The 43,435-nt window shown below is 41.0% G+C and carries 60 protein-coding genes (1 of these 60 running past the window's edge); 3 read left to right on the top strand and 57 right to left on the bottom strand.

Going from position 1 to position 43,435, the window contains the following annotated elements; all coding sequences use genetic code 11:
- Nucleotides 1-21 precede the first annotated feature (21 nt).
- Entirely contained in the window at nt 22-1,578 is a 1,557-nt protein-coding gene (locus Selli1_RS05015; RefSeq protein ID WP_281872430.1) for a PTS transporter subunit EIIC, read from the bottom strand.
- Nucleotides 1,579-1,762: 184 nt separating this feature from the next.
- On the opposite strand from Selli1_RS05015, the gene Selli1_RS05010 reads away from it, so the two are divergent.
- Nucleotides 1,763-2,584 (top strand): AraC family transcriptional regulator, encoded by an 822-nt coding sequence (locus Selli1_RS05010; protein ID WP_281872429.1) that lies wholly within the window; start codon nt 1,763-1,765, stop codon nt 2,582-2,584.
- Between the two features lie 21 nt (nt 2,585-2,605).
- On the opposite strand, the gene Selli1_RS05005 is transcribed toward Selli1_RS05010, so the two are convergent.
- The 10 genes from Selli1_RS05005 to Selli1_RS04960 form a co-directional block, all read right to left on the bottom strand.
- On the bottom strand, nt 2,606-3,091 hold the full coding sequence (locus tag Selli1_RS05005; RefSeq protein ID WP_087251987.1) for a hypothetical protein: 486 nt from the start codon (nt 3,089-3,091) through the stop codon (nt 2,606-2,608).
- Between the two features lie 75 nt (nt 3,092-3,166).
- Complete coding sequence (locus Selli1_RS05000) at nt 3,167-3,709, bottom strand: GNAT family N-acetyltransferase (protein ID WP_087251988.1); 543 nt, start codon at nt 3,707-3,709, stop codon at nt 3,167-3,169.
- Between the two features lie 26 nt (nt 3,710-3,735).
- The gene (locus Selli1_RS04995) at nt 3,736-4,329 is read right to left on the bottom strand and encodes a hydrolase (RefSeq protein ID WP_087251989.1); all 594 of its coding nucleotides are present in this window, start codon (nt 4,327-4,329) and stop codon (nt 3,736-3,738) included.
- 51 nt (nt 4,330-4,380) lie between these two features.
- Nucleotides 4,381-4,878, bottom strand: coding sequence for a deoxycytidylate deaminase (locus Selli1_RS04990; RefSeq protein ID WP_281845606.1), 498 nt, complete (start codon nt 4,876-4,878; stop codon nt 4,381-4,383).
- A gap of 15 nt (nt 4,879-4,893) precedes the next feature.
- The gene (locus Selli1_RS04985) at nt 4,894-5,271 is read right to left on the bottom strand and encodes a DUF5655 domain-containing protein (protein ID WP_281845607.1); all 378 of its coding nucleotides are present in this window, start codon (nt 5,269-5,271) and stop codon (nt 4,894-4,896) included.
- A 22-nt stretch (nt 5,272-5,293) separates the two neighbouring features.
- Nucleotides 5,294-6,049, bottom strand: a complete 756-nt coding sequence (locus tag Selli1_RS04980) for a class I SAM-dependent methyltransferase (RefSeq protein ID WP_281845608.1) — start codon at nt 6,047-6,049, stop codon at nt 5,294-5,296.
- A gap of 110 nt (nt 6,050-6,159) precedes the next feature.
- Nucleotides 6,160-7,521 carry an MATE family efflux transporter gene (locus Selli1_RS04975; RefSeq protein WP_281872428.1) on the bottom strand — a complete coding sequence of 454 codons (1,362 nt, stop codon included), beginning with the start codon at nt 7,519-7,521 and terminating at the stop codon, nt 6,160-6,162.
- Complete coding sequence (locus Selli1_RS04970; protein WP_087167950.1) at nt 7,514-7,966, bottom strand: MarR family winged helix-turn-helix transcriptional regulator; 453 nt, start codon at nt 7,964-7,966, stop codon at nt 7,514-7,516. Before Selli1_RS04970 ends, Selli1_RS04975 begins: the two co-directional genes overlap by 8 nt.
- Nucleotides 7,967-8,070: 104 nt before the next feature.
- On the bottom strand, nt 8,071-8,673 hold the full coding sequence (locus Selli1_RS04965; protein WP_087167951.1) for a flavin reductase: 603 nt from the start codon (nt 8,671-8,673) through the stop codon (nt 8,071-8,073).
- A 9-nt stretch (nt 8,674-8,682) separates the two neighbouring features.
- Nucleotides 8,683-9,600 (bottom strand): ROK family protein, encoded by a 918-nt coding sequence (locus Selli1_RS04960; protein WP_191427844.1) that lies wholly within the window; start codon nt 9,598-9,600, stop codon nt 8,683-8,685.
- Between the two features lie 275 nt (nt 9,601-9,875).
- Between Selli1_RS04960 and Selli1_RS04955 the strand changes: the two genes are divergently transcribed.
- A complete protein-coding gene (locus Selli1_RS04955; protein ID WP_281872426.1) occupies nt 9,876-11,426 on the top strand; it encodes an L-glutamate gamma-semialdehyde dehydrogenase in 1,551 nt (516 codons plus the stop codon).
- Nucleotides 11,427-11,502: 76 nt separating this feature from the next.
- Here the strand turns inward: Selli1_RS04955 and Selli1_RS04950 are convergent, their stop codons facing one another.
- From Selli1_RS04950 to Selli1_RS04805, 32 genes are all read right to left on the bottom strand, one after another.
- Nucleotides 11,503-12,516, bottom strand: a complete 1,014-nt coding sequence (locus Selli1_RS04950; RefSeq protein ID WP_281872425.1) for an aldo/keto reductase — start codon at nt 12,514-12,516, stop codon at nt 11,503-11,505.
- A 14-nt stretch (nt 12,517-12,530) separates the two neighbouring features.
- Nucleotides 12,531-13,394 (bottom strand): AAA family ATPase, encoded by an 864-nt coding sequence (locus Selli1_RS04945; RefSeq protein ID WP_281872423.1) that lies wholly within the window; start codon nt 13,392-13,394, stop codon nt 12,531-12,533.
- A gap of 43 nt (nt 13,395-13,437) precedes the next feature.
- Nucleotides 13,438-14,787, bottom strand: a complete 1,350-nt coding sequence (locus Selli1_RS04940; protein ID WP_281872422.1) for an MATE family efflux transporter — start codon at nt 14,785-14,787, stop codon at nt 13,438-13,440.
- 54 nt (nt 14,788-14,841) lie between these two features.
- Nucleotides 14,842-15,783: an AAA family ATPase gene (locus Selli1_RS04935; RefSeq protein ID WP_281872421.1), complete on the bottom strand. Its 942-nt coding sequence runs from the start codon at nt 15,781-15,783 to the stop codon at nt 14,842-14,844.
- Between the two features lie 61 nt (nt 15,784-15,844).
- Nucleotides 15,845-16,495 (bottom strand): hypothetical protein, encoded by a 651-nt coding sequence (locus Selli1_RS04930; RefSeq protein ID WP_281872420.1) that lies wholly within the window; start codon nt 16,493-16,495, stop codon nt 15,845-15,847.
- A 130-nt stretch (nt 16,496-16,625) separates the two neighbouring features.
- On the bottom strand, nt 16,626-16,991 hold the full coding sequence (locus Selli1_RS04925) for a nucleotidyltransferase family protein (RefSeq protein WP_281872419.1): 366 nt from the start codon (nt 16,989-16,991) through the stop codon (nt 16,626-16,628).
- A 175-nt stretch (nt 16,992-17,166) separates the two neighbouring features.
- Nucleotides 17,167-17,409 (bottom strand): hypothetical protein, encoded by a 243-nt coding sequence (locus tag Selli1_RS04920; protein ID WP_204864385.1) that lies wholly within the window; start codon nt 17,407-17,409, stop codon nt 17,167-17,169.
- A complete protein-coding gene (locus tag Selli1_RS04915; protein WP_330677495.1) occupies nt 17,402-18,097 on the bottom strand; it encodes an FAD-dependent oxidoreductase in 696 nt (231 codons plus the stop codon). The genes Selli1_RS04920 and Selli1_RS04915 overlap by 8 nt, the downstream gene beginning before the upstream one ends.
- The gene (locus tag Selli1_RS18290; RefSeq protein ID WP_330677494.1) at nt 18,051-18,395 is read right to left on the bottom strand and encodes an FAD-dependent oxidoreductase; all 345 of its coding nucleotides are present in this window, start codon (nt 18,393-18,395) and stop codon (nt 18,051-18,053) included. The genes Selli1_RS04915 and Selli1_RS18290 overlap by 47 nt, the downstream gene beginning before the upstream one ends.
- A gap of 177 nt (nt 18,396-18,572) precedes the next feature.
- A complete protein-coding gene (locus Selli1_RS04910) occupies nt 18,573-19,016 on the bottom strand; it encodes a hypothetical protein (protein WP_087167961.1) in 444 nt (147 codons plus the stop codon).
- Between the two features lie 70 nt (nt 19,017-19,086).
- Nucleotides 19,087-19,506: a hypothetical protein gene (locus tag Selli1_RS04905; protein ID WP_087167962.1), complete on the bottom strand. Its 420-nt coding sequence runs from the start codon at nt 19,504-19,506 to the stop codon at nt 19,087-19,089.
- A 13-nt stretch (nt 19,507-19,519) separates the two neighbouring features.
- Nucleotides 19,520-20,080, bottom strand: coding sequence for a BUD32 family EKC/KEOPS complex subunit (locus tag Selli1_RS04900; protein WP_281845615.1), 561 nt, complete (start codon nt 20,078-20,080; stop codon nt 19,520-19,522).
- 35 nt (nt 20,081-20,115) lie between these two features.
- Entirely contained in the window at nt 20,116-20,535 is a 420-nt protein-coding gene (locus Selli1_RS04895) for a GNAT family N-acetyltransferase (RefSeq protein ID WP_138372712.1), read from the bottom strand.
- 2 nt (nt 20,536-20,537) lie between these two features.
- On the bottom strand, nt 20,538-20,924 hold the full coding sequence (locus Selli1_RS04890) for an SdpI family protein (RefSeq protein ID WP_087167965.1): 387 nt from the start codon (nt 20,922-20,924) through the stop codon (nt 20,538-20,540).
- A 21-nt stretch (nt 20,925-20,945) separates the two neighbouring features.
- Nucleotides 20,946-21,494 (bottom strand): DUF3795 domain-containing protein, encoded by a 549-nt coding sequence (locus tag Selli1_RS04885; protein WP_281845616.1) that lies wholly within the window; start codon nt 21,492-21,494, stop codon nt 20,946-20,948.
- Nucleotides 21,495-21,508: 14 nt separating this feature from the next.
- Nucleotides 21,509-21,913 carry a GNAT family N-acetyltransferase gene (locus Selli1_RS04880; RefSeq protein ID WP_281872418.1) on the bottom strand — a complete coding sequence of 135 codons (405 nt, stop codon included), beginning with the start codon at nt 21,911-21,913 and terminating at the stop codon, nt 21,509-21,511.
- Between the two features lie 165 nt (nt 21,914-22,078).
- Nucleotides 22,079-22,540, bottom strand: coding sequence for a GNAT family N-acetyltransferase (locus tag Selli1_RS04875; RefSeq protein WP_281872417.1), 462 nt, complete (start codon nt 22,538-22,540; stop codon nt 22,079-22,081).
- 46 nt (nt 22,541-22,586) lie between these two features.
- The gene (locus Selli1_RS04870; RefSeq protein ID WP_281872416.1) at nt 22,587-23,156 is read right to left on the bottom strand and encodes an AAA family ATPase; all 570 of its coding nucleotides are present in this window, start codon (nt 23,154-23,156) and stop codon (nt 22,587-22,589) included.
- Nucleotides 23,157-23,181: 25 nt separating this feature from the next.
- Entirely contained in the window at nt 23,182-23,346 is a 165-nt protein-coding gene (locus Selli1_RS04865) for a glycine zipper domain-containing protein (protein ID WP_204229557.1), read from the bottom strand.
- A 61-nt stretch (nt 23,347-23,407) separates the two neighbouring features.
- Nucleotides 23,408-23,800: a DUF2500 domain-containing protein gene (locus Selli1_RS04860; RefSeq protein WP_204864391.1), complete on the bottom strand. Its 393-nt coding sequence runs from the start codon at nt 23,798-23,800 to the stop codon at nt 23,408-23,410.
- A 37-nt stretch (nt 23,801-23,837) separates the two neighbouring features.
- Nucleotides 23,838-24,479, bottom strand: coding sequence for an HD domain-containing protein (locus Selli1_RS04855; protein WP_087252006.1), 642 nt, complete (start codon nt 24,477-24,479; stop codon nt 23,838-23,840).
- Between the two features lie 20 nt (nt 24,480-24,499).
- The gene (locus Selli1_RS04850; protein WP_087252007.1) at nt 24,500-24,910 is read right to left on the bottom strand and encodes a TIGR04076 family protein; all 411 of its coding nucleotides are present in this window, start codon (nt 24,908-24,910) and stop codon (nt 24,500-24,502) included.
- Between the two features lie 146 nt (nt 24,911-25,056).
- On the bottom strand, nt 25,057-25,209 hold the full coding sequence (locus tag Selli1_RS04845) for a hypothetical protein (protein ID WP_158099184.1): 153 nt from the start codon (nt 25,207-25,209) through the stop codon (nt 25,057-25,059).
- A 24-nt stretch (nt 25,210-25,233) separates the two neighbouring features.
- The gene (locus Selli1_RS04840; protein ID WP_281872415.1) at nt 25,234-25,491 is read right to left on the bottom strand and encodes a nucleoside hydrolase; all 258 of its coding nucleotides are present in this window, start codon (nt 25,489-25,491) and stop codon (nt 25,234-25,236) included.
- Nucleotides 25,492-25,572: 81 nt separating this feature from the next.
- Nucleotides 25,573-26,037: a helix-turn-helix domain-containing protein gene (locus tag Selli1_RS04835; protein ID WP_087252009.1), complete on the bottom strand. Its 465-nt coding sequence runs from the start codon at nt 26,035-26,037 to the stop codon at nt 25,573-25,575.
- Nucleotides 26,038-26,395: 358 nt separating this feature from the next.
- Entirely contained in the window at nt 26,396-26,722 is a 327-nt protein-coding gene (locus Selli1_RS04830) for a DUF3784 domain-containing protein (protein WP_087252010.1), read from the bottom strand.
- Nucleotides 26,723-26,864: 142 nt separating this feature from the next.
- Nucleotides 26,865-27,203, bottom strand: a complete 339-nt coding sequence (locus Selli1_RS04825) for a DUF3784 domain-containing protein (RefSeq protein WP_087252011.1) — start codon at nt 27,201-27,203, stop codon at nt 26,865-26,867.
- Nucleotides 27,204-27,243: 40 nt separating this feature from the next.
- Entirely contained in the window at nt 27,244-27,933 is a 690-nt protein-coding gene (locus tag Selli1_RS04820) for a M24 family metallopeptidase (RefSeq protein ID WP_281872414.1), read from the bottom strand.
- Between the two features lie 72 nt (nt 27,934-28,005).
- Nucleotides 28,006-28,503: a VanZ family protein gene (locus Selli1_RS04815; protein ID WP_191426809.1), complete on the bottom strand. Its 498-nt coding sequence runs from the start codon at nt 28,501-28,503 to the stop codon at nt 28,006-28,008.
- Between the two features lie 240 nt (nt 28,504-28,743).
- Nucleotides 28,744-28,875 carry a hypothetical protein gene (locus Selli1_RS18655; protein WP_416389878.1) on the bottom strand — a complete coding sequence of 44 codons (132 nt, stop codon included), beginning with the start codon at nt 28,873-28,875 and terminating at the stop codon, nt 28,744-28,746.
- Nucleotides 28,876-29,112: 237 nt separating this feature from the next.
- On the bottom strand, nt 29,113-30,102 hold the full coding sequence (locus Selli1_RS04810; RefSeq protein WP_281872413.1) for a type II toxin-antitoxin system RelB family anti-toxin: 990 nt from the start codon (nt 30,100-30,102) through the stop codon (nt 29,113-29,115).
- A 145-nt stretch (nt 30,103-30,247) separates the two neighbouring features.
- Nucleotides 30,248-30,685, bottom strand: coding sequence for a hypothetical protein (locus tag Selli1_RS04805; RefSeq protein ID WP_243097587.1), 438 nt, complete (start codon nt 30,683-30,685; stop codon nt 30,248-30,250).
- A gap of 352 nt (nt 30,686-31,037) precedes the next feature.
- Here Selli1_RS04805 and Selli1_RS04800 point away from each other — a divergent pair, with 352 nt between their 5' ends.
- A complete protein-coding gene (locus Selli1_RS04800) occupies nt 31,038-31,646 on the top strand; it encodes a DUF6199 family natural product biosynthesis protein (protein ID WP_281846037.1) in 609 nt (202 codons plus the stop codon).
- Nucleotides 31,647-31,983: 337 nt separating this feature from the next.
- On the opposite strand, the gene Selli1_RS04795 is transcribed toward Selli1_RS04800, so the two are convergent.
- The 14 genes from Selli1_RS04795 to rlmH form a co-directional block, all read right to left on the bottom strand.
- Nucleotides 31,984-32,529 (bottom strand): transcriptional regulator, encoded by a 546-nt coding sequence (locus Selli1_RS04795; protein ID WP_281872412.1) that lies wholly within the window; start codon nt 32,527-32,529, stop codon nt 31,984-31,986.
- A 43-nt stretch (nt 32,530-32,572) separates the two neighbouring features.
- Nucleotides 32,573-34,186 carry a recombinase family protein gene (locus Selli1_RS04790; protein WP_104792151.1) on the bottom strand — a complete coding sequence of 538 codons (1,614 nt, stop codon included), beginning with the start codon at nt 34,184-34,186 and terminating at the stop codon, nt 32,573-32,575.
- A gap of 111 nt (nt 34,187-34,297) precedes the next feature.
- Nucleotides 34,298-34,510 carry a hypothetical protein gene (locus tag Selli1_RS04785; RefSeq protein ID WP_009274516.1) on the bottom strand — a complete coding sequence of 71 codons (213 nt, stop codon included), beginning with the start codon at nt 34,508-34,510 and terminating at the stop codon, nt 34,298-34,300.
- 814 nt (nt 34,511-35,324) lie between these two features.
- Nucleotides 35,325-35,846: a hypothetical protein gene (locus Selli1_RS04780; RefSeq protein ID WP_009274514.1), complete on the bottom strand. Its 522-nt coding sequence runs from the start codon at nt 35,844-35,846 to the stop codon at nt 35,325-35,327.
- A 130-nt stretch (nt 35,847-35,976) separates the two neighbouring features.
- Nucleotides 35,977-37,185 carry a replication initiation factor domain-containing protein gene (locus Selli1_RS04775; protein WP_009274513.1) on the bottom strand — a complete coding sequence of 403 codons (1,209 nt, stop codon included), beginning with the start codon at nt 37,183-37,185 and terminating at the stop codon, nt 35,977-35,979.
- A 131-nt stretch (nt 37,186-37,316) separates the two neighbouring features.
- Complete coding sequence (locus Selli1_RS04770; protein WP_104792150.1) at nt 37,317-37,691, bottom strand: hypothetical protein; 375 nt, start codon at nt 37,689-37,691, stop codon at nt 37,317-37,319.
- Between the two features lie 566 nt (nt 37,692-38,257).
- Nucleotides 38,258-38,701 carry a YfbO family protein gene (locus Selli1_RS04765; RefSeq protein WP_009274512.1) on the bottom strand — a complete coding sequence of 148 codons (444 nt, stop codon included), beginning with the start codon at nt 38,699-38,701 and terminating at the stop codon, nt 38,258-38,260.
- Between the two features lie 103 nt (nt 38,702-38,804).
- Nucleotides 38,805-39,455, bottom strand: coding sequence for a hypothetical protein (locus Selli1_RS04760; protein ID WP_009274511.1), 651 nt, complete (start codon nt 39,453-39,455; stop codon nt 38,805-38,807).
- Nucleotides 39,456-39,798: 343 nt separating this feature from the next.
- Nucleotides 39,799-39,945, bottom strand: coding sequence for a type II toxin-antitoxin system RelB family anti-toxin (locus tag Selli1_RS04755; protein WP_330677490.1), 147 nt, complete (start codon nt 39,943-39,945; stop codon nt 39,799-39,801).
- A 119-nt stretch (nt 39,946-40,064) separates the two neighbouring features.
- Entirely contained in the window at nt 40,065-40,850 is a 786-nt protein-coding gene (locus Selli1_RS04750; RefSeq protein WP_281846034.1) for an ABC transporter permease subunit, read from the bottom strand.
- Nucleotides 40,847-41,728: an ABC transporter ATP-binding protein gene (locus Selli1_RS04745; RefSeq protein ID WP_191434073.1), complete on the bottom strand. Its 882-nt coding sequence runs from the start codon at nt 41,726-41,728 to the stop codon at nt 40,847-40,849. Before Selli1_RS04745 ends, Selli1_RS04750 begins: the two co-directional genes overlap by 4 nt.
- A 3-nt stretch (nt 41,729-41,731) precedes the next feature.
- On the bottom strand, nt 41,732-42,358 hold the full coding sequence (locus Selli1_RS04740; protein ID WP_087252018.1) for a TetR/AcrR family transcriptional regulator: 627 nt from the start codon (nt 42,356-42,358) through the stop codon (nt 41,732-41,734).
- A 223-nt stretch (nt 42,359-42,581) separates the two neighbouring features.
- The gene (locus Selli1_RS04735; protein WP_140398848.1) at nt 42,582-42,785 is read right to left on the bottom strand and encodes a hypothetical protein; all 204 of its coding nucleotides are present in this window, start codon (nt 42,783-42,785) and stop codon (nt 42,582-42,584) included.
- 349 nt (nt 42,786-43,134) lie between these two features.
- Nucleotides 43,135-43,435, bottom strand: partial view of a 23S rRNA (pseudouridine(1915)-N(3))-methyltransferase RlmH gene (gene rlmH / locus Selli1_RS04730; protein ID WP_281872411.1) — the 3' portion only. The gene runs 179 nt beyond the window's last position; only the last 301 of its 480 coding nucleotides appear in the window; its start codon lies beyond the right edge, outside the window — the gene reads right to left on this strand; the stop codon is at nt 43,135-43,137.

The following is a 43,435-nucleotide window of genomic DNA, read 5'->3' as shown; positions in this document are numbered from 1 at the left end:
GGAATCCATATGTAGAGACGATTACGCATCATATGCCGCTATTGGACGCAATGCGGACAGCATCGAGGAAAGCCCTTGCAAGAGCATTCTGTTAAAAAGAAACATAAAATGATCAGATAAAGTCCGAACTGAATTGTCTGAAAATAAAAGAAATAAACTGATATCAAAAAAAGAAGAAAAAGTGCCAACGATTACTTGACACATACAGAGGAAGCCTGCCGCAAGCGCAATCACATGAGCAATGATATAATTGATATATCCATTGTGTGCCGGGTCTGCAAGTGCGATTCCCGGTACTACTGTGGTTCCAAATCCAAGTGCCGCAAGATCTGTGAAATAAACAACTGCACCTCCAATTGCTCCGCCGATACATCCGCCGATCAGTGGATAACGATATCTTAAGTTCACACCAAACAGTGCCGGCTCCGTAATTCCAAACAGTACGGAAATAAAACTTGGAATACATAATTCTTTTGCCTTTGCATCTTTTAAATTTCTTGCAAGATATCCAAGTACTGCCCCGCCCTGTGCAATGATTGCTACAGACATCAGCGGATTTAAAAAGTTTCTTCCGGTATCGACAAGAAGCTGTGATTCAATTGCGCCAAATACGTGATGAAGACCGGTAATAACGATTAGCTGCTGTACCCCGGAGAATGCCGCGTATCCAATCACTCCAAGGTTCTGAGTCATCCATACAAGTACGCTCGTAATTCCATTTGCAAGTCCTCTTCCTACCGGTCCGATAATCATAAACAAAAGGAAGGAGCTGACAAGTGTTGTCAAAAGTGGTGATACAAGCAGACGGATCACTTCCGGTACTTTCTTCTCAAAGAAAATATCAAGTTTTGCAGTAACAATACCAATCAGCAGCGCGACAATAATACCGCCCTGGAAACCGATCAGGTCAACCGGAAGTCCAAAAATATGGAGTGTAGTTACTTCCACCGTTCCCTGTGCTGCCGCACTGGCATCTGCCAGACTGTTCGTCAGCATGATACAGCCGATTACAATACCCATGATCGGCCTTCCGCCAAACCGTTTGACCGTACTGTACGCAACACACAGAGGCAGGAATCCGAAGATCGCACCGGAGGAAATATTAATCAGCCGTGCAATTCCATAAAGTGTTGCGTTGTCTTCCACAATCTGCAGATTTCCAAGTACACTGGAAAGTCCGGTTAAAAGAGCTGCTGCCAGGATTCCCGGCATGATTTCAATAAATACATCAGAAAGAGCCTTGACTGCTCTCTGCAGTGGATTCATCCTCTTATTTGCTTTTGTTTTCAGATCTCCAAGGCTCATACTGTCCATATGGATAGATTCTGCAAGCACCTGGCATACATCATTTACCAGCCCTGCTCCAAAAATGATCTGAAGCTGATCCCCTGCCACAAACACACCTTTTACCAGATCCACATCTTCAATCGCCTTGATATCTGCCTTATCATTATCTTCCAGAACAAGTCTCAGACGTGTCGCACAGTGGGCGATTCCTAAAATATTGTTTCTTCCGCCCGAAAGCCTGACAAGTTCGGATGATATATTTTCGTATCGTTGTCTTTTTTCCGCATCCATGCTTGATACCTCCCATAAAAATTCAATCCTCATGATGCAGTTATGTACACTCCTGCTGTTTCACCGCGGTATGAACAAATGCTGTATTCTTTGTTCTTGTAATTCTAATTATAACGGTTTATACTGAATATAATATAGACAAATGTTGTTTAACTATATAGTTTTGTTGGTTCTTGGAGGATTTATGAAGGATTATATTTTTTCAAATGATTTTTCCCGCAATCTCGACGCCATGATCTATACCTGCGGTTTTGAAACCTGTGTGCCGTCCCACAGTTATGGCCCTGTTGTGCGCAGCGGCTATCTGATTCATTATATTTTAAAAGGAAAAGGCATTTATAAAACAGACGGACATCTTTACCATCTTTCCGAGGGAGATGCCTTTCTGATCCGTCCCAATACGCTGATTTACTATGAAGCGGATAAGTACGATCCATGGACCTATACCTGGATTGGTTTCCAGGGTATCAAGATCGAAGAGTATCTGAAACGAACCTCTCTTCTGGAAACGCCTTATTTCCACTACGGGAAGGACGACCGTGTCAGACTGTGCCATGAAAAAATGTTTGAAGCGTACCAGCTTCCGGAAAACCGCGACCTCATGATGAACAGCATCCTTTATGAATATCTTTACCTCCTGGCGAGTAAATTCCCACGGGCATACATCCCGCCGAAAGAAAAAAAGATCTCTTATGTGGAGGAGGCACTGCGCTATATTGAGAATAATTACGCCCATCCTGTCAATATTCAGGTCATCGCCGACCATCTGAATATTGAACGCACTTATCTTTACCGCCTGTTCAAAGATATCACCGGCAGTTCTCCTCAGGAATATCTGCTTGACTATCGGATCCGGCGAGCCTGCACACTGTTAAAAGATACCGACCTTACAATCAACGATATTGCCAGATCTGTCGGATATGATGATGCGCTCTACTTTTCCCGCCTCTTCAAACAGAAAAAGGGCCGCACTCCGACCCAATACCGAAAAGAGGAGAAAGGCTGATGCCCTTCTTCTCTTTGTTCCTTATGCTGTATGGTACACGATCTTTTCAAGCTTTCCGACCCTCTCCTGCAGATCAGATACATTTTCTACAAGGAGCTGAATCGTTCCTGTCTCCATCTGAATCCCATTTACTACTTTTGTTAGATTGTCGATCTTCATATCCAGACGATTGTAATGCTTCGTACTGATTTCCTGGACACGATCCACCTCTTCCAGGATACTATTTTCCAACTCCCGTCCCTTTATATCCATTCTGGCTATCAGGTCATCCCGAAGTTTTTGGTTCTGTTCATCCATTCTTGTTGTCAGGTCATCCCGGAGTTTTTGGTTCTGCTCATCCATTCTGGTTACAAGTTCATCTCTGAGTTTCTGATTCTGCTCATCCATTCGGGCCACAAGCCGGTCTTCCAGATTCTGGTTCTGCTCATCCATTCGGGCCACAAGCCGGTCTTCCATACCAAACATCAAGTTTTGAATACTTTGTAAATCTTCCTGTGTTAATGCCATTTTTCTCTCCCCTTTCTCCCCCTCTACTAGTTATTAAGTATAGCATACTGTTTGATACCTGTCTATTTTCCTTCATTACAATTTTTTCATCATCCAGTATGCATCTGCATAGGTGCCGTCCAAATATTTCATATTATCAGGCAGCTTTCCGTACATCTGAAAGCCAATGCTTTCATAAAGACGAATTGCTCTTTGATTGTCAGCAACTACTTCCAGTTCCATCTGTTCGTATCCTTTTTCCTTTGCAATCTCCAGAAGTTTTTCGATCATGGCACGTCCGATTCCCATGCCTGTGTATTTCTGGTAGAGTGCAATGCCCATCGTTGCTCGGTGTCGATAACGGGATGTCGATACTCCGGTGAAGGAACAGTTTCCTATAAAGGTTCCATTCAAAAAAGCAAGAAGCATCAGATCTGTTTGGGAATCATTGGTTCTTTTTATAAATTGTTCTTCCTGCTCTACTGTCATCTGAATTTCCTCCGGTTCTTTTGCAAGAAATCTGGTTTCCGCACAGGTCTTTTTCAGATAGTCAATCAGCATCTGTGCATCCTGCTCCGTGGCAGTCCGTAAAATAATCGCTTGCCCTTTTGCGCGAATTGTCATTTCTGGAACTCTCATTTTTCTACGCTCCTTCCCTTTCCTGTCTAAGAAGCGGAAATCTCCGCCATTTTTTCTTCGATCTCTTTCTCACCAGCCTGCATGGCACGAAGTGTTTTATCGAACAGATCGTTTAATTCCCATCCAAGCTGCTCTGCTCCTGTTCGGATAATTTCTCTGGAGCATCCGGCCGCAAACCGTTTGTCTTTAAATTTCTTCTTCACACTGGATACTTCCATATCTGACACACTTTTCGATGGACGCATCAGAGCTGCCGCCCAAATCAGTCCGGTCAATTCATCTGCTGCAAAAAGCACTTTTTCCATCTCATGCACCGGCTCCACATCACTGCACACACCATATCCGTGGGAGCAGACCGAATGAATCAGCTCCTTACTCGCTCCTCCCTTTTCCAGAAGTTCCGGCGCTTTCTTACAGTGTTCTCCCGGAAACTGTTCAAAATCAATATCGTGAAGCAGACCGACGATTCCCCAGTATTCTTTCTCCTCTCCATATCCGAGTTCCTCTGCATACCAGCGCATAACAGTCTCCACGGTAACCGCATGACGGAGATGAAACTCCTCCTGATTATAAGTTTTTAAAAGATTCCACGCTTCTTCTCTTGTAAGATTGCTTTCCATTTCTTTTCTCCTCCCTTTTACTTTCTGACTTATTATATTCTAAATTTCAAATTAAACATTACTGTCGTCCAGATACCATTTTAACTCCTTTGCCGGAACAATCGTATATTGCTCCGGTCCTTCTCCGGTTCTCATAATGACATTCCGTATCCCTGCCTGAATGATACTTCTGGCGCACATCGGGCATGGATTCGCCTTATGAATCGAATTATCTTCCGGATTGACACCGGTAAGATATAAGTCTGCTCCTGTGGTCTGAAGTCTGGAACAGTTTAACAGCGCATTAGCCTCTGCATGAATCGCTCTGCATACACCATACCCTTCTCCCTGATGCATATTTTTCTCCATTCTCGGACAGGTCCCCTTATCACAGCAATTCTCAAAACCTCTCGGCGATCCGTTATATCCCGTCGAAACGACCACATCATCTTTTACAATTACCGCACCGTACTTCCTTTTCAGACAGGTACTTCTGTATGCAAATGTCTCAGCACAGTTTAAATAAGTATCAATTTTAGATATCCGCTTCCCTTTTTCCGGTTTTACCATGCAAATACACCCTCTTTACTTTCGTAATGCAAAATCGCTGGCTTCCTTTATCCAGTCCATTAATTCGTCATCCACTTCCTCCACACTGGAAATCAGCACATGATGTGTCCATCTGTTCGGATATGGTTCCGTAGCTGCATCAATTCTTGACGACTCCACTTTGTACTCCAGACCAAAAGTCACAACAAGCCATGGATCCGGCCTGTCCTTTACCTTTCGCACTTTTACAAACGAAACACAAGCAAAAAAGTGCTTATTAATAAAAGAAATCTGTGTCTTTTGCACTTTCATCTGCACACCCGTAATTTCATCCAGAATCCGTTCTTTGAGTTTCTCATATAATGGAAGCGCATTCGGATATTTCTCAAAAAACAAAAGTTCTGCATCATTCATGTTTTTCTCGCCTCCCCTGGTGTTACAGTATCCCAAAATATGCAGCCGTATGGTTACCCATTGTCAATATTCCATCCTTCTGATACTTCGCAAACAGATCCCGCAGTGCTTTCAGATATTCCTGATAACGTGCATCTCCTTCTTTCAGCGAATAGGAGCCGGACAGGCTTCTGCTGATAAACGTCTCTTCTGAGTAATAAAGCGGATTTGCAAACTCTATGTACTGATATCTGTCATCAAAAAATGCCCGGATTCGTTCATCGTCTTTCTGAATTCCGCCGCTGTACCCTTTGAAATCCGGACAGTAGTTCCGGTAGATTTCGTATGCCTCCTGATTCAGTTGGTCGTTCATATCCCTCACATTCCAGATCAGAAAGACCTTTCCGCCGGGCTTCAGGATTCTCCGGCACTCCTTTGCAAAAGCCGGCACATCAAACCAGTGAAATGCCTGGGCGGTTGTGACGAAATCAGCGGAATGATCTTCCAGAGTGGTTCCGGCTTCTGTTCCTTTTACCGGGTAGAACCGCAAAAATCCGGAAAGTTCTTCCACTGCCTTTTCCTTCATATCATCGTTTGGCTCTACACCATACACAGTACACCCGCGTTCCAGCAACTGTCCTGCAAATTTTCCGGTACCGGACCCGATGTCTGCAATAACCGAGTCACTGGAAAATCCATAATCCCGGAACAATGCCTCCACAAATTCCTGCGCATATACCGGTCTGCCCACAACATAATCCTGCGCCCGCCCGTCAAACTTCTGCAATGTACTTCTCATAACTGGACCTCCCTTTTGATTCACTTCTGCTGCTTTTCTATCTATTATACTGGAAAGTAAAACTTCTGTATAGCAAAAGAACCCTGACATTGCAGGATTCTTTTCGTTGCTTATTGTAATTTTGCGAGTGTCTTCTTAAACCGGAAATAAAACAGAATTGCTGTAAATGTAACGGCAATGATATCGGCAATCGGTTCTGCCATGTAGACTGCTTTTACCGGATCAGATGACAAAATCATCGGCATCAGATAGATCAGCGGAATCAGCAGTATGATTTTTCTTACTACCGCAACTACGATAGATTCCACTGCATTTCCCAGCGCATTAAAGGTCATCTGACATGCAATCTGTATTCCGAAAATCAATGTCGCCGCCATATAAATACGAAGTGCGGTTTTTGTAAATTCCATCAGTTCCGGATCTGTTGTAAACATTGCGGCAAATGCCTGCGGGAACAGCATAATCAGAAGCCACAAAAGCACAGAATATGCCAGACTGACTTTCAGAAGCAGCTTATACGTTGCCCGTACCCTGTCCACGTTTTTGGATCCGTAGTTATAACTGATAATCGGCTGCGCGCCCTGTCCAAGACCCTGAAGCGGAAGCATTGCAAACTGCATAACACTGGTCAGAATGGTCATCGCTCCAACTGCAATGTCTCCTCCGTATTTCTGGAGGGAAGAGTTAAAGCACACAGAAATAACACTTTCACTTGCCTGCATTACGAAAACCGAGGTACCAAGCGCAAGACATGGAAGCACAATTTTAGGCTGTATGCCGATATTTTTCCGGCGGATTTTCAGTGTTGTTTTCTTTCCGCAGAGGAAATGTACGACCCAGATACAGGAAAGTGCCTGAGAAATAATTGTCGCAAGGGCAGCTCCCCGGACATCCATATTAAATCCGAAAATAAAGACCGGATCCAGGATAATATTGGCAACTGCACCGATCAGTACAGAAAGCATTCCCGTCTTTGCAAATCCCTGAGCAGTGATAAAAGAATTCATTCCCAGTGTTACTTCTACAAACAGGGTTCCAAGTGCGTAGATATTCATATAGCTTACGCCATAGTCAATCGTATTCTCACTTGCGCCGAATGCCATCAGGAAGTCTCTGTTCCAGATCAGAAGAACCACTGTCAGGATAATGGAAATAATAATCTGAAGCGTAAAGCAGTTTCCCAGGATCTTTTCTGCTGCTTCATTATCTTTTCTTCCCATTGCGATAGATGCTCTGGGAGCACCGCCGTAACCTACAAGTGCCGCAAAAGCAGACACAATCAGAATCAGCGGCATGCATACCCCGACTCCCGTCAGAGCTGTCGCTCCGATCTCCGGAATATGTCCGATGTACATTCGGTCTACGATATTGTAAAGCATATTGATCAGCTGGGCAGCAACCGTGGGAAGTGCCAGTCTTAACAGAAGCTTCCCGACCGGTTCCCTGCCTAGAAATTCTTTCTCGTCATTCATGGTCATACCCTCTTTCTTCTCCGATTTTCACATTTTCAAGAATACGCCCTTTCAGGTGAATATAAGTTTCATATTCTTCTTCTGAAAATCCATCCAACAGTTGAGCCGCATAGGACTCCTGCACTTGTTGAACATCATACATAATCGGCTGCGCATCTTCTGTTAAAATCAGATGTACTTTCCGCCTGTCTTTTTGATCCGGATTTCGTTCCAGAAGCCCTTTTTGAATCAAAAGTTCCGCTCCTTTTGAAACAGCTGCTTTAGAAAGCATCCTGAATTCTACAATATCCGCTGCCGTATCTTTCATGGGATGATTTTTCAGAAAAGCTATAATATCTACCTCTACCATCGATAAGCCATATTTTCTGCATACATTTTTCATCATTTTTTCATATAGCCGCAACATACTTCGAAGTCCGTTCCATAGTTCTCCGAATTTATACATGATTTCACCTCCCGGTTCATTTTTAGCGAAAATAATAGTTCACTAAGAAACCGTTTCTCAGTGAACTATTATAGTACGATAATTTCATTTGTCAACAGACTCTGTCAGATTTTTTCAAAATCTTCCGCCCCATGCTTGCAAATCGGACAGATAAAATCTGCCGGAAGTTCCTCTCCTTCATAAATATATCCGCATATCCGGCATCTCCATCCGGTCTTTTTTGTTGTTTCCGTTTTTGGTTTTATCACATTTTGATAATATGCATAGGTTGCAGACGGGCTTTCCGATATTACTTCGCCATCTTCCACCTCTGCAAGAAAAAGCGTATGCGATCCCAGATCTATCGACTGAATTACTTTAGCTGAAAGCCATGCATTCGTTCCTTCGGTAATCACATACAGTCCATTTTCTTTCCGTTGAACATTTTGAAAATCTTCGAATTTATCCTTGTCTTTTCCACTTTGAAACCCAAAATGCCGGAACAGATCAAATGAAGCCTGTTCAGAAATCACGGAAACACTAAATTTTCCTGTATGAAGAATCATATCATGTGTGTAGTTTTCCTTGTTCACTGCGAGAGAAATTCTATTAGGTGATGAGGTCACCTGCATTACCGTATTAGTAATACATCCATTATCCTTTTCCCCCTCCTTTGCAGTTACAACAAAAAGTCCATAGCTTAATCGATACATTGCCTTTTTATCCATTTTTCCTCCTTATCTCCCGGCAGTTTCCGGGTACTTCTGCATAAATACTGCTGCAGCTCCGGCCAGATTGGCATCTTTCCGATAACTGCATACTCTTACATCCGGAACAATAACTTTTGTCCCTGCAGCTTTTTCCACCTCCTTCGCAAGATCCTGAAGATATTTCTGCACTTCATCCGAAAAGTTTTCGCGGCTGCTGATTCCTCCGCCCAGCAAAATTCTCTCAGGATCATAAACATGCTGAATATTATAAATTCCTTCGGCAAGCTTTCTGTAAAAGCAGGAAACGGCAGCCCGGCAGACGGAATCATTCTTTTCCGCTTCCTCAAACACCCGTCTTCCATCCCATTCCTGATCTGGATAAACCTTCCGGACTCTTCGCACAAGTGACATTGTAGAAGCCTGTAAAGAAAACGTACTAAGCTTTCCCTCGTCATCTCTCATCACCATACAACCAAATTCCCCGCCATACAAATGTGAACCATGACAGATTTTTCCATCTATCACGACTGCTCCGCCAATCCCCGTACCGCATACTACAAAAGCCAGATTTTTACATCCTCTCCCGTTTCCAAAAGTTACTTCGGCCATAGCGGCACAATTTGCATCATTTTCAATACTTGCCGGCAGTCCGAAGCATTTCTGAAGTTCCTCAATCCAGGCTGGCCCGTGAATACCTGAAACCGCACTTTTTCCTCCAATCACTCCTGTTGATACATCAACTGCTCCCGGGGCACTCACTGCAATTCCCAGAATCCTGCCTTTCCTTTCCGACTTTTTAACAAATGCCTGAATTTCCTTCATCAATGCCGCAAACTCCTGATGAATCGGGAGGATTTCCTGACCTGTAATCCTTCCTTCCATATCACAGACTCCAGCTTTCATGGAAGTTCCTCCAATATCAATACATACCAGTAAATTTTTCATTCTTTCCTCCCTTGTTTCCTTACTTTTATGGTTAAATTGTACCACATTTTCGTTTTCTTATCTATCCGCAACGTTTCTTTTCAACTTTTGAGTTTCCCTTTTTTATTTGCATATTTATGCTCTTTTTCTACGTTTTTTCAAATGTGTCTTTCTTCATCAATCGTCTTTTTTCCCCTTTTTATCAGTTTTCGTCAAATTAAAGCATTGACGTGCGAAATCGAAAATGATAATATATTTGTTGTAGTGTAAAAATATACAAAACAGGAGGTATATGCATGTTAAAAGGATTTAAGAATTCACCAGAATTGGATTTTTCGATTCCAGAAAACAAAGAAGCAATGCTCAAAGCATTTGAACAGGTAGATAAAGAAAAAGGCCAGGATTATCCTTTGATTATCGGCGGCGAACGCATTATGACAGACAAAAAGATTGTTTCTATCGCGCCATCAACGAAAGAAGTCCTAGGACAGGTCAGTTCCTGTGATCAGGAGCTTGCAGATAAAGCGATTCAGACAGCACATAAAGCATTTCAGACATGGAGCAGAACTCCTGCCGAGGAACGGATCTGCTGTGTTCGCAGACTGGTGGACCTCATGAAGAAAAACCGTTTTCTCATCGATGCCTGGAGCATTGAAGAAAGCGGCAAAAACTGGGGCGAAGCAGACGGAGAGCTCTGTGAAGCTCTGGACTTTTTCAACTCCTACATCATGCATATGCGTGAGCTTGATAAAGGCCTGGAACTGGTAGACACAGAAGAAGAATGTAAATGCATCTACATTCCGATCGGAGTCGGTGTAGCTGTTCCACCGTGGAACTTCCCGCTTTCTCTTCTTGCAGGCATGGTTGTTTCTGCCGTCATCACAGGCAACACTATTGTTTGCAAGCCGTCTTCCGACACACCGATCGTAGCTTATAAATTCGTAGAACTCTGCGAAAAAGCAGGTTTCCCGGACGGCGTTATCAATTTCATTCCTGGATCCGGTTCCGTCATCGGGGATTATATTGTACAGCATCCGCTGACACACTTCGTAAACTTTACCGGTTCGAAAGAAGTGGGACTGCGCATCAGCCAGAAGGCAGCAGAAGTTTCCGAAGGCCAGATCTGGATCAAACGTGTCGTAGCAGAAATGGGTGGAAAGAATGCGATTATCGTAGATTCTTCCGCAGACCTGAAACGTGCCGCTGCCGGAATCGCAAATTCAGCGTTCTCTTTCCAGGGACAGAAATGCTCCGCATGCTCCAGAGCAGTCGTATTAAGCGATGTATATGATGCATTTGTAGAAGAAATCGTTGCCTGCGCAAAAGAACTCAAAGAAAATCAGGGAAGCGGACGTGATGATCTTCCGATGGGCCCGGTCATCAACCAGAACGCATTTGACCGGATCTCCGGCTATATCGAAACAGCACGCAAGGAAGGCACGATTGTCTTTGGCGGAAATTATAACGATTCCAAAGGCTTTTACATCGAACCAACCGTTGTCCGTGACATTACAAAAGACGCTGTCATCGCAAAAGAAGAAATCTTCGGACCGGTACTTGCTGTGATCCGTGTGGATTCCTTTGACGAAGCGCTGGAAGTTGCAAACGGAACCGAGTATGGTCTGACCGGATCGGTATATACAGAGGACAGAGAACATATCCAGAAAGCAAAAGTAGAATTCCATGTTGGAAATCTCTACTTCAACAGAAAGTCCACCGGAGCTGTTGTTCTGCAGCATCCATTCGGCGGCTTCAATATGTCCGGTACGGACGCAAAAACAGGAACAAGAGATTACCTCACCAACTTCCTGAATCTGAAATCCGTATGCGAGGATCTGACATATTAAATTCATATCAAGACAGACATATGGCAGGAAAATCAAATTTTCCTGCCATATCTGCGTTTTGTCATTCTATGTATTTTTATAAAAATGTTTTGTAGTCTTCATAGTTCCGTTTCAAAAGCTCCGGTGTATTCAGACCGTACGGACACTTCTTCATACAGTTGCCGCAGTGGAGACAGTTCTCGATCTTTTTCATCTTTTCCTGCCACTCCTCAGACAGCCACGCTTCCTGTGGCGCACGTCTTAACATCAGACTCATTCTTGCGCAGTTATTGATCTCGATTCCTGCCGGACACGGCATACAATAACCGCATCCGCGGCAGAACTCTCCCGCCAGCTGATCTTTATCTTTCTGTATTTCCGCCAGAAGCGCTTCATTTAATTCCGGAGCCTGTTCCTGATAGGAAAGGAATTCATCCAGTTCCCATTCTCTTTGGATCCCCCAGATCGGTTCTACATGGGCAAACTGCGGCTGGCACATAAATGCATAAGCAGAAGCAGAATTGTGGATCAGCCCTCCGGCAAGTCCTTTCATCGCGATAAATCCGACTTCCTTCTGTCGACACAATTCTACAAGTTCTACTTCTTCCTCCGATGCAAGATAGGAAAATGGAAACTGTAGCGTCTCATAAAGACCGGACAGAACCGCTTCTTTTGCCACAGCGATCCGGTGGTTGGTAATTCCGATATGCCGGATCTTTCCCTGTTCCTTTGCCTCCAGTGCCGCCTCATAAAGGCCGGAACCATCCCCCGGCTTCGGGCAGAATGACGGATTGTGGAACTGGTACAGATCAATATAGTCGGTCTGGAGCTTTTCCAGACTCATTTCCAGATCCTTCCAGAAGTCCTTCCCATTCTGAGCCGCCGTTTTGGTACTGATAATGATCTGATCCCGCACCTCATGAAGTGCTGCTCCCATCTTTTCCTCACTGTCGGAGTAAGCCCTTGCTGTGTCAAAATAGTTGATACCATTCTGGAATGCCTTCTGCAGTAAAACAACTGCGTCCTCTTTGGAAATCCGCTGAATCGGTAGCGCGCCAAATCCATTTTTATTGACTTTCAGGCCTGTCTTCCCTAATACTACATGTTCCATGTTTCTTCCTCCTTTTACCATGCTGTAAACTCATCTTCATGCTCTTTAAAAAACTGATAATACGCCCTCACATTTTCCAGCTGCGTCCATTTTTTCACATCCACGGGATCCTCATCCAGGTCATAGATTCTGGCTCCCTTCATGGACAGTAAAAATGGTGAGTGCGTAGAAATCACAAACTGACATCCGAAAAAACGTACCGCATTTTCAAGAAACTGCACCAGTTCCTGCTGTTTGACCGGTGACAGACTGTTCTCCGGCTCATCCAGCAGAAACAGTGCATTTTCCGTAATCTTCTCTGAAAAATACAAAAAAGCACTCTCTCCGTTGGAATACTCCCGGATATTGTCCATCAGCTCCGACCTTACAAACCGGGACTGGGTTTTGCTTCTTGCTTTATTCACCCGTTTCAGCTGCTCATAATCATCCAGTGAATTCATCCGGAAATGAGAATATTTCACATCCAGATAATCTTCAAACAACTCTTCCTTCTTCCGGTCGATTCCCTCGTTCATACTCCGGATATTGAGCATATAGTCAAATACATCGTCACTTGTAATGATCCGGCTTCCCTTCGGAACCGGTATCTGTGTATCATAATCACAGAAATCCAGATAGTCTCCGAAAAAACTGGATTTATTAAAGACCGAATCCCTCTCCAGATTCAGTTTTTCCGCAATGACATTGATAGCTGTCGTTTTTCCGCTCCCGTTTCCTCCATAGAGAATGGTAACCGGTGCAAAATCAATTCTCCGGAAATGATGACTGGACAAAATCTGAAACGGATAGTAGGAATCATAACAGGTACGTTTCTGCTTCAGAAAAAAGTCAAATTCCTTTTCACTGTCCGGAAATGTAAACCACTCCAGATAGATCATTATCCTTCCCGCCTTTCCATATCTTTTTCACTCATTTGACCCATCAAATTCCTTCTGTCTTTCTCAATTTTCTATAAAATCTGCCTGCGACAATCAGGGAGATAGTATCCACAATCGGCTGAACCCACATACATCCATTCAGTCCCAGAAGCGCATTCATCAAAAACAAAAGCGGAATATCCAGAACTCCTTTTCTCAAAATGGAGCAGACCATAGACTCCTTGAATTTTCCCATCGCCTGAAACTGGATAATCATTGGATAGCAGACCGACATCATCGGCATGGCAGTCACCATTCTGCGTAAAAATCCTGCGCTGTACTGGATTGTGACCGGATCCTTGATAAACAGACCCGAAAGCTGCGGTGCAAAAATCTCGTAAACAACCAGGCACAGAAGTGAAAAGGCAAGAGAAATCATACATCCCAGCCGGAATACGCCCCTTCTGCGCTCCTGATTGCCTGCCGAATAATTGTATGCCAGAAGCGGAAGAATCCCGTTTGACACTCCAATCGAGAAATAAAGCGGCAGCTGATCCAGCTTCTTGACAATCCCAAGCCCTGCCACTGCTTCCGTGGTGTACTGTGCCACAAACCGGGACTGTGCCGCAATGGCAACCACCGTCAGGGCATACTGCACAGCCGATGGGAATCCTGTTGCCAGTATCGGCCCAAGGAACTGTCTCCAGTATCGAAGTTCCGCCGGTGCAATGCTGATCACAGATTTTCCTTTGTTCCTTGCAATATAGACGAGAAAATAAATCGTTGCCGCCACATTAGAGACAGCCGTGGCAAGCCCCGCTCCTGCTGCTCCCATGGAAAGGAATCCCGGAAGTACAAAAAAAGGATCCAGAATGATATTCAAAATTCCTCCCATGGATACGCCGATAGCAGCCTGCGCTGCACTTCCCTCCGCACGTACCAGATTCGCCAGCAGTGTATTTAAAATCGTCCAAGGTCCTCCAATCACAACAACCCATCTAGCATAGGCAAATGCAGTCTCATATGTTGCCCGGGTTGCTCCGCAGAGAAACAGGACCGGACGGGCCAAAATCAAAAATACAATCGCGAACAAGATACCGCATCCTAGTCCTCCCCAAAAGGAAATTGACGCAATCCTTCTGGCATCCTCCGTCTTTTTCCCGCCAAGCGCTCTTGAAAGGGCACTTGCACCTCCCACTCCAAACAGATTTGAAATGGCAGTCAGCATCACGAAAGATGAATACACAATCGTGATGGCTGCTGTCTCATTGGGATCATTCAGCATCCCTACAAAATATGTGTCTGCAAGATTATAGATTAACGCGATCATCTGGCTTGCGATTGCCGGTACAATCTGCTTTCTCACTGCCTGTGCAACCGGCATCGACTCAAACACCGCTGTGTTCTGGTTCATGCTGTCTTCTTACCTCCTCTGAATTTCTCTACTCTGACCAGTTTTTCACAGTCTTTATCCTTTCAGCACAATCTGCTCAAGTTCTCTTCTTTTCTGTTCCTCTTCCGTATGAAGCTGTTCCTGCATCTTCCTTAGCTGTTCCAAAATACCCTGTATCTGGCTGTATGTCTGCTCAGCCCGTTCCTTTGACACTTTGATCTTATCATAGACCATCCAGTCTGTAAAAATCCCGTCAAAAAAGTAGTCTGCAAAATGAAGGAACTCTCCAACCTCTACCTGAAGCGGCCCTTCAATCCGGCTTGAAACATCTGAAAGTTCTGTCCGGAACGTACGCAATGCCATTTGGAGCGCACTTGTTCTGTCCTTTACCGATTTCAGTTTATCATATTTGATAACATCCGACATAATACCACCGCCGATGAGATCCACCATTCCCCAGTTTTTAGCACTTTGCAGACCTTCCAGCGTCTCTTCTGCAATGGAACGTGCTCTTTCCCCGGCGCTGATCGCTTCCTTCACTTCTTTTCTGCGATTTTCTATAGCGGCAATCTGTCTTTCCATTTCCAGTATTTTCCCGGCTTCTATATTGCCCGATTCTTTGATCTCTTCCTTTTTCGCCTCAAGCATCCTCTCATATTGAATCTTGCAGTCCGGAAGCCCCGATGCCTGTTTTTCATAATATGCAATATCTTCTTCGACAGCCTGCAGCTCCTTTGCGGCAGCATCGTATTTTACAGCAGCCGCAAAGGCCTCCTCTTCTTCCTTCGAAAGCTTTTCTCCCATCTTTCCGGATGCCCGGTATAAAAACGCAGTAAGACTTTTTCGGTTCAGCCGGTCCACATCCTCCTGCTCATCTTCCATGATCTTCTTTAGATCTGCCGCCTTCTTCTCCAGCTCATTCTGCTGGTTATAAAGATCCGCCAGCTTTGCATCTGCTCTTTCTTTTTCCATCATCTCCTGCTGGAGACGCTGGAGTTCCTCGTCATAATAGTTCATACTTTTCCCTCCTTTGCTTCTCTTTCCTCTGTTTCCTGTTCCTATGGCTAAATTCGGAGAATCATTCGCTTAATACTGTCACTAAGTTTTTATATCGCTCAGAGTTCTCTTCCACATCTTTTCTGGTAACACTATAATACCTGTAAAGGTCTTTGACGATCTCATCTCCCTGTTTCCATGTTTTCCGGTCGCCCTGATGAGAAATGTTCAGGATATTCCAATAAAAATCAACTGCCATTTCAATTTCTTCATTTCCCTTCCGTATTTTATATAAATGGAAATCCATCGGTAGTTCATCCTCTGGCAGCGCCGCGATCTGTTGTGATCTTATTTCTATCTGTTGTTCCATTCTGGCGATTGTCTCATCATTATACTCTTTTGGTTTCTGAACCTTCTGCAATCCTTCTAACAAATCGGGTCTTTTCAGTAATACAAGTCCTTCTTTGTGCGACCTGCGTTCCTCCATAAAATTCCTTGCGTCAGAGGTTAACTCCACTGCATAATACTTTGCCTTGGCATATCGTACCACTTCTTCCATGCTATGCGGATTTACCGTAATTGTTTTTTTGATCTTTTTCTGCTTTCTTTGATTTCGCCAGTCTTTGAACCATTCTATCAATGACAGCTTTCTACTTTTTCTTGCAAGAAAGATACTTATAGGGCCGTCCACTCCGCTCAGAATTACCACATTTTTTCTTCTTTTGGTCTTCATCTCTCCTCCCTGCTTTCCTACCGGATTTAAAGTTCAAGATTTTTTAATTTATTCACTGTACTCCCTGTTTCCAGTACAGATTCCAGATATTGCAAATCATTTTCCGCAATATCTATATAGGTATTTTTTATCATTCTATCACCTCCAAAATCAATTTTTTATCTTTCTCTACTTCTCTTTGAAAAACCTGACTGGACAGACATCCTTCTTCATAAGTAAACACCACATCTGTCCTTACACCATCCAAGTCCTCATCTAATGTCCATCGAACATCTGCCGTTAATGACCTGTCCATGAGCTGAGTTTTCGTTACAATCAGGAGGTCGATATCACTGCTGCTTCGAACTTCCCCTCTGGCGCAGCTTCCAAAAAGATATATGTTTTTCAATCCTGGGATTTCCGCATTTATCAGGTAGTTCAGGTCGCTTTCCAGTTTCTTTTGAAATCTTACTGGAAGTTTTTCATATTCTTTTTTGTATACTTTTACCTGTTTCAAAAAACAACCTCCGATCCATCATACTATCAACTGACGTTTCTAATATTATATCATCCAGGCTTCGGACTGTCATTTCTTTTTGCCAAATCAAAAGCACAAAAGGAACGCCCCGACGAAGCGTTCCTTAATGACTATAAAATAATTTTCTTCTCAAGCTCTCATATTCTTCCAAATTCTATTGCCGCACAATTCGGATTCCTTTTCTGGAAAACAGGTTTTCGCCAATCTTCATGCTTCCTTTTTCCCTGTTGATTCGAAACTCCTGAATCGGAAATGTTCTGTAATAGCTTTCGTTTTTTGTAATAACCTGAATCGAACAGGATACTTCTGTTTCTGACAAATGTACAGCCGGAATAACAGCCATGCTCCCGTCTTCTCCCTGACACCTAAAATACCATCCGTAAAAATAATTATTCATATTGAATTCCCTCCTGTGCCGGACCGTCTAACAGATTTCCTCTGACATCAAACCTGGAACCGTGGCACGGGCAGTCCCAGGACTGTTCATCCGGATTCCACGTCAATTCACATCCCAGGTGCGGGCAGACAATATCTACTTTGAACATTTCCCCTTCCTCTGATTTGTACACTCCCATCTTCCCCTGAGATGTCTCAACTATGGCCCCGTACCCTCGCTTCAGCACATTTGCAGTTTCTTCCGGCACATGAAAAAAACGTTTGGCCAGTCCTTTCACTGCGTGTCCGCTGTCTCTTGCTATCTGTGGGATCTCTTCTGTCGAAAATCTAGATGGAGCAAAGGTTTCGGCATACGGATTTTCGATATTACAGATCTTGTCACAAAGAAGCATTGCCGATGCCATCGACGAGCTCATACCCCATTTCTGAAATCCAGATGCCACAAGCCATCCGGGTCTGTCAGACGTATACGCTCCGATAAACGGAATACTGTCCGCCGTAATACAATCCTGAGCAGACCAGCAGGCCGCCACGCGGCTGTCCGGGTAATATGCCTGCGCGGCTTCTTTCAGCTTTTGATAGCATCCTCCACTTTTATTTTCTCCGGTCCGGTGCCCCTGTCCGCCAAGCAGAAGATAACGATCATACTGCCGGAATGAAAGCTTCTCTTCTCCGTCCCCAATGTACATTCCCTCTATTCTTCCGGTATTCTCCAGCGCAAGTACATAGGAGCGCTCCTGATGCATTCTTGTAAAATACATACCCGGGAAATTGAACCGTAATTTTAGCAGTGGTATTTTTCGTCTGTCCCTGACCGATCTGATCTGCCTCCAGAACAACGGTACGGACTCCGGCCTGTTCCAGCTGCCATGCAGTCAGAATCCCCGCCATTCCTCCGCCGATTACAGCCACATCCGCCTCTACCTGCCTGTCCAAAGCCGGCCTTTTTTCTCGATGATTACAGGTCTGAGTCCATATCGATTCCATCATTCGCCTCCTGAATCCTTTTACTCATAAGATTTCCAGGAGGAAAAGATTTCATACTTGTTCTTTATTTTTCCTACCAGAAATTCCGGCTTAAGAACAAAAAAGAACATGGTACAGATATCATCCTGCATCCATGTTCTCTTTCCATCCTATTTCCCACTATTCATTCCAAAAGCATCACACAGTATTGCGCTTTTTATATATGATAATTTCAGGATCTGTACCATTGCAGCCGTATTCGCATACAAGCAGATAAGATTCATCCGCGACAATTCCATAGCAGCGGTCCGAACCAGGCCTTTCGATCTGATTTCCCAAATAGATTTTCTTATCTTCAAGCAATTTTACAGACTGACCATTTGCGAGCGGGTATTCCAAATTCACAAAAAAGCCATTCAATAAATGAAGCTCTTTTACTTCAAGCCCCTCTATTCCTAATGCATGGAATTCCGAGATCAGTGTATCTTTTAACTTCAAAAACTCTTCCTGTCCACCACGTTTAATACATTCAGCAGCAATGCATGTTCCGCCAAAAGGATGTCCGTCTACTTTTTGGCATCCGCCACATTCTTCTCTTCTGCTGCATTCCTTGCAACAGTCCAAACCACAAATTGAACACATAAAATGCCTCCATCTATACTCATTTCATCTGACTTACTTTTTCCGCCATTCACATGTGCCATATAATTGATCAGTATCCCCATGTGAGTAATTCCCAGTCTTCCTTTCCACTTCTTGCCAGATACCATTGCCATCCTGTATAATCCTGATCCGGATTCCATGCACCACTATCTTTCTTTGGGGAATGAAAAACAGATTCAAAAACAATACACTCACTAAAATCCGCACCATCTTTTAATTCATTACAATAAGAAAGTTCTTCTTCTGCCCGTTTATCATCCGTATATGACACCGAAAGAAGCTTTGCTCCTTTCCAGGTTTTGAATTCTTCTTTTATTTTTTGAATTGCAGAATCCATATCTTCCCGCGAATATATCGAAGATTGTCCATAATCAATCTGTACTTTACTTACATCCCCTCCGTTACTGCATCCCTGCAAAAGCAACAGGATCAAAAAAACAATCCCAAATCTTTTTCTCTTAAATAGCATGGTCTTTCTCCTTTCAGTTTGCCTGCTTAGCGGTCACTTTTTCCTGTTCTTCTACATACCTGATAAATTCCGGTGTTTTTGACCAGTACCTGATTCCCCAGTTTTCAAAGTTCCACTCTTCCATATAGGCATTACATTCGTAATCTACATAGTACAAAATCCCGTCCTGCAGGATAAAATTAGTCGGGAAATAATCAATATTGATTTCTTCCCTGTAGAGAAGCCTGCACATCTTATTCACCTGTTCCAGACAAGTGTCAGGAAGACAGCCCTTTCTCACCATTTCAAATACTGTATCTCCGGCAATATATTCTTTTACAATTCTCTCTTTCTCTCTGTCAACATCCAGCATTTCAGGAATCGTTATTCCAATTTCCTTCAACCGCTTATAGTCCCTAATCTCCGCTTCCAGTTTATCGCCAAACCTATAATAGGAACACGGCTCATGATGAATCTGTTTTACCACTACTTCCTGTTTCCCGTCTGATGCCAGGTAGGAATATCCGCCTTTACCTTTTCCCAGAAGTTTGATCACTTCATATGTTTTTTCATTTACATCCAGTATTTTGTCCATACACTTTTGCTCTCCTTTTTAGGGGCCCATCCTGTCTAAATTTCCTTGATCAGAAACAGCTCCATCGGCTGTGCATAGGCAGGAATATCAATCACAAACCCTCCACAGTCTTTGTATCCAAGTTTCCGGTAAAAGTGCTGTGCCGTTTCGTCCACCTGTGTAGATGTAAGCAGCATGCCATATCCCTGCCGTTTCATATCCTGCTCCCAGTACTCCATCAGCTGTTTTCCATATCCTTTTCTCTGATATTCTTCTTCGATAAAAAGAAGCGTACAAAACGGCGTATTGTCCCAGAACAGATTATATCTTAAAAGTCCGGTCGGTTTATCGTTCAAGCATAGAATATAGGCCCTCTTTGTCTGCACTTTATATTCAAATTCCGATTCCGGCATATGCTGGTCAACACTAAACCAATATTCTTTATCGGAGTATTCCGCGTATCTGATTTTCACCATCCTTATCCCTCCTGCTTTCTGTTCCCGTTCTTATCAAACATATTCTTCAGCGCCCTTTCCGTCGGCCAGATCGGTTCCACCAGAAAAATCATCTGGATCACACAGAGAATCCCTCCGGCTGTTCCAATTGTATCTTCTGATTTTCCAATTACGAACAGCATGACAAGAATGGAAGGTAGCAGTAATATACTTCCGCAAATATACCAGAGTTTTCCAAAATAGTTGTGGGCAAATGTCCATGTATCTCTGTTTTTCATAGACCGCTTTGTACGATAGCCAAACGCCGCATTGATCTCTTTCGGCGCCTTTTTCTGAAAATATCTTCCAAACCCAATCATGGTAAGAGGTATCCACAGAGTCATCAGAAACATAAAAATCCAGAATCCCATACTGTCCCCTCCCTAGTTCAACTATATTTTTTTCTTTTTATTCAGTTTCAGCTTAATGTTTCTCTGTTTGGCAATACTTTGCAAAATCTTTGCAGCATAAGCACTTTTCTCTTTTATCGGGCGTTTCTCTGAACCATTCATCTGTTGAATCTGCTTCACCGCTTCACGAAGATCAGACAGACCCATCAGGTTCACTGCAAGGCAAAACATACTCTTTTTCCGCCCATCGTTATAATTTGTCAGCAAATACTCCAATATTTCTATTTTTTCTCTCTGCTCACAATGATACGCATGAATGCCGATTCTCTTAGCCTTATTCAAATCAGATTTCTGATTCCTATGAGTAATAAATGAGTCAAACGCTTCTATTTGTTCATATATTCCGCACGGATATTCTTTGCATTCAAAGCAGTATTCCAGACCGCCATGTTCCAGACTACACCTTGCAATTTTGCAGGACTGGTTTCCATTTCCGCAGCCGCCACAATGTCCTCCCAGGCGCATGGAACACAGTCCGCAATTCAGACCGCAAAGAGATAGTAGCTGATCCTTTCTTTCAAATCCCTTCATGATACACTTCCCCTTCAGCAATTTTCACACAGCCACCAGGCTTGCTTTTTCCATTCATAAGAAGGATGATATAATCCGGTTGGTTCATAAAATTCATCCCCGGTATATTGAAAGCCAAGTTTTCCAAGAACTTTTTGGGAGGCTTTGTTATCCGGATGATGTCCCGCAAACAATCTTTCCGCTCCAAGGCTGGTGCACGCATACTCCATCACTGCCGTCGCCGCTTCCGTTGCAAACCCCTGCCCCCAGAACTTTGGACGTAAATGGAAGCCAATTTCATATGTCTTTTCCTTATAGGGCCTCAAACCGCAGCATCCAATCAGTTCCTTCGATGCGAGCTCAAAGATCGGCCAATACTGAACATGGTAGATACTGTTACGTTCTATCTCACTCTTCAGGCGGTTTTCAATCTCCTCCAAACTGAATGTTCCGCTGGCACAAATAAATCAGGAAAAACTCTCTTTCCATTTTACATCCCCTTCTGTAAGCTGCCTGTTGGCATTCCCAGCTGCCACTATTTTTCATATATCTATGCTCAGATCGATCACAGTTGTTATTAAAATGATAGTTGTAATAAAGGGTCATCAAAACTGGCACTCGATCGTTTTCATCATTTCACAAAAACCGTTTCTTTCATAAAATCTCATGCCATCAGTATTTTGCGGGAAAACCTGCGTTCTGATAAAATCTGCTCCATGTTTTTTCCCATATTCCTTACTTGCATTCATGAGAAGCGTTCCGATCCCTTTATTTCTTTCACTCTCCAGCACGTCCAAGTCCTGTATGTATACGGCGGTCTGTGGTTTCAAACACGCCACCTCTTTTTGTTTCAGAATCATGAGATGAGAAAATCCAAGCACTTTTCCTGCTTCTTCTGCCACAAGAATATCCTGCTTCTCACTCTCAAAGATTCCCTGAAAAAATTCGTCGCTCCGATAACCCACAACAAAATGCTCTGGCTGATATTTTACACCGTCGGTCTCTAATTCCAGGTATAGCTTCCTTAACTGCTCCACATCCTTTTCATTTGCAATTCTGATCTGCATCACTTTCTTCCTCCCATTTTCTGAATCTGATCTATCCTCTTTAAAATCATAACGAGCGCTCTTTTTTCTCCGAAGACAGACGCCGATATGTTTCTATAATTACTTTTGCATTCTTTTCCAGTGAATCTTCTCCATTGAATTTCAGCACCGGACACCCTATCTGATTCAGCCATAACTCATGCTGGCTTTTGTTACAGGATGCCGCATTCCCGTCATAATTTGCTGCGTCATTCAGGAACTGTTGATGTTCCTCGTACATATCTCCGCCAGGCAGAATCCGGTCACCAAACTCTTTTTGTTCTCTTTCATGAATACGTTTTACACGGACTTTTGCATCTGCGGTCAGGTAAACTGCCAGAAGAAACATGGGATCGAAGTACTCATGAAAACTGCTCATGGAACCGGCCATAACAAATTCCTTCGCTTTTTGTACCGCTTCCATAAGATTACTGATTTTTTCCTCTTTTGAATACATGACCGAATATGGCTTTTCCGTATCATTCCGCCAAATATATTCATCAATATCCAGAAAAGCAATCTCCATTTTGTCAGCAACAAACTTGCCCAACGTTGTTTTTCCCGATCCTGCCGGGCCAAGAATAATCATTCCATGCATGATAATAATCCGCCTTTCAGTTCATCTATTTCTTCCCTTTCCCTTTAAAATCCGGCATACATCCAAACGCTACACCCAGGCATAACCCTAATGCCAGATTGTCGAATAACAGACCAAATGAAAGTCCAAGACAAAGTCCAATGGCGAGTTTATTATTCTCTTTATTATCATCGGATTTTTTATTCTTCACAGATTTTCCCTCCTTCACTTCTGCCACTGTTCCGCATCTTTTCTTCCAGTTCTATTTTTTATTATTCTTCCTGCTGTCCTTCTCTTTGGAAAGATAGATATCTTGTTCCCTGAAAAGAGAGCTTCCCCTGATCCCTTTCCACCAGCATTCCATATTCGCTTCCGCTGACCGAAAACTCCATCCTGTCTCCGCTCTCCACTTGAAAAGTGACGTAATAGATCGTGTTGGAAGCAACATGAGCGGTATGGTTTACATTTGCATGATGATGATAAGACACATCAGAACGTTTTGCGACCACAACAGCCGACACTGTCAGTCTAGGAGAGTTGTTATTTTTATTCCAGGTGCTAAGTCCTTTTACTGCCATGACAACAAATGATCCAATCACCAGAATAAAAACAATAGCAAACATGCCTTCAAATAATCCATATGCTGTATCAAATTCTGTATACATCTTCTTCCCTCTTTCTGTATAAATAAACTTTTCCCTGTTACCGTTTTCCCACCCACTCAAGGAGGAATTCATCTACATACTCATGCATAAACCTGTCCCGGTGCTCTGCAATTTCTTTTGCAGTCGAGGTATTCAAAAGCTCTTTTAAGCGAAAAAGCTTCTCATAAAAATGGTTTATGGTTGTTGAGATATGCTTTCTGTATTCGTCTCTTGTCATATTCAGAGACGGTTCTATCTCAGGATCATACATGGCTCTATTATGATTTCCGCCATAGGAAAAGGCACGTGCAATACCGATTGCCCCGATAGCATCAATTCTGTCTGCATCCTGCACACACTTTCCTTCCAAACTCTGTGGTGTCACGGAATTTCCCTCATAAGAAACATCTTCAATGATGGTACAGACATCAGAAATAATTCTGTCATCTATGCCACATTGTTTCATAAAAGAAACTGCGTTTTCCTTTCTTTCATAAGTATCGGGAGATATTTTTCTGTCATCTACATCATGCAAAAGTGCCGCAAGGCGGACAATAAAAAGATTCGCCTGCTCTTTCCTGGCAATTTCTTCTGCCAGTTTATAGACCCTAAACGAATGCCAGTAATCATGTCCACTGTAGTCATCAGCAAAATACTCTTTAATATACTGAATTGCTTTTTGAATCACAGCTTCTTCCATAAGCGGGCCTCCTTTTCCAATCAGCCTGTGTAGGCATCGCTGGCATCATTTTTGAAATTCTGTTTTTCAAGCCATTCCTTTTCTTCTTCCGTTTCCGGAATGTCAATTCTTTCGATCTTGAAGATCACCGGTCTTGTACCGTCGTTACAGCAGGCAATCATCATTCTGTCATCATTTGTCCAGTTGCGCATAATGGAGCCTCCCTGTAATGCGGTATACACATATCTGCTGATCGCATCCCATGCTTCACCACAAAATTTTCCGTTCATCAGATGATAGAAATCATCCTGTTCATTTGTTCTTTTTAAGACAAATGTATCCCCTTTCTTGAAAAACGGGCAAGGTCCTGATTTCGGATCAGCAAGATACTTCTCCTGATACTCAGGAAATACTTTTGTTTCTAATACTGTAATTTTACATTCATGCTGCATCGCTTTTATCTCCTGTTCTTTATAAATTTGGATTTCCTTTTCTGATTTATATTCACTATTATACCATCCATCATGCAGATAAACATCCTCTTTTTACAACAGAAAGCAAGAGAGCAGACCAGACTGTCCGCTCCCTTATAATGTTTCTATTCTTCTTTTTTTATGTTCTGTCCGGCCCACTGCTCTGCAGTGCGGAGCATCTGCTGTTCGGTTTTCTCCTGCCCGATTTGAAGCAGTACATATTCCTCCGGATTCAAGGCTTTCTCTTTTGACCCCAGATACGCAAAAGTCTGATCCATCACTTTTTGCGAACGCAGAACAAATCATTTCAACGCTTCCGCACCGTCCGGCGTCGGATAGACCGGAATCGGCTGCATCGTACTGTCAAGCCCTGTCACGATCGGGATCTCTTTCCCCACAGTCCTGCAGACTGCGTCAGCAACCGCCGCCCGTTTTTCCGGCTCACCACAGACCGTTGTGATCCCAATCAGATCACACTGCGGCTCTTTCAATAAGTAGGCAAGGCATATCGCATCATCGATATCTCCACCAATATCTGTATCCAGTAAATTTTTTTCCATTTTTTAATCTTCTCCTGTATTTTAATCATTGATACAAGAGTGTATTGAAATTCCCATGAGCCCCCTCCTTAAATATCATTTTTAATGCCCGGCAATGGTTCTGCCAAGCATGTAAACCCCAACCAGCATCTCTCCCACGGCTAATCCCAGGAGAATCCCGGAGAGAAAGTCTTTTATATCGGTTCCTCCCAACGTATAGGAACAGGCCTGCAGGGCAATTCCCATTACAATCAGCAGAATCCCATATAACAGCTTTTGCTGTTTCTCCAACTCCTGTGTCCGCCTTAGCAGATCCATAATCTGATCTTCATCATAGGAACGAACACTTTTCTCTTCTGCTTCTTCTCCATCCATCAGCTCCGCGACTGTGATTTCCAGTTCCTCGCATAAGCTTTTTACAACAGCATAATCCGGCATACATTTACCGGTCTCCCATTTTGAAATCGTTTTATTCGATACACCGATCTTCTCTGCCAGCTGCTCCTGCGTCAGATTTTTCTCTTTCCTTTTTCGTGCCAGAAATTTTCCTGTAGTAAGTTGATTCATCCGATCTACCTCCATTTTCTATCAATCTTAATGGAAGAATATCCTTTTTCCGCTCAAAACACGACCTCTTGTTTGGAGAATTTACGTGGAATTGCGGATTCTGATCGGACACCCGATCCTACTCCCAATCCCAGCGTTCTATTAATTATTATACCATCCGGTAAATATTCTGTCATTGATTTCCTTCCATCTGAACAGGAGAGAAACCAAAAAGAAAAACCGCCACTATGGTGTTCCCATACGGCGGCGTTTATGGTTTTAGATCAGGAATGCTCCAGTGAAATGCTGAAAAGCCAGTATGCTTAATATAATTCCAAGTTTCATCTGTCATACCTTCTCTGATCCAACTTTCCATTTACTATTTCACAAAGTATTTTTCTTCTATTTTATGATAATACCAAACAACGAAACCGATACCCACAGTACAAGTCAGCAGTAAAATTAAAATCGAAGAAATTGGTAAAATAAATTCCACAATTCCACCCACAAACATAGGTATAGAAAATACACACCACATCTTCCCTATTGCTCGATTATACGCTTTCACATCATTGATATCAGATTCAGAAATTGGGGAACCGGACCAAAGCCACATCGGTTTTTTTCTGTTCATTGCATAGATACCAATGATAATAAATAGTATTGCTGCTATCCACATTACAATTAAATACATAAGATTATCCATAACCATTCCTCCAATCTCCAATATTTAGTTTGATATTTTTAAATTTACAGAACTATTTTTATATATTATAACACCAGATTATTTTTTGTCACTTTATTTATCCGCTTTCCAGATAGAAGAGCAACATATTATGCATTTGTTCTTATGATCTCTTTTTACAAATGGTACTTGAAAGAACCATAATAACAAAAACGTCGACGCAAATGATTCCGATTGCAACATAGGCAAATTCTACAGGCAGCTTCTCTTCATACATGCCCATCACAAACAGGAGAACCGTGATCACTGCCATCCCACCTCCCATTGTTCTGCACAGTCTCTTCTCATAATATTTTGCTTTTTCCTCTTTTGTCGCTGTATTATATCCTGCAATCATCCAGCTTCCATGCCCGGAAAGCAGTGTAACCGATATTGCGAAAAGCACTATAATCAAAATCCAGATCAGCCAGTCAGGTCCCGAAGAAACATCTGATAATTTCATAAATTCTTCTCCCCGGAAAATGGAAACAAGTTTATTAATATTACAATGCCTTCAGTTTTCCATCTTCAAAATAATAAATATTTTCCCACTTATAGCCGAACATGGAATCCTGTTTTGCGATATGCGGCTCAAAAGTGAAGTATTCTTTATCAATCAGTTTCGTCTGATTACCTTTTTCTATGTATATCCGATCTTCACTTTTTTTCTCAATCGAGTGACCTAAATTTCCCAGAAAATCAAGGTTGATAAAGTGCGCTTGAGCAATCTTTCTGTTCATATGATAATATAGTTCTTCAAATGTTGTGGCATCGTTTACGAAGTCTATGAGTTCCTGATGAAGCATCTGCTCCAGAGCCAGACCTTTTCTCCATTCCTCATTTTGAACAGCATCCAATGATTCAATGACTTTGCCTTTTTCAATGATGATTGTTCTGGCATAGTCTCCCCAAATATGATTACGCTGAGGGCTCAGATCAATGGTCACTATATCATTCTCTTCTATATATTTGTCAGCCGTCTCATATTCTTTTCCTGAAACAGATTTTGTTGTTTCATCGCCCGAAAAAATGAATGCTCCAATATCCCAATACCAAAAAGAGTACGCACCCAGTTCCAGCATTTTCTCTTCACACATTTTCCTTACTTGCGTCAGCTTCATTCCAGGCGTTATGACGTTCTTGATATAATCCATTGTCTGTTTTGCAATGAACTGCACTTCTTGATTAGTCATACTGTACCTCCCGTAATATATGATTGACTCTATTCATAAGTAGTGATTATAGAAAAACTTATTTAAACCAAATTACATATTGGCCAAAATCAGCATCGCTATAAACGCAGTTAAGACGATTGCGCAACTGATGCTGACTATATTAATTATTTTTATCCAGTGTTTTGCTGACAGTTTCGAAATAAAGACTGCAATAATAATTCCGATCATTCCTCCCAGGGAATTTGCGATCACATCTGTAATATCCGTTGCTCCGACAGCAAAAAGGAATTGAATGATTTCATATAAAAGGCTTACTGCAACAACAGGTGCCATCTGCTTTATCAGGGGCTTTTCTTCCCAAAGCACATGCATCAATACGCCAAAAGGTATAAATGCCAACGCATTTTGAATAATTTCGCCGAAGTCCATTTTCCCGTTTATAATGACAGATTCGCCAAATGGAATTAAGTTTATATTTCTTATGTGCGGCAAATTTTCAAAGGAAAACTGTAACTTAAAAATGATGATCCATGTCAAAACAATTAAATAAAATATCAGCAGTCCCATAGTAAATTTTTTGGATTTCATTCTGATTCCACCTTTCTTTTTGTATTAAAAATAGCAAAAAGTATTTGGTTTCCCTTTAATGATTTCCAAATAATTTATGAAGATCCGCTCTCCATCATGTTTTTAACTGTGCAATCCCCTGTTCACCTGCAAGGCGGCTCTAACGATCCAGTTCTTCCTTTACTAATTTCAGAACGAAATCACCGAAATCCTCTGCCAACGTTTCAATGTGGATATATTCCACTCCATTATATTCCATCATCACAATACACGGTTCCCCTCCATCTCATCAAGATGATCAGGATCTGCGCCGAAAATCTCATTTCCATAGAAAGACAAGTAACCATATTTCGCATTAAAATCCCAAAACTGATTAGAAAATTTTACACCCAGCAGTTTTTCAGCATTTTGAATTTCTGCTGTCGTTTTTCCAGATGCAGTCGTATAAAATCTGCATTTTTAGCCAATTCCATTGCATTTTCATAGTTTTCCCAACTCATCCTTCTCTTCCTCCCCCTCATCTCATCTGACAGTCATTTTTTCTTTATTATATCACCCGCCATTCTTCCTGTCATATCCCTTACGTGAAAAAAGAGAGCAGATCCTGATTTGTCTGCTCTCCCTTTGCATCTATTTTCTCCTATTGTTCTCTATTGCATTCGCAATGGCGATCACCGCCGGGAATAATACGGCAGCTATCACCCAGACAATCCATCCTTCTTTCCAGCTTTCTGTCGGAAGACTAAATGACAGATAAATTGCTGTTGCGACCAACCAGTATACGGTTGTAATTACTGATTGGAAAGAACGATGCTCTTTCTTCGTTCTTGTGTAATCTCCTTCCTGAAGCAGTTTTTTAAAGCTTTCCCAAATAATCCCGACTGTGATGAAGAAAACAACACCAATTCCGGCGATTACAAATGAAATACAAAGCATCAAAGCCATAAGCAGGTCGTTGTCTTCATTAATAACTACACCGTCAAACAACGGGATCAAAGCCGTTACGCAAAGACATGCACCGATCATATTGCTTCTCACATAATCACTTTTAAAGTGGTCTCTACGTTCTTTTACCATCCCGGTCACGCCGTACTCTGTCTCAAATACTTCCTTTTCCAGATATTCGTACGGTGCCGTTTTGCTGCCGCTGTGTATGAATATTGCCACAGCAATTGCAACCATAACCAACATGACAATCATTCCGATACCGCCTGCTGTATTCTCCGATACATTCAGGCTGGCGTTTTCACTGGCAGCTCCTAACAGAAGGAGGCACACCGGTGAAAGAATACATAAAAATGTAGCCCCGGCAATCGTCTTTGAAGTTTCTGCTTTTACCGAAAGAAACGCATTGGCCTCTTCCATGGACACATTTCTTACTGATGTTTCTTCCATATCAGTAAGAATCGCCCCCGCCTCTTCGATCTCGTCTTTTAATAAGTAATCTGTAGTGACTCCAAAAAGTTTTGACAAACGTATCATTTTCTCCAGATCAGGGACCGACTGGGCACCTTCCCATTTTGAAACGGATTGTCTCGATACATTCATCTGTTCTGCCAGTTCTTCCTGTGACCATCCCGCCTTTTTACGAAGCCGGACCAATTTGTCTGCAAAAATCATATCTTATCCTCCCATGCATTATTTTTTATAGCCTGATTTTAGATTTTTTTGCAGTTGCATGCTACCAATCGGTGCTTTTCAATGTGTCAACTGGCAGTTGCATCTTCTGTAACCCCGCTTATTGCGTTTCTTTCATCTCTTCTTTTTAATTTGACCATGCACAACGACGAATCCTCGTGCCGATTCCCATTCCAATCAGAGAAACCATTGTACCTATTGGTATCATAATAAATTCCGGCAGATTGATTTTTTGAAACGTAATCATATTGGCCGCACTGAATGTCCCATATTCCGCAAGCATATACATCAGTCCAAATCCGAGGGCAATAAGCCATTTTTTCTGTCCCCAATAATCGTTCTTTCCGATGATCAGCGAAAGAATAAATGTAGTTACCGGGAGCAGTATCCACAGATACATAATACTGTACCCCAGCGCATCCGATCCGCTGCCGAACAACCAGAATGAAATCAGCGAAACCGCCCAGATCCCAAGATATACGCCAGCTAAAATTATCATTGACAGTTTCTTTCTGCTTTTTACGATGTTCGTGCTCTCTTCCTGATAATTCAGATAGTTTGACATCGGTTTTTCCTCCTTTCTAAAGAAAAACCCCACGTTTACAATACTTTTACTCTATAGAAATTGTATCATAAACGTGGGCGTGTTATCAATGATGGACTAACCTAAGTCTACACCGAAATGACCGTCCGTCCCGCATATCCACAAGGCCGGAAATCACCTGATAATCCCCCTATTTCCACGCTACCGGAATTGTGATAAAATGAAACCATAATAAAAAAGGGGCTGGATAGTGGAATTAACCATTCAAACTGGCGGACTTTAACGACACCGTTGCGTAAGAACTGAAATGGGATTTAACTGAGGTTGCAAAATTCAAGGGCAGCCGTTTAGAACGTGGAGGAGGGACATCAATATGGCAAACATAAAACGCAAATGCGTTCTGATAGTCGTGATGCTTTTAGCGCTTGTTTTAGGTGCATGTAATTGCAATACTGCGAAATCAGCTCCTTATTCAGAGGTAGTGGAAATTGATGGACAATCTCTGACTATCACATTGGATCAAAACAACTTATCTGCCGGAACAATTACTTCGGAAAACGGAACGTATACATTTGAGTATGGAGTTTCCGGAAATAGCATTGTTTTTACAGTTAACTACCCCGATGGATATGTATTTTCCCAAACAGAAATTAACGGAGGATTTGCCACGCCGGCAGAGTATAATTCGATTGAAAGAAAAAACAAAGGCTATATTGACCTGTTCTCCCTCAATTATAGTATCGAGGGGGTAATGGACAATGCACGAGGAACCAGTAATAACGGTTCACCATCCATACTTCTTGCATTAGCACTAATTGGCGTTGGAGCGTGGAACTTTTTTGGAGCAAGAAGCGTATGGTATCTCTTTCGTGGTTGGTGGTATAAAAACGCAGAACCTTCGGATCTGGCACTCATGTTGTACCGCCTAGCAGGAGTATTTTTAATCTTCGCAGGTATAATATGTGCAATTGCGTCATTTTAATAAGCGATCGTATGGCAAAGCACGTTGCAAATTTGCCATTTACATAGGCCGCAAAAATCTGTGTCGCGCGGTTCAGTTCAAGATACCAAAAATACCGTCCATACGCATTGAGCAAAAATTTATTATTTAAATACCAGTCAAAATGCATCCCTGTAATTGCAAATTGTATCGCTTTTTTATAGTCCTTTTTTCGCAAGTTTCTGATTTCTATTCTCAAAACTTTCCCCCGCTTATGTCTCAATTTTTAAGCCGTTTTCCTTATTATATATTCACTAGGTATCCTGTCATTTTCTTCTATAACATAACTTTTACCAGCCTAACTGAAATCGGTATGAAATCATTTTTCAATTTCTACGTTTTCATTTTCGGTTCCCGGATTTTTTTGAATAACTGTATAAAATAATGTTTTGTGTTCGACTATATTTTCTCCATAGGATTTCTCATAGCTGAACCGGGGAACCTGATGAAATTGTGAAACTGCAATATAATCTGAAACTGTAAATATTCCAAATAACACAACAGCGCATCCGGCAATGCATAATATTCGTGAGCTTCTTTTCAGCAACACGGGTTTTATTCTAAAATAAATTCCTGCAGTTAGTATCATTCCGCCAATTATCGCATAAATGCTTCCCCAACTACTTTCATTTGGAAAGACTGCAAAAGAAGATATCATAATAAATACCCCAAATGTCATGAGAAAAACGCTTATTATTTTTATTTTCTCTGTATTAAGCTCATTTTTACTGTATTCTGCCATTTTTATTGCAGTATCTTTTGTTTCCTGCTTCACTTTCTCACTTTTCCTTTCTCCGTCAATGATTTCAGGTATACTAACTTGATAGAACTCTGCTAATTCAACAAGTAAACTGATATCCGGCATATTGCTTCCGCTTTCCCTTAGTTAAAGATATGAACCCTCATTATCAGTCTACTTTTCCAATAAATCGGTAGTATATCTCTATTTCCTGTATTCTTTCGTTCTCCTCATTCGTTGTTGCTTCGTGAATGAGGATTTTTTCTATCATTGCGTTTAATAACGGTGCTGTCAGTTCCTTTGGTACGGAATACTCCTTGATTAACTCAATCCACTTTTCAGCACCTATCATATCCTGTTCCATTTTACTTAATTCTTCTCTTAGGTTGGTTATCTGCTGTTCCAGTTCTATCTGTTCCTTTTGATATTTCCCCGACAGCATAATGAAGTTTCGTTCTGTTATCTTCTCACAAGCTCTATCTTCATACATTTTCGCAAACAAACGGTCAATCTCATTTTGTCGGTTCTCGGCTTTCCTCAAGGCATTTGCCTTTTTCTTCTTTTCCCGTATTCGCTCTGCATTGCCGACTTTCTGTATTTTGTTCAACACCTTTTCTTCGTCCTGCTGTACTGCCTTAGCCCAATACTGCAATCGCTCCAATACAGCTTGATACAGCACATCATAGCGAATATAGTGCATAGAACAATAGCCTTTGCCAAACTGTCCGTAGAAACTGCAAGAATAATAACTATACGGTGTTTTATTCGCCTTATTTGTCGCAAACCTCATAGACCAGCCACAATCCGCACACTTGACAAGCCCTGCAAATATCGGCGTTGCCTTTTCCTTTGTCTGTCTACGCCTTGATTTTATCTGTTCCTGCACACGATAGAACACTTCCTTGTCAATAATCGGTTCATGCGTGTTTTCTACTCGAAACCATTCACTTTCGGGTTTTCGTACTTTCTTCTTGCTTTTGAAAGAAACGGTTGATTGTCGATTATGAACGCTGTTTCCTATATAGACTTCACTTTTTAATATTGCTTTAACATGAGCGATCGTCCACTCATAACGCTTGCTTTCGGGCTCTCCCTCAAAGATATGTGCAAAAGTACCATACCTTGTAAAATTCAGCCAAGACGCTGTCGGGACTTTTTCTTCTCGCAGTATCTTTGTGATTTTTGCACTACCGTAACCTTGATAGGCTAGAGAGAAGATTTTTTCAACAATCCATTTTGTTTCCTCATCAACCAACAGTTTCCCTTTGATGTCGGGGTGTTTCTTATATCCTAACGGAGCATAAGCCCCATAATACGCACCCTCTGCAAATTTTGTCTTAAAGGCTGATTTCACTTTACGGCTCGTATCTCTTGCCACCCATTCATTGATGATGTTCTTAAATGGTGCAATCTCACTTTCGCCCTTTTCGCTGTCTACACCGTCATCAATCGCTATGTAACGGACATTATGGCTGGGAAAATACAATTCTGTATATTGTCCTGTCATAATATAATTTCTGCCAAGTCGTGATAAGTCTTTTGTTACAACACAGTTGATTTTTCCTACCTCTATATCCTCAATCATTCTTTGAAAACTCGGTCTGTCAAAATTTGTTCCCGACCAGCCGTCATCAATATATTCATCAATGACATTCAAATGATGTTCTTTTGCATATAGACGCAACATACTTCTTTGTGTGGTAATGCTGGAACTTTCGCCCTGTAATTCATCATCTCGGCTTAACCTAAGATAAAGTGCAGTATTGTAAATCTGTTGTTTCATTGCCAGTTATCCTCCTTTATAACTAACCCGTGTTTACAATACCTGCTTGCAAGTAAAGTATAACACGGGTACTTTTTGCCATTCAATCTATTTCTTACAACTGCACTGATTTTATGCGATTGTCTGCTTTGCTTTTTCCAGCATGACATCAGTTAAAAGTTCTTCCATTGTCTTTCCCTTTTCGGAAAAATGCTCTTTTACTACAATCTTTGTCTTTCCTCTGTTGCCAATGCCACACTTGCCATTTTTCTTTTGAATTGTTTTTACAGCATTATCAATAACACATACCCCCCTTTCTGTAAAAATCTTATGTAAGCAATTCAACGGCTTTTGTCATAGCCCACAGGAGTTCCACCTCTGCATAGTTCTTATGTAGCCGTACCCATTGCGTGCGACGCTCTTAACGCTCAAGCTGTGGCTGTACGGGAGTATCATTATCAGACAGAACAGGTCATGGCGATAAAAGAGGACAAGTCTTTTACAGGAACACAAATAAGTTGTCGCTCGCTTTTGCAGGGAAAAGGTCATGGCGTATCTGTTTCAACAGCTTGCTGTCTGTCAAACGTATTGAATTGCTTTATTCAGTTGTCAAAGAACATGAAAGAAGAAAATCGTCTTTCCTATATACCGCGTTGGAAAAGAGCCGAAGCGTAACCAATATTCAAAACTTTTTTCTTTTCCTGTACCATATAGGGAAAGAAAGTGTCATTCTGCTAAGTTGCTGATGAAAAAATTTCTTTTCACACCCTAACTACCCATGCAACACCGTTATTGCCAACTATGGAATGAAAGATTTTCTTTGCTCCATATAGGGAACAGCAACTGCCAAATGTTAAGTTGAGAATGAAAAGATTTTTTAGATTTTCTCGACTTCCACTCCATATAGGGAATAAACACCTTGTTTTGTTGCAGATTTCTAAAATCTTCTTTCACTCCATATAGGGACAGCAACCCTCGATTTAATGAGTAGTTTTGAAAAAAAGTTAGATTTCCTTTTCTTGCACCATATCTGCACGCTAGTTAATGTTTTGTTGCAGATTTTTCAAAGAAATTAAAAAATACCGTCATTCTCTTGTGGAATAGCGGTAAAAAAAACAGTTAATCTATTAAAGATTAACTGTCTATGTATATTTACGTATTATAAGTAGTTATTTAAACTACCAGTTGGAAATATACCTGTATTTGTGTATATATGTTGGAGTAGTAATTTACTTTGCTTTTTTGTGTAATACATTAAGTCTACTGAAAATTTTTCATTATTTTTCATTAAAATAACTATTTCCAAATCAATTCCAAGTGCACCATCTTTACAATGTGTATACTCTATATTTTTTTGTAACAATTCAAAAGAAAAACCATATTTGTTGATGTTTTTCACATTCAATGTCTTCTCTTTCTTTTGCATTTTACCATTTTCATGTTCTTTGAAAATTTGACTAATAGTAATTATATCTGTATTATATTTTATCCAAGTATTAGGAAAAATTTTTAGTACTTTGTATAAGATTAGAATTATCAGCCCACTACTAAATATGCAAAGCAATTCGGCTCCCTTCGTATAATTTATAATACCATAAATTCCATATAGCATAATAAACATTCCAACACATAATCCCAGTACTGAAAGCTTAAGATATCCTTTAGCATATATTTTTTTCATATATATCTCCTTTGTATTTGAAATTTTTATTATTATAACATACAAAATGTAAATTGTCTTTCGAATAAATAGGGAATATAGCAATCTGACTTCATCTAAACAACACTTTATATTTAAGGTAAAAAATGAATTAAACATCAACGCTATTTGGAACAGCAATATCTATGCGTTCTTCTATGGTTGATTTTTCTAACTGCAATAAATGTTTATGCTTGTCTTTGAGTTCTGCCTGCTCAATCATATCTTTCAGTATCGTTGTATGATTTTCTTTGTCCAATGCCTGTACCATTTTTATCGTTGGTGCAACCTGTCTTTGTAACCAATGCAATGCTTTCTGCAACGTGTAAGGTTCTGGCTTTGTAGTTAATCGTATCGGTTCTCTGTTTTCCCCTACAAACCACGCCCAATCATCATTTGTTTTCCATTGACTTTTTGGCTTGTCGTCCTCTCTGTCAACAAAGCGGACATAATGATTGATGATAGAGAAAGCGGTGCGTTCAGCGTCCCGATAGGTCAGTAAATCTACAACTGCATAATAGGCTCGTTCATTTTTCATGCGTATTTCAAAACGGTTCTTAATCTCCGTATCTTCAACTTCTATGCAATTCTTGACATGCTGCTCATAATTCTTCTGATAAGCACACATATATAATTCACTGCTTGTTGAACCGAGATATAAGGTTTCGCCTGTGTTCTTTGGTAGATCGTTACCACATTTTTCCGTACCGCTGTAATCTTTCTGCTTACGGAAGTAGGAGATACATTCGCCAGCCTTGTATTTTTCCTTTAATTTTGGAATATCTAATATTCCTGCTTTATCATTGATTGCTAAATCAAGACGTTTCATCTTACCACCTGCCGTTAAACAATCAAGCATGAAATCATACCATGAACGTTCTTGTGCCAATAGATAACTTTCCATTTGACGACAACCTCTGCCTTTCAGTTCCAATAAAACACCTAAATGCTCTTGCATGGAACACATGATATTGATGTCGCCTAAAACATATTTACTTTCATATCCGTATTTTCCAAAATCTTCATAAAGCATATAATCGGCTTTTAGTTGTAATACATCACGGATAATTGCCAATGCGTCCGTAGTAGGAAAGCGGACACGAAAGTAATCAATCAACAGGAATAGTGGTTCTTGTGGATTGAAACGCTCAATCTGTTTTTCTATGACTTCTTTTAATTCATCATTCAATGGCTGTTTTCCTTTTTCAATGCGGTTGTAATATTCACGGCTGATACCACAAGCAACGGCAAGCCTTGTTTGTGGTACTCCGTATTCCTCACGCTTTTGTCTTAATTCTTCAATAAATTTTTTATCATTCATTTTTAAATTCCTCCAATCAAAAAAGGCAACCACCATTTACTGATAATTGCCTGTTAATAAAAATCTGTATAGAAAAAGCAGTCAATCCTAAGACTAACTGCTTGTGCGTACGGATATGAAGTTGTTTACCTTTATTGCAAGCTCTCATAAATCAGAAACACACCTGATAAAAACGTCAAAAAAGTTACAATTTCTATACGAAAATCAAAACACTTAAAAACCTCTTTTCCATACTTTTCATTCTTAAATACAAATATTTCTTTTCCAATTTTTCTTTTTCCTAGTGATAAAAGGATACAACCGTGTGCCGTATAATACTTTTTATTCTTAATTTTTATAATATAAGCGTGCTTTTTTACAAAAACTCCACCAACTGTATACCCAGCGTTTTGGTCTACAATACCTATTATTTTTCCTTTACATTTTTCGCCAGTAAAAACAACTCTATATTTTAGATACAACAAGTATAAACTGACAATAATGATAATAATTCCTAAAATCAACATTTAAGTTTATCCTCTCTTATAACAACTTCTAATTTTTTGTTTTTTTCATATCCACATTATAACATTCTCATATCAGCACCACAATAAAAATAATTAAGCACCAATAATCTTATTGAACATCTCCAACCGTAAATCTTTCACACCATCAGCGTTGAACACTGAGCTACAGCAATTAAGGCAACTACTACTGTATATTGATAATTGCCAATACTTACATTTCTGCAAAAGAAAAAGACAATCAACTTCTTGTTTGAAATCAACTGTCTGTCCTATGTCTTATTCAATTTTTCCAAGTGATAATGGCATAATTTATATCACACCATGTAAAATGCGGTTTCGCCTTGTAAATACAGCGTTTTCCGCTTGTTAATGTATATTGACTCTTGTTTTTTGTGCCCCCCTTGTTAGATAACGGGGGCTTATAAGGCTCGCTAAAGCTCGCCCAACCGCCAAAGTGAACCAGCCACAGCGACGGAAAGTCTGGGGACTTCCGCCACCGTGTCTGGATCACTCTGTCGGTTTGTGAGATTTTAAATCTATTTACTGCATAAACTGTAAGTTGTAGATTAGTCCCACACGATTTCCAAACAATTAAAGTTTTCTGGAATTGGTGGTACACACGAATAATTATTTAATTCAGACACCTTTATTGTGATTACTCCGTCAGAGCATAGCCATTCGCAATTTACTAATTTTTCTAATTCCGTAGGTAAAATGGTTGTGCAAATCACGATTGTATCTCCTGCAAGAGCTAATTCTTCTGCCCCATTGTTTTCTCCGATTTCTGTATCATCGTGCAGAGCAACACGCACCCACGCTATGTTAGGCATTAACTCAATCTTTTGTAGCATATCCCATATTTCAGAAAGCGTCGGTCGCCCAAATCCCCATTGGTTCGGAGCAATAGAATCTTCCTCTGTATTTCCATTGAAAAATTCATCAAGCGTTAGTAATGGCAAACATTCTTCATTTTCTTCCAATAATTTTTTGAATGTATTCAACTCTATCATAGTCACAATTCTCCTCAAATTCAAATTTATCTATAAAGCATTGTTACAAAATTTAATAGTCATAATTTTAAAATTCACTATGAAACTCCTATTTTAACATGCTCTACAAACCGCTTTCTTTCAAAAAGTCTTCTTTATTTATAACCCGTTTATAAAATTCTTGCTTTATTTCTTTTCTTAAAATTCTATTTTGAATTTTTCTCATATTATTAAAATCCAATGTAAACTCTTCAAAAATTTCTTGCAAAGAATTTATGATTTTTTCTGCTTCTTCAATATCAATTATGGCAAATACAATATTTTCTCCATTTTTTGTTGCTATTGATAATTTTTCAAATGATGAATATAAAGATTTGCGTTCTTCTATCAAATCCAAAACTAATTTTCTTGGTATATAAACTTCATCAGCATAAATCCATTTAGAGGAATAATATATTTCAATCTTTCCAGATTTCTTCTCGTCAATAACGACTTTTGAAAACGATTCATTATTAATTCGATTTTTCAATTCTCTGAAAGATAAATATTTTTTTACTACTGTCATACACCTAAAACTTTTAGGTATTAATAGTTTATATAAAAGGTAAAGGAAACAAATAAGCACAACAATGAAAAAAAATGCGACTCCAAAATCTCTTTGTAATTTATCTGTTCCCATAATACTTTTTTGCAATGAGATTGCAAAAATTATAGTACACATAAATATAATTATTGCTAATATAATTCTTTTAAATGTCCATATTCTTTTAATCATTTTCTTCTCCAAACTTTTTAATAAATTCTAATTTATATGTTTCTCTGTATCTACATTATACCATTTTCCAATACCTGCAACAATGCTTCAAAATCTTAAGATTACTATTTTTTCTGCTTTTGAAAAGCTACTTATCCGTCCATAATTTGTAAAGGGTGCTTAGCATTGCTTACGCAACAAGCCCTTGACAAATCATAGCCCGATAAGTTTAGGATAATCAAGCAGAGATGAAATAGTCCGTTGTTTCAAGACAACGAAAAAGAGATACCAACACACTTATGTAGTATCTCTGGTTTAGTGACAATATTTTTTTATTCGCAAGCAGGTAAACACAGGTTATTCCTTAATATCCTTTTGTTTGGGAAACTCCTGTTTCCCATCTGGATACTGTTCTGCTGGATACATTTAAAGCTTCTGCCAGCACTTCTTGCGTTATGTTCTTTTCTTTACGCAATGTTTTCAAAAACTGACCTGTTTTTTTCTGATCCATTCACCATACCTCCTTGAGTAACAGAGTATGTCAAAAGTCCGATTATTTACACGACACAAAGTGAGAAAATGCCGTATTTTCAACCCGACACGCTTGTCTGGATGTCTCAAATCCGTTTTCTATAGAATATCTTTCCTATTGTATTTTATATAGGCTGCAGCAATCCCGCATGCTCCATAGAGCATTCCAAGCACTACCATTACTCCGTCCAGGCTTATATTTGTTACAATTTCTGTACCTTCTGCGTAACCGTACGGAGAAATATACTTCAGAAATTCAGCGGATTCAGATATATTTGCAATAATATTAAGAAAATAAAGTATAATCGCAAGTCCAAGACCGACTCCCAGACTTCCTTTCCGCAGAAAGGCTGAAATACCGAAACATATGGAAGCAATCTCTATCTGCAATAGAGCATAGGCCAGATGAAGCAGGAGAATCTCTTTCCAGGGAATATCTTCCCCCACCGCATAAATGGAGATTATTGAGATGAGCAGTACAAAGGCATTGAGGACCATAATCTGAAAAAATAACGCCGCAAGTTTTCCGCTCATGATTCGTCTCCGGCTGACCGGGTGGGTCAGAAGGAATTCTGCCGTATGCCCTTTTTCTTCTTTAGACAGCATTGAGATCCCGCACATGGCGGCATACAAAGCTCCTCCAAGTCCAAGGATATTTCCACATTCAATAGCGTAGAAACCGGTCAAGGTACCAAAGCTTACCTGATCCATGCCAAAGGCAGCACTGAAATTCCCCATGGTCGAAAAAACGTCACTGATCTGATCCATTTCCCCCTTCATCTCTGGAAATAAAAAAACACATACCGCAAAAAGAAATGCGATGGATACAGTCCATATAATCAGAGCTGTCCGGCCCTGACGCAGTTCATGTCTGAAGATTGTCATACCTGTTCCTCTCCTTCCGTATAATAATGAAGAAAAATCTCTTCCAGATCCGGTTCGGATATGCTAAGATCCATAATTCGCTGCCGGCTAAGTCTGTCCAGAAGCAGATTGATATCACCACCGTACAGAAAACTGGTGGAGTCATCAGCCTTCTGCAGATCCCGTACATCCGGCAGACCGGAAGGGTCAAAATTTCCCCGGACAGAAATCCGTTTTGCGTTTGTACGTGCCAGTTCCTCCACACTTCCGGAAGCTATAATTCTGCCCTCCCGTATAATCGCAGCCCGGCCGCAAAAGCGCTGGACTTCGGAGAGGATATGTGAGGAAAGGAATACTGTCATGCCCTTCTTGTTTCTTTCCTTCAGTATTTCAAAGAATTCCCGCTGCATCAGAGGATCCAGCCCTCCGGTTGGTTCATCCAGAATGCAGAGTCTTGGATCATGCTGCAGGGCACAGATAACAGCCAGTTTCTTCCTGTTTCCAAACGAAAGCTCGCCGATCCGTCGAGAAGGATCCAGCTGCAGACGCTCGCACAGATCAGCGGATACTTTCCGGCAGTCTTTCCGGTGCAGCTCCGCCGAAAGGCGGATCAGATCCCGGCCTCGCATATCTGGATAGAAAACCGCTTCTGAGGGAAGATAACCGATCTCAGACAGAATCTGTTCTTTTTCTTTGGAAATATCCTTTTCCAGTACCCATGCGCTGCCATGAGTTTTCTGTATCAGTCCCATCAGAACACGGATCGTCGTACTTTTTCCGGCTCCATTTGGACCAATAAATCCAAAGAATTCACCCTCACATACCTCCAGATCAAGATCAACAATTCCCCGGGACCTTCCATAATATTTCGTAAGCCCCTCTGTTCGTATTGCGTTCATCATTTAACCCTTCTTTCTCAGATATATCTTTTTCCAGAATGCAATCATTTCCCGGAAGTCCGCTTCTATTTTTTCGATGTCCTCTTCTGTCTGCAGAGAACCCTTCTTCTGTAGTTCCCACAGATATCCCTCTGAGACAAGATACATTTCCCTGAGAATTCTCTCAGGCTCCACGCCCTCAACAAACTGATCCGGCTCCAGATTAGCCCACGACGGGGCAGCTTTCATAGAAATCAATCTGGCATAGCTCTTCTCGATTTCCGTTTGAATAGAAGGATCGGTTTCATAAAAGGCACGGATCACAAAGTTCCCCATAAAGGGATATTTTTTCATAATATGCATTTTTGCCCTCAATCCCCGTTCCATCATTTCAAACAGATCTCTGCGGTCATAACATCCATAAGCCGTCATTGTAGAAATAGAAATTCTGCCGCAGGTCGTCCAGAGAAACATATAAAATTTTTTCTTATTTTGAAAATAGTGAAAAAGAAGCGACTTACTGATTCCTGCTGCATCAGCGACCTCCTGCATCGGACTCTTTTTATAACTGTTCTGTGAGAATACCCGATAGCCGGCATTGATAATTGCCTGTTGCTTTTCCTTTGGCAGACTATAAAACTTTTCGTTCATGAATCCTCCTTTTGACCAACTTGGTTAATTTTTATTATATATAGTTGACCATTTTTGAGAAGACCTTATTCTGTATTTTTTTCTAAAATATAAAAGATACCATCCTCTACGCATACAAAAAAGAGCAGAACATTACCTGTCCACTCTCTTCTAAACTGCGTCTTAAGATCCACTCCTTCAAATTACAGCCACCTCTATATTCAAGATTTCTTTTTGCCATCTGTTATCCGTGTTTCCTTTTTGCTCTTTCTTTCTCTAATATTGTAATCGCAAATATCGCTATGGAAAATCCAAGAATGCAGATTGCTGTTCCGCTAAATGAAATAGCAGAATTTATAAATCCCGTAATCCCATTTACCACAGATAAAATAATTAAACCTATACATATTGCTAATGCCGCCTTCGATATTGTTGTATAATTCTTCATTTCCATCACCTTTCAATTAGCAAACTAACTCTCGCACAAAAATCTTAGTTCTTAACAGACACTATTCTTTACTCTGTATCACCTATATTTATCCTTGGTAAAAGTAATAGTAAAACATTAATACAACCAGTGCCATTATAAAAGGAACAATAATTATCAGCCAATACGAAAAATGCTTCTTTTCAGCTTCATTAATTGTATATTTGTACTCATCTTCCGTGACTTCCGATTTTAATTTTTGTAACTCAATATTCGTCAACCAAAAGTTGCGTATAATCCACTCCTTTTCCAAATACTTTACATGCCTTATTACTTCCCACCATATCACACCCAAGTGCGAAAACCGCACTTATTTGTGATATGGTACTCCATTGATAATCCGATATCCTCTGTATATCTGTTCCAGCAGTACCACCCGCATGAGCTGATGCGGGAATGTCATCTTTGAAAAACTTAATGCATAGTCTGAGCGTCTCAGAACGTCTTTTCCCAGTCCGATAGAGCCTCCGATCACAAAGGCGATGCTGCTGGTTCCCTGTATCCCGAGCTGTTCGATCTTTTTTGCAAATTCTTCCGATGTCAGCATTTTCCCTGCGATTTCCAGCGTAATCACATACATATCGTCCCGAATGTACTTTAAGATCCGCTCC

Source organism: Sellimonas catena (assembly GCF_027924685.1).
Taxonomy (GTDB): Bacteria; Bacillota; Clostridia; order Lachnospirales; family Lachnospiraceae; genus Sellimonas; species Sellimonas catena.
This window is presented reverse-complemented; position numbering and strand designations above follow the sequence as displayed.

What these genes read in the sequence shown, in the direction of transcription:
- Selli1_RS04875 (WP_281872417.1), bottom strand. Translation starts at nt 22,540, where the DNA reads ATGCAGATCAGAATTGCAAATGAAAAGGATGTGGAGCAGTTAAGGAAG.
- Selli1_RS05010 (WP_281872429.1), top strand. Translation starts at nt 1,763, where the DNA reads ATGAAGGATTATATTTTTTCAAATGATTTTTCCCGCAATCTCGACGCC.
- Selli1_RS04750 (WP_281846034.1), bottom strand. Translation starts at nt 40,850, where the DNA reads ATGACAATCTTCAGACATGAACTGCGTCAGGGCCGGACAGCTCTGATT.
- Selli1_RS04790 (WP_104792151.1), bottom strand. Translation starts at nt 34,186, where the DNA reads ATGAAACAACAGATTTACAATACTGCACTTTATCTTAGGTTAAGCCGA.
- Selli1_RS04855 (WP_087252006.1), bottom strand. Translation starts at nt 24,479, where the DNA reads ATGGAAGAAGCTGTGATTCAAAAAGCAATTCAGTATATTAAAGAGTAT.
- Selli1_RS04975 (WP_281872428.1), bottom strand. Translation starts at nt 7,521, where the DNA reads ATGAATGACGAGAAAGAATTTCTAGGCAGGGAACCGGTCGGGAAGCTT.
- Selli1_RS04845 (WP_158099184.1), bottom strand. Translation starts at nt 25,209, where the DNA reads ATGGATCAGACTTTTGCGTATCTGGGGTCAAAAGAGAAAGCCTTGAAT.
- Selli1_RS04970 (WP_087167950.1), bottom strand. Translation starts at nt 7,966, where the DNA reads ATGTATAAATTCGGAGAACTATGGAACGGACTTCGAAGTATGTTGCGG.
- Selli1_RS04995 (WP_087251989.1), bottom strand. Translation starts at nt 4,329, where the DNA reads ATGGAAAGCAATCTTACAAGAGAAGAAGCGTGGAATCTTTTAAAAACT.
- Selli1_RS04740 (WP_087252018.1), bottom strand. Translation starts at nt 42,358, where the DNA reads ATGAACGAAAAGTTTTATAGTCTGCCAAAGGAAAAGCAACAGGCAATT.
- Selli1_RS04980 (WP_281845608.1), bottom strand. Translation starts at nt 6,049, where the DNA reads ATGAGAAGTACATTGCAGAAGTTTGACGGGCGGGCGCAGGATTATGTT.
- Selli1_RS04990 (WP_281845606.1), bottom strand. Translation starts at nt 4,878, where the DNA reads ATGGTAAAACCGGAAAAAGGGAAGCGGATATCTAAAATTGATACTTAT.
- Selli1_RS04950 (WP_281872425.1), bottom strand. Translation starts at nt 12,516, where the DNA reads ATGGAACATGTAGTATTAGGGAAGACAGGCCTGAAAGTCAATAAAAAT.
- Selli1_RS04930 (WP_281872420.1), bottom strand. Translation starts at nt 16,495, where the DNA reads ATGAAGACCAAAAGAAGAAAAAATGTGGTAATTCTGAGCGGAGTGGAC.
- Selli1_RS04810 (WP_281872413.1), bottom strand. Translation starts at nt 30,102, where the DNA reads ATGATTTTTGCAGACAAATTGGTCCGGCTTCGTAAAAAGGCGGGATGG.
- Selli1_RS05015 (WP_281872430.1), bottom strand. Translation starts at nt 1,578, where the DNA reads ATGGATGCGGAAAAAAGACAACGATACGAAAATATATCATCCGAACTT.
- Selli1_RS04870 (WP_281872416.1), bottom strand. Translation starts at nt 23,156, where the DNA reads ATGCATGGAATGATTATTCTTGGCCCGGCAGGATCGGGAAAAACAACG.
- Selli1_RS04905 (WP_087167962.1), bottom strand. Translation starts at nt 19,506, where the DNA reads ATGCTATTTAAGAGAAAAAGATTTGGGATTGTTTTTTTGATCCTGTTG.
- Selli1_RS04765 (WP_009274512.1), bottom strand. Translation starts at nt 38,701, where the DNA reads ATGATAGAGTTGAATACATTCAAAAAATTATTGGAAGAAAATGAAGAA.
- Selli1_RS04910 (WP_087167961.1), bottom strand. Translation starts at nt 19,016, where the DNA reads ATGTGTTCAATTTGTGGTTTGGACTGTTGCAAGGAATGCAGCAGAAGA.
- Selli1_RS04835 (WP_087252009.1), bottom strand. Translation starts at nt 26,037, where the DNA reads ATGAATCAACTTACTACAGGAAAATTTCTGGCACGAAAAAGGAAAGAG.
- Selli1_RS04830 (WP_087252010.1), bottom strand. Translation starts at nt 26,722, where the DNA reads ATGGATAATCTTATGTATTTAATTGTAATGTGGATAGCAGCAATACTA.
- Selli1_RS04840 (WP_281872415.1), bottom strand. Translation starts at nt 25,491, where the DNA reads ATGGAAAAAAATTTACTGGATACAGATATTGGTGGAGATATCGATGAT.
- Selli1_RS04915 (WP_330677495.1), bottom strand. Translation starts at nt 18,097, where the DNA reads ATGTACATTGGGGACGGAGAAGAGAAGCTTTCATTCCGGCAGTATGAT.
- Selli1_RS04965 (WP_087167951.1), bottom strand. Translation starts at nt 8,673, where the DNA reads ATGGATAAAAAGGCAATGTATCGATTAAGCTATGGACTTTTTGTTGTA.
- Selli1_RS04885 (WP_281845616.1), bottom strand. Translation starts at nt 21,494, where the DNA reads ATGAAGGGATTTGAAAGAAAGGATCAGCTACTATCTCTTTGCGGTCTG.
- Selli1_RS04895 (WP_138372712.1), bottom strand. Translation starts at nt 20,535, where the DNA reads ATGGTGAAAATCAGATACGCGGAATACTCCGATAAAGAATATTGGTTT.
- Selli1_RS18290 (WP_330677494.1), bottom strand. Translation starts at nt 18,395, where the DNA reads ATGGAATCGATATGGACTCAGACCTGTAATCATCGAGAAAAAAGGCCG.
- Selli1_RS04755 (WP_330677490.1), bottom strand. Translation starts at nt 39,945, where the DNA reads ATGGATCAGAAAAAAACAGGTCAGTTTTTGAAAACATTGCGTAAAGAA.
- Selli1_RS04890 (WP_087167965.1), bottom strand. Translation starts at nt 20,924, where the DNA reads ATGGGATTCTGGATTTTTATGTTTCTGATGACTCTGTGGATACCTCTT.
- Selli1_RS04815 (WP_191426809.1), bottom strand. Translation starts at nt 28,503, where the DNA reads ATGAAATCCAAAAAATTTACTATGGGACTGCTGATATTTTATTTAATT.
- Selli1_RS04820 (WP_281872414.1), bottom strand. Translation starts at nt 27,933, where the DNA reads ATGACTAATCAAGAAGTGCAGTTCATTGCAAAACAGACAATGGATTAT.
- Selli1_RS04745 (WP_191434073.1), bottom strand. Translation starts at nt 41,728, where the DNA reads ATGAACGCAATACGAACAGAGGGGCTTACGAAATATTATGGAAGGTCC.
- Selli1_RS04760 (WP_009274511.1), bottom strand. Translation starts at nt 39,455, where the DNA reads ATGATTAAAAGAATATGGACATTTAAAAGAATTATATTAGCAATAATT.
- Selli1_RS05000 (WP_087251988.1), bottom strand. Translation starts at nt 3,709, where the DNA reads ATGAGAGTTCCAGAAATGACAATTCGCGCAAAAGGGCAAGCGATTATT.
- Selli1_RS04940 (WP_281872422.1), bottom strand. Translation starts at nt 14,787, where the DNA reads ATGAACCAGAACACAGCGGTGTTTGAGTCGATGCCGGTTGCACAGGCA.
- Selli1_RS04955 (WP_281872426.1), top strand. Translation starts at nt 9,876, where the DNA reads ATGTTAAAAGGATTTAAGAATTCACCAGAATTGGATTTTTCGATTCCA.
- Selli1_RS05005 (WP_087251987.1), bottom strand. Translation starts at nt 3,091, where the DNA reads ATGGCATTAACACAGGAAGATTTACAAAGTATTCAAAACTTGATGTTT.
- Selli1_RS04800 (WP_281846037.1), top strand. Translation starts at nt 31,038, where the DNA reads ATGGCAAACATAAAACGCAAATGCGTTCTGATAGTCGTGATGCTTTTA.
- Selli1_RS04920 (WP_204864385.1), bottom strand. Translation starts at nt 17,409, where the DNA reads ATGAATAATTATTTTTACGGATGGTATTTTAGGTGTCAGGGAGAAGAC.
- Selli1_RS04935 (WP_281872421.1), bottom strand. Translation starts at nt 15,783, where the DNA reads ATGAACTATTATGACGAGGAACTCCAGCGTCTCCAGCAGGAGATGATG.
- Selli1_RS04780 (WP_009274514.1), bottom strand. Translation starts at nt 35,846, where the DNA reads ATGAAAAAAATATATGCTAAAGGATATCTTAAGCTTTCAGTACTGGGA.
- Selli1_RS04945 (WP_281872423.1), bottom strand. Translation starts at nt 13,394, where the DNA reads ATGATCTATCTGGAGTGGTTTACATTTCCGGACAGTGAAAAGGAATTT.
- Selli1_RS04850 (WP_087252007.1), bottom strand. Translation starts at nt 24,910, where the DNA reads ATGCAGCATGAATGTAAAATTACAGTATTAGAAACAAAAGTATTTCCT.
- Selli1_RS04805 (WP_243097587.1), bottom strand. Translation starts at nt 30,685, where the DNA reads ATGTCAAACTATCTGAATTATCAGGAAGAGAGCACGAACATCGTAAAA.
- Selli1_RS04770 (WP_104792150.1), bottom strand. Translation starts at nt 37,691, where the DNA reads ATGTTGATTTTAGGAATTATTATCATTATTGTCAGTTTATACTTGTTG.
- Selli1_RS04900 (WP_281845615.1), bottom strand. Translation starts at nt 20,080, where the DNA reads ATGGACAAAATACTGGATGTAAATGAAAAAACATATGAAGTGATCAAA.
- Selli1_RS04985 (WP_281845607.1), bottom strand. Translation starts at nt 5,271, where the DNA reads ATGAATGATGCAGAACTTTTGTTTTTTGAGAAATATCCGAATGCGCTT.
- Selli1_RS04825 (WP_087252011.1), bottom strand. Translation starts at nt 27,203, where the DNA reads ATGAAATTATCAGATGTTTCTTCGGGACCTGACTGGCTGATCTGGATT.
- Selli1_RS04795 (WP_281872412.1), bottom strand. Translation starts at nt 32,529, where the DNA reads ATGCCGGATATCAGTTTACTTGTTGAATTAGCAGAGTTCTATCAAGTT.
- Selli1_RS04735 (WP_140398848.1), bottom strand. Translation starts at nt 42,785, where the DNA reads ATGAAGAATTATACAACAATATCGAAGGCGGCATTAGCAATATGTATA.
- Selli1_RS04960 (WP_191427844.1), bottom strand. Translation starts at nt 9,600, where the DNA reads ATGAAAAATTTACTGGTATGTATTGATATTGGAGGAACTTCCATGAAA.
- Selli1_RS04775 (WP_009274513.1), bottom strand. Translation starts at nt 37,185, where the DNA reads ATGAATGATAAAAAATTTATTGAAGAATTAAGACAAAAGCGTGAGGAA.
- Selli1_RS04860 (WP_204864391.1), bottom strand. Translation starts at nt 23,800, where the DNA reads ATGTATACAGAATTTGATACAGCATATGGATTATTTGAAGGCATGTTT.